At 41.5% G+C, this 57,671-nt stretch carries 52 protein-coding genes and 2 tRNA genes (2 of these 54 only partly in view); 20 read left to right on the forward strand and 34 right to left on the reverse strand.

Features of this window, described 5'->3' with window-relative positions:
* Together CDO33_RS10775 and CDO33_RS10780 are read left to right on the forward strand one after the other, a co-directional pair.
* Window positions 1–342, forward strand: partial view of a response regulator gene (locus CDO33_RS10775; protein WP_161496700.1) — the 3' end only. The gene continues 1,164 nt to the left of window position 1, outside the view; the window shows 342 of its 1,506 coding nt (coding positions 1,165–1,506); the start codon falls outside the window, past its left edge; it ends in the stop codon at window positions 340–342.
* A 43-nt stretch (window positions 343–385) separates the two neighbouring features.
* Window positions 386–2,203, forward strand: a complete 1,818-nt coding sequence (locus CDO33_RS10780; protein ID WP_103081573.1) for a cache domain-containing sensor histidine kinase — start codon at window positions 386–388, stop codon at window positions 2,201–2,203.
* Window positions 2,204–2,659: 456 nt separating this feature from the next.
* Here CDO33_RS10780 and CDO33_RS10785 read toward each other — a convergent pair whose 3' ends face one another.
* On the reverse strand, window positions 2,660–4,024 hold the full coding sequence (locus CDO33_RS10785) for a DDE-type integrase/transposase/recombinase (RefSeq protein ID WP_207655289.1): 1,365 nt from the start codon (window positions 4,022–4,024) through the stop codon (window positions 2,660–2,662).
* A 274-nt stretch (window positions 4,025–4,298) separates the two neighbouring features.
* Between CDO33_RS10785 and CDO33_RS10790 the strand changes: the two genes are divergently transcribed.
* On the forward strand, window positions 4,299–4,919 hold the full coding sequence (locus tag CDO33_RS10790) for a flavodoxin family protein (protein ID WP_103080013.1): 621 nt from the start codon (window positions 4,299–4,301) through the stop codon (window positions 4,917–4,919).
* A gap of 204 nt (window positions 4,920–5,123) precedes the next feature.
* Here CDO33_RS10790 and CDO33_RS10795 read toward each other — a convergent pair whose 3' ends face one another.
* Window positions 5,124–5,591, reverse strand: a complete 468-nt coding sequence (locus CDO33_RS10795; protein WP_422678791.1) for a cupin domain-containing protein — start codon at window positions 5,589–5,591, stop codon at window positions 5,124–5,126.
* A 441-nt stretch (window positions 5,592–6,032) separates the two neighbouring features.
* Here CDO33_RS10795 and CDO33_RS10800 point away from each other — a divergent pair, with 441 nt between their 5' ends.
* A complete protein-coding gene (locus tag CDO33_RS10800; protein ID WP_103080015.1) occupies window positions 6,033–7,676 on the forward strand; it encodes a transglutaminase domain-containing protein in 1,644 nt (547 codons plus the stop codon).
* 165 nt (window positions 7,677–7,841) lie between these two features.
* Here CDO33_RS10800 and CDO33_RS10805 read toward each other — a convergent pair whose 3' ends face one another.
* The 5 genes from CDO33_RS10805 to CDO33_RS10825 form a co-directional block, all read right to left on the reverse strand.
* Window positions 7,842–8,318: a pyridoxamine 5'-phosphate oxidase family protein gene (locus CDO33_RS10805; RefSeq protein ID WP_103080016.1), complete on the reverse strand. Its 477-nt coding sequence runs from the start codon at window positions 8,316–8,318 to the stop codon at window positions 7,842–7,844.
* Between the two features lie 57 nt (window positions 8,319–8,375).
* Window positions 8,376–9,395, reverse strand: a complete 1,020-nt coding sequence (locus CDO33_RS10810; protein WP_103080017.1) for a MerR family transcriptional regulator — start codon at window positions 9,393–9,395, stop codon at window positions 8,376–8,378.
* A 311-nt stretch (window positions 9,396–9,706) separates the two neighbouring features.
* The gene (locus CDO33_RS10815) at window positions 9,707–9,949 is read right to left on the reverse strand and encodes a helix-turn-helix domain-containing protein (protein WP_103080018.1); all 243 of its coding nucleotides are present in this window, start codon (window positions 9,947–9,949) and stop codon (window positions 9,707–9,709) included.
* An 11-nt stretch (window positions 9,950–9,960) separates the two neighbouring features.
* Window positions 9,961–10,563: a DUF2975 domain-containing protein gene (locus CDO33_RS10820; RefSeq protein ID WP_103080019.1), complete on the reverse strand. Its 603-nt coding sequence runs from the start codon at window positions 10,561–10,563 to the stop codon at window positions 9,961–9,963.
* Between the two features lie 347 nt (window positions 10,564–10,910).
* Window positions 10,911–11,174, reverse strand: a complete 264-nt coding sequence (locus CDO33_RS10825) for a PepSY domain-containing protein (RefSeq protein WP_242973825.1) — start codon at window positions 11,172–11,174, stop codon at window positions 10,911–10,913.
* Between the two features lie 335 nt (window positions 11,175–11,509).
* Here CDO33_RS10825 and CDO33_RS10830 point away from each other — a divergent pair, with 335 nt between their 5' ends.
* Entirely contained in the window at window positions 11,510–12,118 is a 609-nt protein-coding gene (locus tag CDO33_RS10830; protein WP_103080020.1) for a methyltransferase family protein, read from the forward strand.
* Between the two features lie 188 nt (window positions 12,119–12,306).
* On the opposite strand, the gene CDO33_RS10835 is transcribed toward CDO33_RS10830, so the two are convergent.
* Complete coding sequence (locus CDO33_RS10835) at window positions 12,307–12,732, reverse strand: hypothetical protein (protein WP_103080021.1); 426 nt, start codon at window positions 12,730–12,732, stop codon at window positions 12,307–12,309.
* 159 nt (window positions 12,733–12,891) lie between these two features.
* Here CDO33_RS10835 and CDO33_RS10840 point away from each other — a divergent pair, with 159 nt between their 5' ends.
* Complete coding sequence (locus CDO33_RS10840; protein ID WP_103080022.1) at window positions 12,892–15,222, forward strand: InlB B-repeat-containing protein; 2,331 nt, start codon at window positions 12,892–12,894, stop codon at window positions 15,220–15,222.
* Window positions 15,223–15,398: 176 nt separating this feature from the next.
* Here the strand turns inward: CDO33_RS10840 and CDO33_RS20845 are convergent, their stop codons facing one another.
* Window positions 15,399–15,545 (reverse strand): hypothetical protein, encoded by a 147-nt coding sequence (locus CDO33_RS20845; RefSeq protein WP_161496422.1) that lies wholly within the window; start codon window positions 15,543–15,545, stop codon window positions 15,399–15,401.
* A 219-nt stretch (window positions 15,546–15,764) separates the two neighbouring features.
* On the opposite strand from CDO33_RS20845, the gene CDO33_RS10845 reads away from it, so the two are divergent.
* Both CDO33_RS10845 and CDO33_RS10850 read left to right on the forward strand, forming a co-directional pair.
* Window positions 15,765–17,804 carry a thioredoxin domain-containing protein gene (locus CDO33_RS10845; protein WP_103080023.1) on the forward strand — a complete coding sequence of 680 codons (2,040 nt, stop codon included), beginning with the start codon at window positions 15,765–15,767 and terminating at the stop codon, window positions 17,802–17,804.
* 162 nt (window positions 17,805–17,966) lie between these two features.
* Window positions 17,967–18,578, forward strand: a complete 612-nt coding sequence (locus tag CDO33_RS10850) for a putative ABC transporter permease (RefSeq protein WP_161496423.1) — start codon at window positions 17,967–17,969, stop codon at window positions 18,576–18,578.
* 141 nt (window positions 18,579–18,719) lie between these two features.
* Here the strand turns inward: CDO33_RS10850 and CDO33_RS10855 are convergent, their stop codons facing one another.
* Window positions 18,720–19,628: an alpha/beta hydrolase gene (locus CDO33_RS10855; RefSeq protein ID WP_242973332.1), complete on the reverse strand. Its 909-nt coding sequence runs from the start codon at window positions 19,626–19,628 to the stop codon at window positions 18,720–18,722.
* A gap of 231 nt (window positions 19,629–19,859) precedes the next feature.
* Between CDO33_RS10855 and trxB the strand changes: the two genes are divergently transcribed.
* Complete coding sequence (trxB, locus tag CDO33_RS10860; protein ID WP_103080025.1) at window positions 19,860–20,777, forward strand: thioredoxin-disulfide reductase; 918 nt, start codon at window positions 19,860–19,862, stop codon at window positions 20,775–20,777.
* Between the two features lie 103 nt (window positions 20,778–20,880).
* A complete protein-coding gene (locus CDO33_RS10865) occupies window positions 20,881–21,390 on the forward strand; it encodes a restriction endonuclease (protein WP_242973823.1) in 510 nt (169 codons plus the stop codon).
* Between the two features lie 80 nt (window positions 21,391–21,470).
* Here CDO33_RS10865 and CDO33_RS10870 read toward each other — a convergent pair whose 3' ends face one another.
* The 4 genes from CDO33_RS10870 to CDO33_RS10885 all read right to left on the reverse strand — a co-directional run bounded on the left by CDO33_RS10870 (window position 21,471) and on the right by CDO33_RS10885 (window position 27,668).
* Entirely contained in the window at window positions 21,471–23,639 is a 2,169-nt protein-coding gene (locus CDO33_RS10870; protein ID WP_242973330.1) for an LTA synthase family protein, read from the reverse strand.
* Window positions 23,640–23,965: 326 nt separating this feature from the next.
* Window positions 23,966–25,249 carry a homoserine dehydrogenase gene (locus CDO33_RS10875; protein WP_103080026.1) on the reverse strand — a complete coding sequence of 428 codons (1,284 nt, stop codon included), beginning with the start codon at window positions 25,247–25,249 and terminating at the stop codon, window positions 23,966–23,968.
* A gap of 397 nt (window positions 25,250–25,646) precedes the next feature.
* Window positions 25,647–26,921: a glycoside hydrolase family 18 protein gene (locus tag CDO33_RS10880; protein ID WP_338053264.1), complete on the reverse strand. Its 1,275-nt coding sequence runs from the start codon at window positions 26,919–26,921 to the stop codon at window positions 25,647–25,649.
* Window positions 26,922–27,125: 204 nt separating this feature from the next.
* Window positions 27,126–27,668, reverse strand: a complete 543-nt coding sequence (locus CDO33_RS10885) for a QueT transporter family protein (protein ID WP_103080140.1) — start codon at window positions 27,666–27,668, stop codon at window positions 27,126–27,128.
* 824 nt (window positions 27,669–28,492) lie between these two features.
* Here CDO33_RS10885 and CDO33_RS10890 point away from each other — a divergent pair.
* On the forward strand, window positions 28,493–29,257 hold the full coding sequence (locus CDO33_RS10890; RefSeq protein WP_103080028.1) for a DeoR/GlpR family DNA-binding transcription regulator: 765 nt from the start codon (window positions 28,493–28,495) through the stop codon (window positions 29,255–29,257).
* 373 nt (window positions 29,258–29,630) lie between these two features.
* On the forward strand, window positions 29,631–30,902 hold the full coding sequence (locus CDO33_RS10895; protein ID WP_103080029.1) for an MFS transporter: 1,272 nt from the start codon (window positions 29,631–29,633) through the stop codon (window positions 30,900–30,902).
* A 212-nt stretch (window positions 30,903–31,114) separates the two neighbouring features.
* Here CDO33_RS10895 and CDO33_RS10900 read toward each other — a convergent pair whose 3' ends face one another.
* The 3 genes from CDO33_RS10900 to CDO33_RS10910 form a co-directional block, all read right to left on the reverse strand.
* Window positions 31,115–31,993 (reverse strand): sugar phosphate isomerase/epimerase family protein, encoded by an 879-nt coding sequence (locus CDO33_RS10900; RefSeq protein ID WP_103080030.1) that lies wholly within the window; start codon window positions 31,991–31,993, stop codon window positions 31,115–31,117.
* A gap of 91 nt (window positions 31,994–32,084) precedes the next feature.
* Window positions 32,085–33,149, reverse strand: a complete 1,065-nt coding sequence (locus CDO33_RS10905; RefSeq protein ID WP_202849467.1) for a Gfo/Idh/MocA family protein — start codon at window positions 33,147–33,149, stop codon at window positions 32,085–32,087.
* An 85-nt stretch (window positions 33,150–33,234) separates the two neighbouring features.
* Window positions 33,235–34,098 carry a sugar phosphate isomerase/epimerase family protein gene (locus CDO33_RS10910; protein ID WP_103080031.1) on the reverse strand — a complete coding sequence of 288 codons (864 nt, stop codon included), beginning with the start codon at window positions 34,096–34,098 and terminating at the stop codon, window positions 33,235–33,237.
* Between the two features lie 151 nt (window positions 34,099–34,249).
* Here CDO33_RS10910 and CDO33_RS10915 point away from each other — a divergent pair, with 151 nt between their 5' ends.
* The 3 genes from CDO33_RS10915 (at window position 34,250) to safA (ending at window position 36,916) form a co-directional block, all read left to right on the forward strand.
* Window positions 34,250–35,146 (forward strand): AraC family transcriptional regulator, encoded by an 897-nt coding sequence (locus CDO33_RS10915; protein WP_103080032.1) that lies wholly within the window; start codon window positions 34,250–34,252, stop codon window positions 35,144–35,146.
* 321 nt (window positions 35,147–35,467) lie between these two features.
* The gene (locus CDO33_RS10920; RefSeq protein ID WP_103080033.1) at window positions 35,468–36,226 is read left to right on the forward strand and encodes a sugar phosphate isomerase/epimerase family protein; all 759 of its coding nucleotides are present in this window, start codon (window positions 35,468–35,470) and stop codon (window positions 36,224–36,226) included.
* 108 nt (window positions 36,227–36,334) lie between these two features.
* Complete coding sequence (gene safA, locus CDO33_RS10925; RefSeq protein WP_422678792.1) at window positions 36,335–36,916, forward strand: SafA/ExsA family spore coat assembly protein; 582 nt, start codon at window positions 36,335–36,337, stop codon at window positions 36,914–36,916.
* Between the two features lie 100 nt (window positions 36,917–37,016).
* Here safA and CDO33_RS10930 read toward each other — a convergent pair whose 3' ends face one another.
* Window positions 37,017–38,648, reverse strand: a complete 1,632-nt coding sequence (locus CDO33_RS10930) for an S-layer homology domain-containing protein (RefSeq protein WP_161496424.1) — start codon at window positions 38,646–38,648, stop codon at window positions 37,017–37,019.
* A gap of 198 nt (window positions 38,649–38,846) precedes the next feature.
* Between CDO33_RS10930 and CDO33_RS10935 the strand changes: the two genes are divergently transcribed.
* Window positions 38,847–40,616 (forward strand): M3 family oligoendopeptidase, encoded by a 1,770-nt coding sequence (locus CDO33_RS10935; RefSeq protein WP_103080036.1) that lies wholly within the window; start codon window positions 38,847–38,849, stop codon window positions 40,614–40,616.
* A gap of 97 nt (window positions 40,617–40,713) precedes the next feature.
* On the opposite strand, the gene CDO33_RS10940 is transcribed toward CDO33_RS10935, so the two are convergent.
* Entirely contained in the window at window positions 40,714–41,130 is a 417-nt protein-coding gene (locus CDO33_RS10940) for a secondary thiamine-phosphate synthase enzyme YjbQ (RefSeq protein WP_103080037.1), read from the reverse strand.
* Between the two features lie 281 nt (window positions 41,131–41,411).
* On the opposite strand from CDO33_RS10940, the gene CDO33_RS10945 reads away from it, so the two are divergent.
* A complete protein-coding gene (locus CDO33_RS10945) occupies window positions 41,412–41,993 on the forward strand; it encodes a hypothetical protein (protein ID WP_103080038.1) in 582 nt (193 codons plus the stop codon).
* Window positions 41,994–42,057: 64 nt separating this feature from the next.
* On the opposite strand, the gene CDO33_RS10950 is transcribed toward CDO33_RS10945, so the two are convergent.
* The 7 genes from CDO33_RS10950 to CDO33_RS10980 form a co-directional block, all read right to left on the reverse strand.
* A tRNA-Asp gene (locus CDO33_RS10950) sits at window positions 42,058–42,134 on the reverse strand.
* An 88-nt stretch (window positions 42,135–42,222) separates the two neighbouring features.
* Window positions 42,223–42,298, reverse strand: a tRNA-Glu gene (locus CDO33_RS10955).
* A 160-nt stretch (window positions 42,299–42,458) separates the two neighbouring features.
* Complete coding sequence (locus tag CDO33_RS10960; protein ID WP_192874993.1) at window positions 42,459–42,731, reverse strand: hypothetical protein; 273 nt, start codon at window positions 42,729–42,731, stop codon at window positions 42,459–42,461.
* A 137-nt stretch (window positions 42,732–42,868) separates the two neighbouring features.
* Window positions 42,869–43,117: a hypothetical protein gene (locus tag CDO33_RS20590; RefSeq protein WP_103080039.1), complete on the reverse strand. Its 249-nt coding sequence runs from the start codon at window positions 43,115–43,117 to the stop codon at window positions 42,869–42,871.
* A 581-nt stretch (window positions 43,118–43,698) separates the two neighbouring features.
* The gene (locus CDO33_RS10970) at window positions 43,699–43,908 is read right to left on the reverse strand and encodes a DUF1858 domain-containing protein (RefSeq protein ID WP_103080040.1); all 210 of its coding nucleotides are present in this window, start codon (window positions 43,906–43,908) and stop codon (window positions 43,699–43,701) included.
* Window positions 43,909–44,078: 170 nt separating this feature from the next.
* A complete protein-coding gene (locus CDO33_RS10975; RefSeq protein ID WP_170045805.1) occupies window positions 44,079–44,627 on the reverse strand; it encodes a Fe-S-containing hydro-lyase in 549 nt (182 codons plus the stop codon).
* Between the two features lie 83 nt (window positions 44,628–44,710).
* Window positions 44,711–45,553: a fumarate hydratase gene (locus CDO33_RS10980; protein WP_103080041.1), complete on the reverse strand. Its 843-nt coding sequence runs from the start codon at window positions 45,551–45,553 to the stop codon at window positions 44,711–44,713.
* A 224-nt stretch (window positions 45,554–45,777) separates the two neighbouring features.
* On the opposite strand from CDO33_RS10980, the gene CDO33_RS10985 reads away from it, so the two are divergent.
* Both CDO33_RS10985 and CDO33_RS10990 read left to right on the forward strand, forming a co-directional pair.
* Window positions 45,778–46,170, forward strand: coding sequence for an adenine nucleotide alpha hydrolase family protein (locus CDO33_RS10985; RefSeq protein WP_103080042.1), 393 nt, complete (start codon window positions 45,778–45,780; stop codon window positions 46,168–46,170).
* Between the two features lie 191 nt (window positions 46,171–46,361).
* Window positions 46,362–46,637 (forward strand): HU family DNA-binding protein, encoded by a 276-nt coding sequence (locus CDO33_RS10990; protein WP_103080043.1) that lies wholly within the window; start codon window positions 46,362–46,364, stop codon window positions 46,635–46,637.
* Between the two features lie 192 nt (window positions 46,638–46,829).
* On the opposite strand, the gene spo0A is transcribed toward CDO33_RS10990, so the two are convergent.
* The 7 genes from spo0A to CDO33_RS11030 all read right to left on the reverse strand — a co-directional run bounded on the left by spo0A (window position 46,830) and on the right by CDO33_RS11030 (window position 55,080).
* On the reverse strand, window positions 46,830–47,636 hold the full coding sequence (gene spo0A, locus CDO33_RS10995; RefSeq protein WP_103080044.1) for a sporulation transcription factor Spo0A: 807 nt from the start codon (window positions 47,634–47,636) through the stop codon (window positions 46,830–46,832).
* A gap of 297 nt (window positions 47,637–47,933) precedes the next feature.
* Window positions 47,934–48,434, reverse strand: coding sequence for a shikimate kinase (locus tag CDO33_RS11000; protein ID WP_192874991.1), 501 nt, complete (start codon window positions 48,432–48,434; stop codon window positions 47,934–47,936).
* Between the two features lie 36 nt (window positions 48,435–48,470).
* Window positions 48,471–49,748, reverse strand: a complete 1,278-nt coding sequence (gene aroA / locus CDO33_RS11005) for a 3-phosphoshikimate 1-carboxyvinyltransferase (protein ID WP_103080045.1) — start codon at window positions 49,746–49,748, stop codon at window positions 48,471–48,473.
* A gap of 304 nt (window positions 49,749–50,052) precedes the next feature.
* Window positions 50,053–52,335 carry a CotH kinase family protein gene (locus CDO33_RS11010; RefSeq protein ID WP_202849468.1) on the reverse strand — a complete coding sequence of 761 codons (2,283 nt, stop codon included), beginning with the start codon at window positions 52,333–52,335 and terminating at the stop codon, window positions 50,053–50,055.
* 30 nt (window positions 52,336–52,365) lie between these two features.
* Window positions 52,366–53,037, reverse strand: a complete 672-nt coding sequence (locus tag CDO33_RS11020; RefSeq protein ID WP_103080046.1) for a DUF4956 domain-containing protein — start codon at window positions 53,035–53,037, stop codon at window positions 52,366–52,368.
* A 97-nt stretch (window positions 53,038–53,134) separates the two neighbouring features.
* Window positions 53,135–53,812, reverse strand: coding sequence for a polyphosphate polymerase domain-containing protein (locus CDO33_RS11025; protein WP_103080047.1), 678 nt, complete (start codon window positions 53,810–53,812; stop codon window positions 53,135–53,137).
* Between the two features lie 593 nt (window positions 53,813–54,405).
* A complete protein-coding gene (locus CDO33_RS11030; protein ID WP_103080048.1) occupies window positions 54,406–55,080 on the reverse strand; it encodes a response regulator transcription factor in 675 nt (224 codons plus the stop codon).
* 344 nt (window positions 55,081–55,424) lie between these two features.
* Here CDO33_RS11030 and CDO33_RS11035 point away from each other — a divergent pair, with 344 nt between their 5' ends.
* On the forward strand, window positions 55,425–56,915 hold the full coding sequence (locus CDO33_RS11035; RefSeq protein WP_133158672.1) for a HAMP domain-containing sensor histidine kinase: 1,491 nt from the start codon (window positions 55,425–55,427) through the stop codon (window positions 56,913–56,915).
* Window positions 56,916–56,980: 65 nt separating this feature from the next.
* Here CDO33_RS11035 and CDO33_RS11040 read toward each other — a convergent pair whose 3' ends face one another.
* Window positions 56,981–57,671, reverse strand: the 3' portion of a protein-coding gene (locus CDO33_RS11040; protein ID WP_103080050.1) for a THUMP domain-containing class I SAM-dependent RNA methyltransferase. 452 nt of this gene lie beyond the right edge of the window; only the last 691 of its 1,143 coding nucleotides appear in the window; its start codon lies beyond the right edge, outside the window; it ends in the stop codon at window positions 56,981–56,983.

Consider the following 57,671-nt stretch of genomic DNA (forward strand, 5'->3'; position numbering starts at 1 on the left):
GAGATCAACAATCTGGACAATAAAGGGCGCATTATTTTTGATGTGGAAAAATACATCATCCAAAACTATGACAAGAACCTTTCCATCAACCAGATAGCTGAGCACGTATATCTTACCCCGACATACCTTTGCCATCTGTATAAAAAAACTACCGGCAGGACATTGAACCAGTTTATTCTCGATGTGAAAATGAATAAATCAAAGCGCCTGCTTACGGATACAACATTAAAAATCAGTGAAATAGCTGAAAAAATGGGATATACCAACCAAAACTATTTTACCAGGACCTTTACCAAGTATTTTGGTCTAAACCCGACCACTTTCCGCAATAAGTTCTTGTGACATTCCAGGACTCTTCTGGAGCATTATTTTTGAGGTGAGATATATGATCAGAAATCTACTGGATTCCATTAAAATCATATATAAGAACAGCTCCTATCAAAGGAAGCTGGTAATATCTTTTTTTCTGTTGATTTTGCTCCCCCTTATAATACTGTCGGGATTTTCCTATTACCAAAATAAGAAGATGATAGAAACCCAGTCCATAACTCTGTCGGAGTTGTATCTCCGTCAGGTGGAAAGCTCCATCAATGCCCGGCTGAGCGAGCTTGCCAATACAGCAAAAGCTCTTTCCATGAATGCGGCCTTAACGGACATACTGAAAAAAGATCCCTCTCTAACACCTATAAATGAGCAGATTGAGGATTTGCGAAAACTTGATGTCACCGTTTCCAGCTACCTCTCCTCCCCCGCTGTTTATAACATCCGCCTTTATGTAGACAGCGGCTTCCTTTACAGCAACAGAAATGTGATAACATATAACTTGAACAGCATTGCAGATGCGGAATGGGCCAAAATTCTGAAGGATTTCTACTCAGTAGTGTATTTCACGGAACCTTATGAATTCAAATACATACTATATGATACAAGGCGGATTATATCAGCAGTGGTGCCGATTCGCAGCTCCAGCAATTTTGAGAAAATCATCGGAGTTGTATGTGTGGACATGCTGGAAGAGGATCTCATAAATATGATGATGGTTGCTGATTATACATCCAAAAGCGAAATTCTGATTACCAACAGGAATTATGATCCGTTGGTTGCATACACTACCATCGGCAAACCCCATCTGGAATCCGTGAAGGATATATTCCGGAATAATACCAGGATAAATGCCGTACCTGTGGTATCCGTTGTTGATAACAATGTTATAGGTATCACCCCTTTATGGAATACATGGAAGCTGGTTTCTATCGCTTCCATGGAAGATTTGCTGGCTGCCCAGTCCGATTTGCAGCTGCAATTTTTCTTATTAATAATTCTGACCACCCTATGTGTCTATTTCCTCGCCAATATATATGGTAGATACAATGCCAGACGGATCAACTCCCTGGCAAAGCAGATCCGGGTTGTGGAGAGTGGCAATTTCAATGTCACCTGCATTGTCGACAGCGCCGACGAAATCGGTGAGCTACAAACCAGTTTCAACTATATGGTGCGGAAAATCAATTCCTTAATGAAGGAGCAATACCTGCTGGGAAAAAACTTAAGCACCATGGAACTGAAAGTCCTGCAGGAGCAGATCAACCCCCACTTTTTATACAATACACTGGACCTCATTCTATGGACTGCAAAGCGCAATGATATGGAGCAGGTTTGCGATATCGTGATAAAGCTGTCCAAATTTTACAGGATAAGCCTCAACAATGGCAGTGACTATATAGATCTGATTAATGAAATTGAACATGTTCGTTTATATACTGAGCTTCAAAACCTCAGGTTTTCGAAGAAGATAAATCTGGTTACAGATATCGACACATCCTTGGAGAATTTCAAAATCATGAAGCTGCTGCTTCAACCCATAGTGGAAAACAGCATCATCCACGGAATTACCAATTCTGACGTGGAACAGGGTGAGATTCATATTTCTGCATCCTTTTGTGACAATATGGTCAGGATAACAGTTACCGATAATGGGATCGGCATGAGTCAAAATACCATTTCCCGCCTTATAACCTACGGCGAAATCCATACGGATAAAGAGTATAAGGGCGGTTACGGCCTCAAGAATGTCATAAACCGGCTGAAGCTCTACTACGACAACCAAGCCCAGATAACCTTTGAATCAGTCCCCGATCAAGGCACTAAAGTGAGCATCCTGATACCTTACGGGGGATATCGCGTAGGGAATGATCCCACATAGAGGACAATCCTTCTTTTATTGGGTTTAATTATTTAGAAGATAATTGCAAGGGAGCGTCCCTTCCTTTTTCTTTTCACTTTTTGTTGACTCGGGTTCATCCTCCAGTGGTATTATTAATATATTAATATAATCAATCGAAGGTAGTGTCAAAAGTTCTATGAAAGAATAAAATTTTGACGCCAGAAATGAGAGTATTTACCAAATATGCACATTGGAAACCAAATAAGCAACAAGAAAAACCATGGGAATATAATACCTGTGGATTTGATGGATAACCCGCCCGAGGCATGGATAACAAGTGGATAAAGCATTGGCAACGAAAAGCGTGTTGCCAACACTTTATCACACAAGTTACCCACACCCCTCAAATCAGCGGGTTACCCACAAACTCCACAGGTTCGGCGGCGACTGTTTTGCTATGCTATGCTACAAAAATAAGAGGATGAATTTCGTTCCTTAAGCAGATTGTTGGGCTTTGATGTATTCTTGGGACATTTTAATGAGTGTAACCCACCTGGCAGGCATATTAGGCCGGTCTTTGAGCTCTTCTAAGACCACCGGCACCCTGCCTTCCAGAGAGGAATGAGGCCTTAGGAAGTTGAAGTAGGCTACAAACAGTGTAAGGAAGGATACTGAACCTGCATAGTTGTTAAAACCGTTGGTGGGTCTGTAGTTTCCCTTGAAGGTGCGGTTTAACCTTTCGATGATCTGCTTTAAAGGCCTGTATTCTTCGGAGATAGGGTCGTCGTTGGTAAGACCGATTACCTGCTTTATGTCAAAGTGGATGCCGTACTGGGCGAAATAGTGTTGAGCAAGCATGTAAATAGGGTTCCCGTCAAAGATCAGGGTAAGATCCTCAGGAAGCTTATCGAACTTGGACAATGCTTCGTCAAGAGCATAAATTGCAGCTTTAACATCACGGTTGGCAGAGACGGGGTATGAGAGGATAATCTTCTTTACTGCGTCGAATATAAAGAATACGTAATGCCATTTGCCCAGAACCTTTATGTACGTCTCATCCCCGCAGATGGAATCTGAGAGATCATACTTGTAGTTGTCAATGAAGGGTTTAATGTTTGTGGCAACAGCATCGGCATAATTTGATACCGACTGATGAGAAACACTTACACCATGTACTTCACGCATAAGGGCAGCTGTCATCCGGGTAGAAAGGCCAAAATTGACATGGTATGTAAGTATCAGCCCCAGGACGTGAGGAGAGACATAAAGCCTTGATATATCTACACTCGGAGGCTGGGAAGGCTTTCTTACCAAAGGCTCAAAGTCAATATCAAACTCCCTGTAGATGTAATGGAGCTTGAAATCATGTGGAGAAGACTTGTAGCGCTGCTTGTCTTCCTCGGACATGGAATTGAGCCTGTCAAGGTAATAGGGGCACTTGGAGTTGGTGCACTTATGTACGTTGAAGTCCTTACGCTCTTTCTTAAGTTCCAGTGTCCTTCCACAGTGGGGGCAGAGGAAGATGAGATTTTTTAGGTAACGGTTTTTCTTGTTGAAAGTGCACTTGCAGACTTTGCATAAGTACTGGCCTTTACCACCGGTATTGTCGTAAAGGTATTCATGAGGAGCTCCACATCTTGGGCAGGCCATAGTATCAGGGACTGTAGAAGCTTTTCTCCTTGTAATAGGGGTTATAAGCTTACCGGTTTCCTTGAGATGATTTGAAATAAGCTGCTTATAATCAAGCTTCTCAAGTGTCTCAATAATCGGCATGGTATCCACCACAAGCTTGCGGTAAGGCTTCCTAACAGGCTCATCGTAGTACTTGCGGACGGATCCTTTACTAAAGAGTGCACACATGAGGTAAATGATAATTTTAGCTTGTATTTGAATGTATAGTAGTAAAACTGTTATAATGTTGTTCAAAGGTACTTAACTCCTTTCTTTGGGGGTTGTCCAGCAACAACATTATACCAAAAAAAGGGCAAGTACCTTTGCCTTTCTATACATTCTTAATTTCCAGTTAAATGAGGGTAAAACCCTTAATAATATAAAAGCAAGTAAAACCAAGGGTTAGAGGTCAAAAGCATATCAAAACTTTTGACACTACCCAATCGAAACAGGGGGAATCGGTATGAAGGTCATATTAGTCAACGGCAGTCCCCATGCGAAGGGCTGCACATTTACAGCTTTAACTGAGGTCGCTGAAACTTTGATGGAAAACGGCATTGAAACGGAGATCATGCAGCTTGGCACCCAGCCGATTTCAGGTTGCCTGGGCTGTGGCAGCTGCATAAAAACTGGCAAATGCTTTATAGATGACGTAGTTAATGTATTCTTAAGCAAAGCAGGCGAAGCAGATGGATTTGTTTTCGGATCTCCGGTTCACTACGCGGCAGCATCAGGTCATCTGACCTCATTTTTAGATCGGGTCTTTTTTGGTAAAAGCGCTCTGTTTGCGTACAAACCGGGTGCAGCAGTTGTCAGCTGCCGAAGGGGCGGCGCTTCTGCAGCCTTTGACCAGATCAACAAGTACTTCACAATAAACAACATGCCGGTCGTCTCATCCCAGTATTGGAATCAGGTGCATGGAAATACGCCGGAGGAAGTGAAGCAGGATTTGGAAGGAATGCAGACCATGCGCACCCTTGGAAGAAATATGGCATGGCTTCTTAAATGCATCGAAGCCGGCAAAAAATCAGGTATCCCTTTGCCTGAACGCGAACCTAAAATAAATACGAATTTTATCCGATGATCCGGGATGTTTTTGCTTTAACTAAAATTAAGATTAATTTCATTGAGCACTCTTACTACAAGTTGGAGCAAATAATTAAGTTAAAAACAGCTGTACATGATAAATAACATATCGTGTACAGCTGTTTTATATTGCCCAAAGCATGGTGACAGAATTTCTATTGCAGTATTGCAAGTGCCGGGAAAACGCTGTTTTTATTCTATTTCATCGCTTCTCAGCCGCATCTTTTTTGGTCTTATGAACTGTGCCAGCCGGATGCTGCGGCGGTGCATAGATTGAGTACAATTTAAGCGGTCTGTTGCCTGTATTTATCAAATTGTGCCACTTGCCGGCAGGTATGATGAACACATAACCTTCATACACTCTTCGTTGAAAGTCCAGCCTGTCTTTACTATCACCCATTCTAACAAGCCCTTGACCTTCTTCGATGCGTATGAACTGGTCGAGGTTGGGGTGGACTTCCAAACCTATGTCTTCACCGACATTGATGCTCATCAAAGTCAGCTGCAGATGTTTTCCTGTCCATAAAGCAGTGCGGAAATTGTTATTTTGCTTAGCTGCCTCTTCAATATCAATTACAAAAGGTTCCGGCCCATAATCCTTTAATGTTATTGGAGCATAAGTACCAGGCATAACATTATGTTGAGGATATTGATCAGGTAACTGATACATAAAACCTGGGTTATACATCAAGGCATTGGAAAAATACGGGCAATCATACATGCTATAAGAACTATACATATTGGGGTTATATGCCGGTGTGCTGGCGTAATATGGACATTGATACATTCCAGGGGCATTATTCATATCACTCACTCCTCTCATAGTTTTTTAGTATTATCCTATGCTTTGCATTAAAAGGATGTGATTTGATGCTCTGGTATCATTTCCATGAACAAAGATCCAGATCATGTGCTCCCTTTATGTGTTTTTGAGGTTTCCACAATTCGTGGGTTGCAATAATACTCCTTTTTCTTGCCAAATAGATAAGCTTAAAACCTATTGAAATGTAAGAATATAGAAGTATAAAATAAAGTTATGTTTTAACAACATGTATTTGTGATTGCTCGTATTAGGCAACAGAATATTCATAAAGGAAATGGAGGAACGTTCATGCATAAAAAAATACTGTGTGCGATATTGGCATTCTGCTTGTTTATATCTTCCCTACCCGTCATGACATCAGCTTCGGCAAATGCTGACAGGGACTTGCACTTGGTCACATCCTATTGTCCCGACAATTACCTGGATCTGAGAATCAAAGGCGAAAAACTCATCGTCACAGGTGTACTGTCAACAGGATTCGATTCCCCGTTCTGGGCAAAAATGGGAGTTAGTTCCAAAAATTCATTTTATACTGATGAAGCAGAGTATGTAAATATTACACCTGGTAAAACCTTTTCCACAGAAATCTCACTCAGTTCGGTCACAGAACCTGTAAGTTTTGTTGTTTATACAAACAGTGAAAGGTATGGTACATATTGGAGTTATATCTGGCACAGCATCTATATAGAACCGGATGGTGCCGGAGGATATAGGTTTCAGACCTCACCCGTTCTGGAAAACAATCTGGAGAAAGAGAGCTATTGGATCAACCCTGGCAGATACCTTGGCAGCAAGAGCAGCCAGAGCAACTCTGCCGACTATCTTACCGGCTATCTTAACAACAATCTCGATGAAGAGACATCCAAAAAGATCCAAGCCCTTTCGGATGAAATTGTCCAGGGTGCAAAAAGCGAGTATGAAAAAGTCTTTTTGCTCTATAAGTGGGTTGTAGAAAACATATATTACGATTATGACGCGTATTACGGGACTTCTTCCATAAACACTTCAGTTTCCAGCATACTGGATAATCGCCGTTCCGTATGCGAGGGGTATGCCAATATGCTGCAAGCTTTGATCCAAGCCCAGGGAATACCATGCATCAAGGTTAGCACTTATTCCTTAGGTATAAGCACGACCGGTAAATGGACCGACAGTTATATTGCCACCAACAGTTCAAATCATGCGCATAACGAGGCTTTTGTGGACGGCAGATGGATCGCTATGGATGCAACGTGGGATTCCAACAATAGGTATGAGAATGGCAAATATGAAAAAAGGGATGCAAATTGCTACCTCTATTTCGACATTACGCCGGAAGTCCTTGCCAGTGACCATAAGATTATTTCCCGCCCCAAAGCCTCCGAAGAAGATACTCCCAGCTCCTGGGCCCAGAAAGAAGTCTTTTCCGCTATCTGTGAAGGTTTGGTGCCTGCAGCGCTGCAGGGTAGCTATCGTGAAAGCATCACTCGAGAAGAGTTTTGCACTCTCATCATGAACATGCTTTGCAGAAAAAATGATATGAATCTGCATGAATATCTCAAATCGAAAAAAATCAAGCTGAATCCCAACACCTTTACTGATACCTCCAATGAATACATCCTGGCAGCTAATGCGCTTGGTATCGTAAGCGGCCGGGGGAACAAGCTGTTCGACCCGAGGGCGCATATCACAAGGCAAGAAGCTGCTGCCATGCTTGCCCGTGCAGCAAAGGCCGCAGGTATTATATCTCCCAATAGTGAGGCTGTTTTCTTTGTCGATAGTGATAAGTTTGGTTCATGGGCTGCAGATTCCATAGCATTCATCACTGCACTGTCCGGCAGCTCCGGCACTCGGGTTATGGGTGGAACAGGAAACAACAGATTTTCTCCTTTAGACACCTATACCCGGGAACAGTCCATTATGTCGGTCTTACGCCTGTATGAGTGCATGTGATCATGAGCAAAATATTTTACACTTAACAGTTTTGCCTTGGTAAATACCGGCTATCAAGGATATTGAATTACATGTAAGGGATATCACTTCTTGATAACAAAGAATAAGACTATCCAGTGGTAATTTTGCTGCCGGATAGTCTTATTCATATATGTACTGATTTATTTACTTTGCTGTTTTATTGATAAAATCAACTTCATACATCTGCTCACCGAATTTTCTTTCGTTGTCAATAATAGTGCCCTCTGTGAGGGTTATGCGCAGAACGATTGAGTCGGGGTTGTCTTCATCGCCCACTTCATCGAACCAGTCGAAGATTTTTTTAAATTTCGCTCTGATTTCCGCATTCTTCTCATCCTTGACCCAACCGAGATTCTCGGCCTTGCCGTGGAAAGCGAACCAATCCAGACCAGCGACAGCAACCTCGTTGTTTTTCTCAATTTGCAACATTTTATTCTTCTTTGCGTCCGTAGAAACATAAAATACGCCGTCTTCATAATAAGCACAAACCATACGGACAGCAGGACGTGGATTTCCTGCTGCGTTGGGTGTCAGTGATATTGTCGCAAGGGCAATAACTACTTCCTTATCATTTCCACAGCGTTCCTCCATAAGTTTCATCGCATTTTCAAACTTGCTCATTCTAGATCTCTCCTTTAAATATATTTAATTTATGATTTAATTAATTGTCCAATTTTGCTATTTTCCACTTTCCTTCTCCTTTATAGGGAATAGTAGATCCAACTGCAAATAACTCATTTCAGCATCATGCTTCAGGATAAAATTATAGAGATTCAGCGTTTCTTCCAAACCATAGCCATAACCTGTTTCGGCTGATTCCCACCGTGGAGATCCCCAGTCACTTTCATATTTATCACTCGCATCAACCCATTCTTTAAGCCGCCGCCAATCCTGGAAGTCCCACTCCCTCAAAACATGAGCGGCATATAATCCACCTTTGAACTCTCTTTTTACTAACGGTGCAGGTATCTCCATATTATCAGGAATAGACACCCATGCTTCATGTCCATGCACGTTTTCGCCATGTTCCGGTGAAACCACTGTGAAATTGTAGTCAAAACCTCGGGCGTCGGGCTTGATTTTTAGCAATCCGCTCTCTTTTATAAACTTGTTTAGCATGTCCGACGCCTTATCTACACTATCTTCTCCAAAAGCGAAAGCGGCAGCCATAGTCATTGGCGGCAAATACACAATCCGCACATCCCTGTCCTCCAGTTTCATCATTTCTTCATTAGCTTTGTTTAACTCTTCCATGGATAAATTACCCCTCGTTTCTTTGACTAGATTATCCGAAAAAGAAAGGGAGCTAATAACTGAAAATACAGCTTGGTCTCCGAGAAGCTTTAAATTCATGTCAGCTTTTTCATTGATCTCTTCTACAAAACGTGCCAATATGGATTTAATGGTAGCCAGCGTTGTAATTTCGCCATCTATTTCACTTATTTTTTGCCTGAAGATTTCCACTGTTTCTGCTGCATCGTAATTGCTAAGGATTCTTATGATTTGCTTCACGGGAACGCGCAGCTTGCGCAGGATTATGATTTGCTGCAGACGGTTTATAGCCTTTTCATCATAAACCCGGTAAGCATAATCTTCCATCCGCAGGCTTTGAATTAAACCAACTTGCTCATAATAGCGCAGCATTCTCGTGGAAACTCCGTAACTCCTTGATACCTGGCTGATTGACTGTAGTTCCATATCATTACCTCATTTCTTTCCCTTGTCTTTGATTATAAAGTACGACACGGTGTCAAAGTCAAAAGTTTTTTGCAAGTTTTTGAATTTTTTCTACCTAAAACAGATCATAGGATTTAATATGTTACTTTTTGCTCGATTGGAAGCATTTGAAAAATTATAACACAAACGTATTATGCAAACAATAAGCTGATGTACAGAGGTTATGAATGCTGCAAAAGCACTCCTACCTTCCCTGCCATCAGCTATTTCACCTGCCATTAGAGGCATGCAAATAACAACGATTGGGTAAAAAAATGACTGAGCAATTAAGCTCAGTCATTTTCCACATTTTCTTCCTCTTCCTCATCATTACCCTCTGCGTATTCCAAAATATCTCCAGGTTGACATTTTAATGCCTTGCATATTCTATTGAGAGTTGAAAACCTTATTGCTTTTACCTTTCCGGTTTTAAGATTAGACAGATTTACAATTGATATCCCAACCTTCTCTGACAAGTCATTAAGAGATATTTTCCTGTCTGCCATCATGCGATCCAGTCTCACGATTATTGCCATAAAACCATCCCCTATACTGTTTCATCGTACTCATGCTGGAGGTAGCTACCGTACTTAAATATACCACTAAGTATAATCATCAGAATTCCAGCAAATACTAGAATAAAGTTTCCGGTGTAATTTACACTTACATTTTGAATTTTTAATGTATCTACAATTGTCCTGGCAACAAAAAACTCAGCTGCAGGTATTATGAATGAACCAAAAATAAATACTACACCAATTATTGATATTCTCTTTGAATTTTCTTTTGCAAAAGGTTTATTCTCTTCTACAGATTTGAGGATGAGGACTAACTGCTTTAGCGCTGGAATTGTCAAAAAAGATATAACCGCTGCCATGATTGCTATTGAAGTATAAACATTTTTCAAACTCAACCCCATTAATGAAGCATCTTTAAGGTTATATTCAATCAAACCATCAACAGTAAAGCCAATATTTCCGATTTTTTCATCATTTAACACAAAATGTGAATCGGACATAAATGTGATAACCAAAGCAGTAATTAGTGACCCTATGGCCACAATAATCGCTGCCCAGTAAAATACATTCATAACAATCCTCAAACTATGGGAATACCTTTTGATTCTTAACATATCAGATTTGTAATTCATACAGATACCTCCTGAAATTTGGCTGCAAACATTTGATTTTCACTTTGATTATAATTAAATATTTTATCTATGTCAATAATTTTTTAATGATAATCGTTAAATTTTATTCGCATATCATTATATTATGACTTTTGAGTTGCTTAACTGATTAATGTGCAGAATACCCTATAAAAGTATGTGCAAATACTACCTGTAGAATTATGGAAAAATATTATTATCTCAAAGGAAGTATCTTATTGTGTATGCAATTTTATATTGAGCAGCACTTTATAAAGGTGAAATTAATAATAAAACAAGGCTTTCGCCCTGCTCTTGCAAAGGATAATTGATGAAATAACCATGAAGTTTCAGATCCAATCGTCATCAATTTCAATCTTTAGTATCTGACCGGTGACCGCATTAACATGAACTTCATATATACCTGATGGAGTACGTATGTCAATTTCATAAACCAATATACCATTTTCATAGTCCAATTCTACTTTTATCACTTGACCAGGAACTTGCTGCAAAGCAATTTGAATCGCTACCTCGCTGTTAATCCGGTAGCTCCTCCAATAAGCATCCCAAAGCCTGTAATACATATTATTGTTGTAGCCGCTGTTAAACATAAAATAAACCCCTCAAAAAATATTAATTCACATTATCATAATATTTATGAGCTTCTAATGTGTTACCTGGTATATGTCATCACCTATTATTTATAGGCTTTTTCTTCAAAAGAAAATGAGATTCTGCCTCCCCATATTTTTCAAAGCCAATCTGTATCCGTTTCATTTTTGATAATCTGTCTAATCTGTAGACCAACAAACATCTTTGTGGACATAGTATTTTGAAATTTGAGCTTAAATCTTTTTAGTAAAATTTTCTTGATTTTTTCTATAACATAGTGTATTATTAATATATGAATGATTGTTCATATGAACATATATAGGGAGGAATCAATATGCGTATAACTGATATTATTTCCTTAATATTACTAATTACTTTTGGAACCGGATATATCTTAAAGTTGGTACTATTAAAACAAAGGAATAAAATTAATGCTAATGTATTGGCAAAAGGGAGCAAAGATTTTTCAACTTATAGTGCGGAAATGTTTGTTAGGGTCTCAAGTTCATTGTGGTTACTGACTTGGATATCTGAAATATTTTTTCATATTCAAATATCCTCTCTTATTGGTTTCTTGTTCTTTAATGACTATACGACATTTATAGGCATTATAATAACAGCTTTAGGAGTAGGTACATTTATTTTAGCAACTATTTTTATGAAAAGCTCTTGGAGAGTAGGTATAGATAAAAATACAAAGACAACTCTTGTAACTGAGGGTATCTACAAATTTAGCAGAAACCCTGCTTTTGTAGGTTTCAATTTGATGTTTTTGGGTCTATTTGTTACTTATGCTAACATATTTACCTTAATTATTTTGGTCATTAATGCGATTGCCTTCCACTTATTAATTTTGCAAGAGGAAAAGCATCTGCTTGCTATGTTTGGTGATGATTATGAGAGGTATAAAAGAAAAGTTCCAAGGTACTTTTTAATATTTTAGAATTTGACTATATTTATCTTGTGAGGTTTAAGGGTATGGAAAGTTATGCTTGAAGCGTTTTATAATACTAAACTATAGCAAAAGAAAAAGACCCTGCTTTATATTAGCTACAAGGTCTCTCAATATTTCCATTATCACATAATATAATATTGATTACTCATCTGTGATACTCTGGTCAAATTCAGGCTTTACTTTTTGCTGGCTGCAAGCCTAATAAATCCAACATATTCACCTGCATCCTTTTTCAGAATAGCAGTATCCTGTGGCCAAGGATTTTTGCCAACCTTATCTTGTGCTTCCTTCCATTTAACATACATCATGCAGCCTTGCGGCATTGTGTCAGCAACCTTAATGTCAACCAAACCTGTTCTTTCCCACAGCTTTTTCCACCAGCCAACCGTATGCCAACTCCAGCAGTCCTGCCCCCAGAAGTCTTTTAAGTGCTCCGGAACACCATCTGCAAAGTCTTTCATAAGTCCGGGCAACACAACACCCAATATTCCACTTGGAGTTAAAAACTTCAGCAGATAATTCAGGTACAAATCATCTGTCCCAAAATAGATATAGGAGTCAACACATACAGTTGCGTCAAAGAAATCTTCAGCAAAGGGCAAATTCCTTGCATCGCCAAGTATGGGGTAGATTTTTTTATCAAGGCCTTGCTGTCTTATTCTGTTGTAAGAGAATAAAAATTAGCAGAAGTTTCTTGAAATATAAATCATTCTATTGTATCGTAAATATATCAACAAGCTGGCCTGGGAGGTAATAATTCAATGAAAAAACTATTATTATCAATTCTGTTTGTTTCTATGATTTTTGCTTTATTTGCACAAATACCTGCATATGCGCTCGATACAACAACATTCACAATTGAAAATAGAACTGGTTTTACCGTAAGATTGAAATCAAACTCTTTAGTTTTTACCTATGAAGTCCCAGATGAAATTGAATATGAGAGTGCCGTCATTAGTTTATATAATGGCCAAGCAGAAGTTTATTCAGCGGCTTATGATATCGATAAGATTAACGGAGCAAAAATCGACTTAACCGGCTTTGCAGATGGTTTGTACAGGATGGAGGTTATCTATTTTCCTGTAGGTACAGCAGAACTTATTGAGGCTATGATGATTTTTAAATCGGTAGAATCTTCCGTTATCCTGGAAAATGAGGAACTATATCAGATACGTTCGTATGAAAATGATGATGGCTTCGGATATAGTATGGAAAGGCTAAGAGCCTGGGCAAATGCCATAAGGTCAAATTTAAAAATTAAGGACTATGACGGAGACGGTAAACCGGACAAGTATAGCCCTTACCTTTTTTCTTCCTATGAAGAGGCTTATGAAGAAGCTTACCACACTGTTTTTTACATGCTTAACAGTGGCGAATCCCTATTAGACTATCTCAATGTTCCCGAATATATTAAAATTACCGGTGGAAAAGCAAGCTTTAATTTTAATGATGCATATTTCACCCACATGAAACGCTTAGAGAATTTAAGAACTGACGAATATGCACTTGATTGCTACAAGAACAAAGGGATACTTACTGACCTGAAATATGCTGATGTAGTTAAACAGGCTCAGATTATAACAGACGGAATATCCGACGATTATAAGAAAGCAAAAGCCATACAGCAGTGGGTTACCCGCAATGTTATATATGATTTTGGAGTTATGGTAGGAGCTACCTCTGTATATGTATCAGCTCCCGATGTATTAAAAAACAGAGTGGCTGCATGTGAAGGATTTGCCAACTTAACAGTGGCACTTTTGCAAGCTGTAGGTATCCCGGCTAAAAAGGTTACAGGTACTGGAAATGGAATACCCCACGCCTGGACCGAGGCTTTTGTTGATAACAGGTGGGTCTTCATTGATTCAACATGGGGTGATATGTATTTTGATATGCCACCAGCACTGTATTCAGCATCGCATCTTGCAGAGGGTGTTGATTATGAAATCGCTAAGGACAAAGAATTATGGGATGGCACATTATACTTTTTTGATATGAACATAGGTAAAGTTGTTAAAGAAGTAAAGAATTTCCCCTTGAACGGATTAGTAACATCAACCTATGGTTTCGATATTAATGATTTATATTTTGATCCTGCATGCACAAAGCCGTTCACTCTCGATACGCTCAAAGTCGATTCATTAAATCGTACCATATTTGTAAGTAGGCCAAAAGATTGTACAGTCGCCTATCATATCCAGCTGGATAACGAGTATAAGTCACTGGTACCCTATGTTATAGGTACAGAAGGCGATGATATAATCAGTTCTGTGACTGTACCTTACGGCTCCAAGATAACACCTCCCAAACCGCCTGTTAAGGACGGATACACTTTCATTGGCTGGTATGACAGCATTAATATTGAAGATGCAAAGCTATGGGATTTTGAAAAAGACATAGTGACTGAGGATATGATGTTTTTAGCGTGCTTTATTAAAGAATCCGCATCATACACTGTCAGTTTCAATTCCAATGGAGGCACGGCAGTAAAAAGCTCAAAGGTAAAAGCCGGCAAAACCATCACGAAACCAGCTGACCCTACGAAAAAGGGCTACAGGTTTATAGGTTGGTATAAAGATAGTAAATGCACTAAGCCTTGGAACTTTGCGACTGACATAGTAACTGCAGACACTACACTTCACGCCGGATGGATTGATGCTAATGCAATAGCTGCAATACCCACATCCTCCAGAATCTATGTAAATGGAAGACTGATGGAATTTGAAGCTTATACGATAAATGGCAACAACTACTTCAAGCTTCGTGATATAGCCAGAGCTGTCAGAGGCACGGACAAAAACTTTGAGGTAACATGGGATGGTGCTAAAAATGCCATCAACCTGATCTCTAATCATGACTATACTTCTGTTGGTGGCGAGTTGACCAAGGGCGATAAAAAAGCTAAGGCAGCGACCGTGTGTACTTCGACTATTTATAAGGATGGAGAAATAGTGAACTTATCAGCGTATACCATCAACGGCAACAACTACTTTAAACTGAGAGATATCGCCCAAGCCTTTAATATTGCTGTTTCTTGGGACGGCAAGACAAATTCCATAATTATAGATACATCCAAAGATTATGTACCGTAACATGCTGAAGTTCACAAACTTAATATATTAAAATATATTAAGTTTGTGAACTTCATTTAGCAAATTAAACCAATGGACACCATCCATTGTTGTTTCTTCATAAACTGATAAATCTAAGGTTTAAAATTTTTCAATTTGTTTTCTAATAATGCTTTCGTCTTTTATTGGAGCAGGTTTCATGAAATCACAAGAGTCTCCGCCCACTCTGCGATTTGTTTCCAATATGGGGCAATCATTATTTCTTTCCATGCATTTTGTGCTTTGCCCACATTATCGATATAATTCTGCATCATTTTGTAAGGGTATAAGAATTTCAATTCCATTTAAACTTCTCCTAATTTAGGTTTTTATTGTTCCTGATTTTATCATATTGTTTATTTCACGCTCAATAGAATGATTTATTACAGTCATTCTATACTCTTTTAAATTTGCATACAAAATTGCATAAGTTCAAATAATACTTAAGTGGTAAAAAACTAATAGTAAAGGACAATAAAGCTTGTTAGCATTCACTTTATAAATGAAAGGAAGGTGATGCCCACATGCCAGCTAATAAGCAAGCCAATAGACTGATCCATGAGAAGTCCCCTTATCTGTTGCAGCATGCCTACAACTCCGTGGATTGGTTTCCATGGAGCGATGAAGCTTTTGAAAAAGCGAAAGCAGAAGATAAACCCATCTTCCTTTCCATCGGCTACTCCACCTGCCATTGGTGCCATGTCATGGAGAGGGAATCCTTTGAAGATGACGAAGTGGCTGAAATTCTAAATAAGCATTTTGTGTCCATAAAGGTCGACCGGGAGGAACGCCCGGATATAGACAATATATATATGTCTGCCTGTCAGGCTCTTACCGGACACGGGGGCTGGCCACTGACCATTTTCATGACCCCGGAAAAAAAGCCCTTTTATGCCGGGACCTATTTCCCCAAAAATGACCGAATGGGCATGCCGGGGCTTATTTCCATCCTGAACAGGGTGGTAAAAGCATGGCAGAGGGATAGGGACACTCTTGTCGAGTCCAGCCATCAAATTACCGAAGCGCTCGGCCGGCAGGACGAATTCTCGGAAGATGAGTTGCCCGCCGATACAATACATGAAGCCTATTCCGATTTCAAGGAAGACTTTGATGCTGAATACGGAGGCTTCGGAAGAGCGCCTAAATTCCCTACTCCCCACAATCTTCTTTTCCTCCTTCGATACTGGCATGCGGAAAAAGTGGAAAATGCCCTGCACATGGTGGAAAAGACGCTGGATTCCATGTACAGGGGAGGTATTTACGACCATATAGGTTTTGGTTTCTGCCGGTATTCCACCGACCGTAAGTGGCTTGTGCCCCACTTTGAAAAAATGCTGTACGACAATGCACTGCTCGCAATGGCGTATCTGGAAGCTTACCATGCTACTGGAAAGGAACAGTATGGGAGCATTGCCCACCAAATTTTTGAATATGTGCTGAGGGATATGACCTCTCCCGAAGGTGGGTTCTATTCAGCGGAGGATGCCGATTCCGAAGGCGTGGAGGGGAAATTCTATGTATGGTCTGTGGAAGAAATAGAGCAGGTATTGGGAAAAAACGCCGGAGAAAAGTTTTGTCAATACTTCGATATCACTCCAAGAGGCAATTTTGAAGGAATGAACATATCCAACCTGATAAAAGGTGCTGTTCCCGAAAAGGACAAGGAATTAATGGAGCAATGCAGAAAAAAGCTCTTTGAACACAGGGAAAAAAGAGTCCGGCCTTTCCGGGATGACAAAATCCTCACCGGGTGGAACGGTTTGATGATAGCATCTCTGGCTGCAGGCGGCAGAATACTCAACGAAGAAAAATATACCAAGGCTGCCGAAAAAGCCGCCAATTTCATTTTCACCCGGTTAATAAGGGAGGACGGGCGCCTGATGGCCCGCTACAGAGAAGGACAAGCAGCCCTCCCGGCATATGTCGATGATTATGCTTTTATGGTGTGGGGACTTACTGAGCTGTATGAGACCACCTACAACCCCGAGTATCTGCAAAAAGCTATTAAGCTAAACAGCGACATGTTGGGTCTTTTCTGGGACGAGGAAAAGGGTGGCTTATTTTTATATGGCAGCGACAGCGAGCAGTTGATCCTGCGTCCCAAGGAGGTTTATGACGGAGCAGTGCCTTCAGGGAACTCGGTTGCCGCGCTGAATTTTTTGAAGCTTGCCCGGCTTACAGGACAACATGAACTGGAAGAAAAGGCTGCCCAAATGTTTAAACTATTCGGCAGCAGTGTAAAACGTGCTCCACGGGCTTACTCATTTTTTATGACTGCCTTCCTTTACTCCCAAGTTCATACAAAAGAGGTAGTCATAGTGGGCAGGTCTACGGAGAAAAATACGGAATCAATGATAAAAGCACTGAGAAACGAATATAGGCCCTTTACCCTTTCCCTGCTTTATACCGAAAAGGAACCTTATTTATCTGGCCTGGCTCCTTTTATTGCGGATTATAAAGCTCTGGAGGAAAAAACCACTGCCTATGTATGCAGGAATTTCACCTGCCATGCGCCCACCAGTGACGTGGAGCAATTAAAAAGGCTGCTGGACAGCCCTAATTAGCCCATGAATTACCTTTAATTTTTATGAGATTTGATAAATGAAGCTGAAGCAACCCTGATGATGGGTTCCGTTTCAGCTTTTTTCCTATATGCAGATTCCTATTTTTACCTTCCCCGGCATATGATTAATTATATAGCAATTCTTTATGGCGCGGGGGGACTTATGGAAAATTCCAATATTGTCAGCTGCAGATGGAAAAATATCATTATCTATTTTATCATATATTCCTTTGTAGGATGGTGCATGGAAACTGCCTATGCGTTTTTCTCCCAGGGGCGGTTCGTAAACCGTGGATTTTTGTATGGCCCCTTCTGCCCTGTTTACGGGTTTGGAGCACTTATACTGATTATTTTATTAAAGCCTGTAAAACACAATATTCTGCTGATGTTTACAGGCTCTGCAATACTGACATCGATACTGGAGTACATCACAGGATTCCTTTTGGAAACAGCTTTTGACAGAACCTGGTGGGATTACGGCAATGAACCTCTCAACCTTCATGGCAGGATATGCTTGAGGAACTCTCTGCTTTGGGGTATGTTCGCATTGCTGTTCATCTATGTGCTCCACCCTGCTATCAAACGAATTGTACGCCTTATTCCCAATAACATAAAAACTGTAACAGTATATCTGATTACCTTTTATATCATTTTCGACACATTCATGGTTACATACTCCCTGACAAGCTCAGGAGCCGATTCCAATCCCGTATACAGGATATTGGGCGGCATTTATTCCGGCCTCGACCATATAAAAGCTATGATCTTAAAGTGACGCTCTATATGATTTTCAGAAAACAAGTAAACTCTTTGTACGCTTTTTCTAATCTATTTAGTACCCTTTTTGCAATTTTTTCAGCAATACTTTCTTATATGAGATACTCATAAGAAGGTGAAGCAAGTTTGCCCTCTAATCTCAAGTGAGCAGCCCTATCTCCATTAAAAAATCTCCTACCAGCTTATCATATTCCTCCCGGTTATTCCAGTAAGATTCCACATGTTCCGAGTTAGGTGCAATATACAATTTTTTATACCCTTTTTTGCGGTTGTACATTTCAATGCTCATTTCCTTGGGTATATACATGTCATTCTCTCCATGGATGAAGAATACCGGACATGTACACTTCTCGATGTCCCTGACCGGCGAAATATCAGAGAACCTTGCACCTGTACGAAGTCTTGCAAAAAATACCGCCAGCTGTAAAACCGGAAATGCCGGAAAATGAAAATCATTTTTCATACGGATTTTAAACAATTTCAGAATGTCGGAATAAGGACAGTCGGCTATGCAGAAAGACAGCCTTGGATCTATGGCCGAATGCTGGAGGACCGTTGCCGCCCCCAGGGACTCTCCCATGGTGCCGATTTTGCAGTCCTCTCCCAACCTGTTGTATAGCCAATCCACGACGGTTTTTAGGTCATTCTTTTCATAAAAGCCGAATGTTGTATTTTTGCCTCCTGTCCTGCCGTGATACCTATGGTCGTAGATGAGCACATTAAAGCCTCTTTTCAGAAACATGCCTGCATACTTTACACAGCCATAAAGGGTCCATGTAATTCCATGGCATATGATTACGGCTTTTTTTGAATCCTTTACAGGAAAAAAGAGGCCGTAAATTTTATATCCGTAGGGAGATTCTATGTATACTTCTTCCTTTTCCAGGCTGGAAAACTCCTCTTCTTTAATCCTGCCGTTTTCCAATTCATAGCGGTAGGTTTCATCCGGTGAGTGTGTCTTTGGGTGAACCACCGCTCCTGACAGGTATAAGGATGTTACCAGCAGGATAACCAGCATGGACAGAAAAACTACGGAAATAATATACATACTCTATCACACCCCAAAAGAACCGGTTTAATCCTTCATAAACTGTTTTGATTTGAACTATGGAAGCTGCCTGTCTTGCGGCAGTACTTATATAATTTGCACTTTAGCTCTCTTTTATTATTAGCATATTATGCTATAATCCTATTTGACATGGGTATATAATATAATAGCATCAGGAGATTATAACTACATATCCGTTTATTTATCAATTGACAAGGAGAGGTGCTAAAAGTGCATGATGTGATAATAGTTGGAGGCGGTCCTGCAGGTTTTACCGCAGCATTGTATTCATCCAGAGGCATGCTGGATACCTTTCTGATTGAAAAGCTGGTTTCCGGCGGACAGATGGCAACGACATACATGATGGAAAATTATCCGGGTTTTGAAGAGCCCATCAGCGGTCCGGACTTGGCGCTGCGCATGGAAGGCCAGGCAAGGAAATTCGGTACAAAGGTGATAAATGACGATGTTGTGGAGTTGAAACTGGACGGCAAAATCAAGACAGTAAGGACGACAAAGCAGGTTTGTGAAAGCAAGGTCGTTATCCTGTGCATGGGCGCTTCCCCCAAAGAGCTGGGACTACCCAAAGAAAGGCAATTCAGAGGTGCCGGAGTATCCTTCTGTGCTACGTGCGACGGTGCCTTTTACAAAGGCAAGACTGTGGCAGTTATCGGTGGCGGTGATACAGCCGCTGAAGATGCTATTTTTCTTACCCGCTTCTGCGACAAGGTGTATATGATACACAGAAGGGATTCTCTGAGAGCTATAAAGCTTCTCCAGGAGGAAATAAAGAGCAATCCAAAAATTGAGATCATCTGGGACACTGTTGTGGAAGAAATTGTCGGCAACTTTGAAGTTGAAGGCATAAAGACAAGGAATCTCAAAACCAATGAAACAAAATTTATAAAGCTGGATGGTATTTTCGTGGCCATAGGCTCCAGCCCTAATACTGAGCTGGTAAGGGGAATGGTTGATCTGGATGAAAACGGTTATATCATAACTGATGAAAATATGGCGACCAATATCCCAGGAGTATTTGCAGCCGGCGACATACGCCATAAGACCCTGAGACAGGTTATTACAGCTGCGTCCGATGGAGCTATTGCCGCTTATATGGCTGAGAAATATATAAACGAAAACAAGTGGTAATTTTAAGCCCATCACCCGGATTACAAACATTGGACCCAATATTTACAAAACTATCCTTGCATTTATTCTCGTTCCGGTAGCAAAATATAGATGGGTGATGATAATGCTGTTTTTTTATATGTTTTCTTCTCTGCTATTGCTGATGATAGTTATGGTAGTAGAGATGGCCGCAGTCCTGATTTATAGCATATACTACAAAATTAAGATAAACAATCTCCTGGAAGCAGTAACTACAAGGGAAGATTTGCTGTTTATGCGGTTTAAGGACCTTCTGAACCTAACGGCTGAAATATTCAGGAGAAAAGGATACAAAGTCAGGATAACGGATAAATGCGGAGAAGAAGGAAATGGCCTCATATTGGACGACAAACAGTTTGTTGAAGTATGGAAGCATTCCCTGCATCATATGGTGGATGTGGAAACTGCAATGAAACTGGCCAAATGCATGCAGGTAAATTCAATTTACAGGGGTAAGCTGATAAGCCTCGGGGATTTTAAGCAAAACACCAGAACCTATTGTCATAAAAACGTAATAGAGTGCATCAATGGGGAGCAACTGGTGCAGATGTGCAAAGAAGTCCAAAGAAGAAATATAGCCTTTGAAGGAAACTAGCTGCCGGAGAAATGACAAAAATTCATCCCACCGGCAATGGCCCATGGCTAATCAGAAAGCTCAGTAGATACATCCGCCTTTTAGTTCCCCTTGGGAAGCACTCGGTCATAATAATCGGTATCAAGAATCTTTTCAGAATACAGGAATTTATCAGCCACAATACTGTTTATTAACTCTATATAGGCACTGTCGTTTCCGCTTCCATCGGTAAAAACAGCAGTATCGGTAATGGAGTTGTACATAGCCCTTTCGGTGATCCAGCTTCGGTTTGAAAAGATCACCAGAGGAGGAGCATCGCTCAATATATCGCTTCCCATCAGCAGCCGGGAATCGTATTCAAGACCAAACAGATTTGACAGCGTCGGAATAATATCAAGGCTTGAGCATGGTTTATCCACCACTACAGGGTCCATCCCCTTTTTCCAAAGAATAAAAGTGCTTTTATACAGTTCAAAATTGTTCTCAACCTTATGACCTGCCAATTCGTCAATACATTCTCTGGGCAATCCGTAGGGATAATGGTCTGCACTTATGGCGATAACGGTTTTGTCAGCAATACCTGCTTCTTCAAGCCTCTCAATGAGCGTCCTTACGGCAAACTCCAGCTCCAGGTTGCAGGCGATATATGCTTTTGATTCATCGGAATAAGGCAGGTGTTCAACATACTGCTTGTTTTTCATTGCAATGTTATTCCCATAAAAGTTATAATTCATATGTCCACTGATGGTCATATAATACGCATGAAAAGGCTGTAAACCTATAAACTCCCCTGTGGTTACCTCGATCATTTCCAGGTCGGATTCCGGCCAGGTTTCTTTTATGTTAAGCCCGTTGCCTACAGCCTTGAAATCATATCCCATATTCGGATGAGATATATGCCTTTTGTAATAAGTATAGGTATGATTATGGTAAGCCTTTGTTGTATAGCCCAGTTTTTTAAACTGGTTGCCCATGGTAAAAGGCATGTGGTTTTTTCCGGATTTGGCCATGCTCCATGTTCCTGTCTTGGGAATAAGCCCCGTGCACGCCACATATTCCCCATCCGTCGTGCTGACTCCCCAGACAGGGTTATAAAAATTATTGAACACAAAACCTCTTTTTGACATTTCATACAGGGTTGGGGTAAGCTCAGGGCTTAATGCATAGGGAGCAAAGGATTCGGCCGTTATCATTATAAGATTGTCGCCTTTGAACATGCCGGTATATTCATTCTTTTTCGTAGGCTGCAGGGTGGAAAAATACCTGTGCATATCAAGGATTGCAGGATTCTTTTCCCCTTCTGTCAACGCCTTGAAGTCAATGTCCATAATATTATATATGTCATAGGGACTGGTTTCAGCTTTTGGCATTCCTGTTTCGCTGCCGATGTCCATCCTATCGGATTTGCTGTTATCTTCTGAATTGCTTTCATTCATGCCGATGCCACCGGAAGAATCGCTTGAACCAACACTTTTCCCGTCTTTACCTTCCTCTTCGTTCCCTGCTCTATTATCCTGGATACGTCCTGTGTTTTGTCCATCCGGCCTTGAAAAAACTTCTGCAGCTTTATGATCACTACCAAAGCCGAAAATGAGACGCTGGATATCCAGCCTCATCGTCGTAAGAAGCCCCAGCCTGCTAACCGACAGTTCCGGTGAAAAGGTCTTGTAATACAAGGTATATTGGGACAGAGTATTTTTATTCGTCATATTTACACACGCAATGCTCACGGTAAAGCTGATCAGGCAAAAGACCAGGACTCCGGCAGCAGTCTCCGGTTTTACTCTGAAAAAAGAAAACCTTCTGTGGAATATGATAAAAAGCATCATTGGGACGAGCAGTAAAATTACCGCAGCTATATTCTTAAGTATTGCGGATATTACAATATCCTTTAAACGCAATGCATCCCCGGCACCGGTTATGGAATAAAGCGACAGGGGAGTTCTGAATATGCAAAAATATATAAGCTGCACACTGTAAACCAAAAACAGGAGCTTGATGAATATGAACGCCAGAATTTTATTTATCCTTTCCTTAAAAATACCACATGCCAGGAACAAAACAACGCCGCAGGAGAAAGAAAACAACACGGGAAAGATAAAATCGAGGCTCATATTCTTAAAAATCCATAACCTGTAAACAAGTTCATAATAATTAACAAGGCCTATAAAGAAAATCAAAAGCCGGTACTTGTTTAAAAAAGGCCCTATCCTATTCACCCTATCGTGAATCTGACGCTTAAGCATCTCGGACATCCGATAATTGAGCATCTTTTTTCTCCGAAAAGCATTATTTGTAGTTCTTTACAAAGTTGGTCGAAAATCACCAGATGAATATTATATTTAGCTGTAAGTCTGATTTGATGCTCTAAAATAGGGTAATTTCAACCAACAGTAGAAAGAACCTTATTTATATATATTAAATATAACACCTCATACTTGCTATTTTATCAGCATTAACCAAATTAGGGCAATATCTCTTCCCATAACTTTTAATCCATAATATTAAATTTATATAATCGATGTGCATGAGCTTTGAGTATAAATTCTCAGCAAAATATCTCAGACACCTGCATGTCAAAGGTTTTTTCTATTCCCTATCTCTCAACTCTTATTACATTTTCCACCTTGATTACTTCATCCAGGCGCCTTATATCTTCTATAGCCTTCCCCATGGACAGCTCTTTTGCCTTATGAGTAACAAAAATCAACGGCACTTCCCCCCTGTTGTGATCTTTTTGAATAACGGAAGCGATGCTTACATCATGTTTTCCGAATATTCCCGCGATTTTTGCCAGTACCCCCGGCTCATCCTTTACGGTAAGACGTATGAAAAATTCCGTTTCCCAGTCCTCGATCATTGTTATTTCCGGAGATATCCTATCCTCATTATAGAAGGTCGAATAGAGGTTCCTTCCTTTCTGCTGGCAAGCCGTAACAATGTCCGAAACAATGGCGCTTCCCGTCGGCAAATCCCCTGCTCCCCTTCCGTAAAGCATCAGGTTCCCTACCGCATCTCCTTTGACAAATATGGCATTATATGAGTTGCGTACAGAAGCCAGAGGATGGTCCATAGGAATGAAGGTTGGATGTACACGGGCTTCTATGCTTGTCCCTTGTTTTTTGGCGATAGCCAGCAGTTTGACTGCAAATCCCAGCTCCTTGCCATAATTGATGTCCTCAACCGTAATGCCGGAAATTCCTTCCCTGTATATGTTATCTATATGAATTCTTGCATGAAATCCTATCGATGCCAGAATGGACAGCTTGTACATGGCATCAAAGCCTTCCACGTCCGAGGTCGGGTCAGGCTCTGCATACCCACGCTGCTGAGCATCGGCCAGTATTTCTGCAAAATTCCTGCCTTCCTCCGACATTTTAGTTAGAATGTAGTTGGTGGTGCCATTAATGATGCCCATGATCTCGTACACATTGTTGGCTTGCAGGGATTCCCGCATGACTTTAATAACCGGTATGCCTCCGGCGACGCTGGCCTCATAGTAAAGCCCTACACCATACGCCCGGGCAGCCTTCTCCAGCTCAGGCCAGTGTTTTGCCAAAACTTCTTTGTTCGCAGTAACCACTGTTTTTCCGTTGGATAAGGCTTTCAATATGTATTCCCTTGCCGGTTCCGTCCCTCCCATGAACTCAGCTACAATCGATATCTCTGGATTTTTCACTATATCGTCCACATTGTCGGTCAATACGTTTTCATCAACTTCTATGCTCCTCTTCTTCCTTACATCTCTTACCAGTATCTTTTCTATCTTTATGTCCAATCCATCCCGGTGAGATATATCAGCACCATTTTCCTTCAAGATCTTATACACACCCGTACCTACGTTTCCAAAACCAAGAAGTCCGATTTTAACAGTCTCCACCGCTTGTTTTCCTCCTTTTTGCATATGTTCTTCAACATTAATGCTTTTGTAATTTCATATATAAACGCTTTAAACCATAGATTCAGCTTTGCAAAAACTCTTTGACCCGTCCGGTTGCCGCCATACCCTTTTTGCATATGAAATAGTACGCTTATTAAAATAGTCTGCCAATACCGGAAAAAGCATATTGTCCCTGCAGTTTAAATTTGCCTTCCTGTTTTACATAACCAGTTCTTCCTATGCTTTAGCAAACTGTCCGGTTCTTTAAATCCCTTATATAATCTTATATAATATTTTAAATATATGAGCGAAAAATACAAGGCTTAGGCAAAATTAAAAGGAACCTTTCTCCAATAAAGGCAGGTTCCTTTTATCCCCCTTTGGCTTATAACCATTTTTATACCAGCTTGCTGATTTCAAAGCTGTCCTCCAGCACATACCAGTTCTGGGGAAATTCCAGGGTAAGCTCCCAATAACTCACTCCCCGGAGCCCATATTCCTTAACTACATTATATTTTGCCTGCACACTCCGGGCATCCTCAAACCACACCTCATGGTTTGCTCCGTTTTCATCGGTATAGAAGAAGTAGGGAGATTGATATATATAGTTGTACCGGATTTCTGCCCCATACCGCGCTGCGCGTCTTACTGCCTCCTGGGGAGATATGATCTCTGCCCGGGTGACACCCTGTACATAGGGAAGCCTCCAGTCATACCCATATAAAGGCACTCCCATCATTATTTTATTCCGGGGTATGGCTGTCACCGCATAATCCAGCACTTTCCTCACCTCATTTATCGGAGCAACCGCCCAGGGGCGACCGCCTACCCATCCCCATTCATAGGTCATCAGAATGACAAAATCAACAATACTGCCATGGGCAGGATAATCATGAGCTTCATAAAGGGTTCCGGCCTGGCCGGCGCTTATCTTCGGGGCAAGAGCCGTAGAAACCTTGTAACCTTCCGGACGCAGCCTGTTTACCACACGCCGGAGGAATTGATTATATGCTTCCCGGTCATTGGGATACAGATATTCGAAATCTATGTTCAGACCTCCATATCCTTTCTGCCGCATTATGCTCATAATATTATCCAGCAGACGGTTCTGCACCTGTACGCTGCTCAGTACCGCATGAGCCAGTTCGGAATCAAATCCGTTTTCCCCGAAATTTGTTACTACCATCAGAGGCATTACCCGCTCTCTTCTGGCTGCTTCCAGCACTCCAGCGTCATCCAGCACGTTGAGGTCCCCATTGGGTCTTATGCTGTAACTAAAAGGCGACAAATAGGTAAGAAAATCTCCGGTATAGTTAACAACTTGCGCTCCGGATGCTCCCATCCTCGTTATATACCCATTAACCTCAGCCGACCTTCTGGGAATCCGCAGCACCTGGCCTACGTATATAAGCGCAGGATTTGTGATCTGATTCGCTTCCGCCAGGGATTGGAGAGAGACGCCGTAGCGTCTTGCTATAGTGTATAAGGACTCACCCCTTTGTACCACATGCGTACCGCTGGGGGTGGGAATAACCAACGCCTGGCCCACCACAAGCACATTTGGGTTTGAAAGCTGGTTTGCCTGAATTATCTGGTTGACGCTGACCCCATAATATCTGGAAATCTGCCAAAGGGTATCGCCTCTATTCACAACATGGATTTGCACCTGCATACCTCCAAAAATTACTTCATACATTAATTTATTAATTATGCTTCGAATATGTTCTTAATGATTCGTCGGGGTATGCAAATAGATGCAAGTTAATATTACAGCATAGGTAATATCATATTTGATTGAATCCCTTCGGAACTGCAATTCCTCACTTTAATTATCTGAACTCAAACCAAATTTAATAAAGTAAAGCAAAAATGTCTGTCATTTTGCAAATATAGCCTTTCTGGATTTCTCCAAAAGCAGAATCAAAGGATAACCCAGTCCATAGCATGCTACCAGCTCTCCAAAAGCTACCGTTGCCATGCTTATCAAAAGCGGTACCTGATACAGGTAAGTAAGTTCCATTCCGATAATGACACCATTTACTATTACCGGAGGCAGAGGCACCAGGTATTTTTTGGGCATCTTATAAGTCATAAATGCAGCAATCAGCGTCGCAGCGCTGCCAAAAATCATGTCTATCGGTCCCAATCCTCCATAAATATTGGCTATCAGGCAGCCTACAAACAACCCCGGAATAGCTGCCGGTGTGAACATCGGAAGTATTGTCAGAGCCTCTGATACTCTTATCTGTATCTGGCCGTTTTGCCCAAAACTGATAGGAGCAAATATGATGGTCAAAGCTGCATACATAGCAGCAATAACAGCTGCTTCAGTTATAAATCTTGTTTTTTTCAATCTAGCATTCCCCCATTTTTTAATTTTAGTTAGTCGATGACAAGTTCTAAGACATAAAAAATGCATCGACGGCATGTCCCATGTATACATGTATATATAAAGAGAAAATCACCGGTGAACTCCTCAAAGCTATGGAATGATCATCATATCACTTTATGCATGAACCAGGACTGCATCCATTTATTATTATGAGTTTTATACCCCAGGCATATTTATTCACCTGTTTCGTCCGCAAAACCATCCTGCCCAGAAGCATAAAAAAAAGGGCATACCCTGCCCACAGTACTATATTCGTACCTAAAAAGTCCGTAGTTTTGTTTATAGACAGGATGGTTTCGAACTGTCTTATTAAATTGAGTATAATTATAGCAGAAGCATATTAAATAAGCAAGCATTTATTCTTTTGGCAATTCATGCATCCGAGCGCTTTCCGTGGAATATGTAAAGGGCTGCATTAAAGTGCAGCCCTTGCATGAGGATTTGTGCTCTCGACTTCCATCTCAAGAAGTTTTCATAAGTTATTTTGCACATATTAAAGGAACTTTATGCATGATAAAAAATATGGAGTTGTGTCAGGATTTTGTTTATTTGGTTGAAGTTATTTGAGAAAGAATATATAATAAGGGTATGATTTTATCCATTGATGAGGATGACATTTAATTTTATATTAGCAAGTTGATTTCATCATCAGGTTAGTTGAAGGCTGTAAAAAGAGTATGAAAACGACCTTCAGCAGCAAAATATGAAGTATTATGGTGTTTATGCATATCTGAAGCAATAAGGAGAATGTGAAAGTTTATAATCCATGGACAACAAAGCACATAATTACATGAAGAATCGGTAGAGAAAAAGCAGCGCGCAAGAAAACAAGCAAAAAAGGAGTGAGCATATTGTTAGCAGAGGAAAGGTATGAAAAGATTCTGGAACTGTTGGAACAGGACCGCTCCGTAAAAGTATCCATGCTGACAAAGCTTTTTGGTGTATCCATTGAAACTATAAGAAGAGATCTCGAGCACCTTGAAAAGCAGGGACTTCTCGAAAGAGTTTACGGAGGTGCGGTATTATCAAAGATCAGCAGCAGGCAGCTTCCCTTCAAAGCCCGTGAAAAGGAGCATCTGGAAGAAAAGCAGGAGATTGCAAGGATTGCTTCCCGCTTTATTTCCGAAGGTCAGTCCATAGCTGTTGATGCCAGCACCACCGCCTTTGAAGTGGTAAAAGTCTTAAAAAGCAAATTTCAGAGGCTTACAGTGCTTACCAATTCGCTTCATGTTGCAAATGAATTGTCCAATATGGAAAAATACAATGTGATTTTAACCGGAGGTATTTTGGAAAGTGAGGAATTATCCCTTTCCGGTATGCTCACCGAATATGCTATCAGTCAATTCAATATTGATACTGCTTTTATAGGGGTCAGCGGAATTTCTCTTAAAGACGGCCTTACAGATTACAGGTTTGACCAGTTGCCCATACAGAAAAAAATGATTGAAGTCTCCCAGCAGTCTATTGTGCTTGCCCATAGCGATAAATTTGATTCTGCTTCCCTGATAAAAATCTGTGATTTGGATCAAATCAATATGATCATCACCGATTCAAAAATCAAGCCCAATGTATTGGAAAGGTATCAGAAGGCCGGTATAGATATTATTAACAAATAAATCTAATCTTATGTTTTTATAAAGTTCATACATAATACTTGAGTTATGCATGTGAGAATTTGTGTATATTGCTGAAATTATGAATTTATAGAACCTGAGCAGATTTTTAAAATAAATTACTAAAAAAATATTTATAAAACTAGAGCTTTAATAAAACCTAATTGCACAAAAAATAATAATTACTCCATATAAATACACATGAATGCTTTACTTTACACACAAAACATGATAGTATTTGTTGTGATGGATATAGTATTCTGAAGATTCCGTTGCAGCTTTGCTCTATATCTGTCTCTGTTATTTGTTTATAAGTATAAGATTTGCACCGGTCAAGGGTCGTGTACATTATTTAACATGGGGGCAAGCACGTTCTATGAAAGAAAAACTTCTAAAAAGCTGGCAGATGCGAATCTTTATCCTTTGCTGGATCGCATATGCCTTTGTTTATTTCGGGAGAGTAAACATATCTGTAGCCATACCCGAAATACAAAACGAATTCGGATGGGACAAGTGGCAAGTAGGGCTGATAGGAAGCCTTTTTTTCTGGATATATGGCATAGGGCAGTTGATAAACGGAAATATCGGTGACAGGATTTCCAGCCGCGTTCTGATTTTTGAGGGGCTTTTTGTAACTGCTCTTGCCAACCTCTTTTTTGGTCTTTCCGCAAGCTTTCCGGTGATGATAATACTATGGTCACTCAATGGATATTTTCAATCCACATTGTGGGGACCAATTACTAAAACCTTGTCTTTCTGGTTTTCTCATGAAAGCCGGGGCAAGGTGGCAATATGGATATCCACATCAATGGTCGGTGGATATTTGCTGGCCTGGGGCCTTTCCGGACAGATACTGGCTTTGTTTACCTGGCGTTGGGCATTTTGTATCCCGGGAGCCGCCATATTGGTATATTCTGCAATATGGTATCTTAAGATGAAGAACCACCCAATGGAGGTAGGTCTTGAATCTCCCAACAAATATGTGAATACCAAGCCGGACAGTGACACCTCCACCTATTCCGGGTTATCCTTCTTTCAGGTTTTTCTCAAAACCAAATTATGGTATGTGGTCATAGCATGTTTGACTCAGGGTATAATCAAAGACGGCATATCCCTATGGGGTCCTACGCTGCTGAAGGAAACTCACAACCTGGACATGGAATCCACCTCAGCCCTTATTGTTTTCATACCACTGATGAACTTTGCAGGCATCATGATGGCAGGATGGCTGAATAAAAGGCTGGGCAACAAGGAAAAACTGGCAACCGCCGTGCTCTTTGCCTCAGGAATGTTTTCCATCCTATTGCTGGTGTACTTGGGTAAATTAAGCCCGATTGCAGGCTTGATCTTTTTGGGGCTTTCATCAGCTGCCATGTATGGGGCAAACACCCTTTTACTGGGGGTCATACCCATGAATTTTGCCAAATATAACAAAGTGTCATCCATAGCCGGATTTCTGGATTTCTGTTCATATCTGGCAGCAGGGTGCACTGCATCCATCACGGGACTCATTGTTGATAAGCTTGGCTGGAATGGTGTTCTGTCCGTATGGATTGTCTCTTGTGTAATAGGCGTCGTATCCCTTATGTCCAGCTGGAAAAGCGAAGAAAAACCAGGCTCGCCGACGCAGTTGTCAGCTCTTAGTTGACAGAAAGCAGTATCCCCTTTTATATAAAAATGCCTTGAAAGCTTAATACACTGATCTTTCAAGGCATTTTTCATTATTGCTCCAGTTTAAAATTGATCTTGGCTAAAAATTGATCCTGTATAAATATTGATTCTTTTTAGGTTGCTTCAGCATTGACTTTTATCAATCAATAGCCAATGCATGCCGGCTGCCAGCAGCCAAATATCAAATCCTTATGCACCGATCTGTTCCAGATATCTTTTGAGATTCTTCAGACCGATAGCTATACCCTGCAGGGGATCTTCCATACCCTCAAATTCTATGGAAAGAACACCTTTATATCCGGCATTTTTCATTATCTTCAGGCATTGAAGGATAGGAACATCTCCATGTCCGATGATGGCACCGCGCAGGTAATTGCCTCCCCTGGACATGAACCAGCCATCCCCCGGGTTTGGCATCATGCCGGATTTGACATGGAAATCCTTAGCATGCACATGGAAAGCATATGGCATCATTCTTCCTACTGCTTTGGCAGGATCTTCGTCTGCACAGAGGAAATTGCCCATATCCACAAGAGCTCCAAAGTTAGGATGATTTACGCCGTTAATCAGTTTTTCCACTCTCTCGCTGTCCTGGCAGAAATAGCCATGATTTTCCACCATCGTTTTTATGCCAAGCTCCGCAGCAAATTCGGTAACAGCCCGGCATCCTTTTACAAGTATCGGCAAAACATCGTCAAACCCTCTCGCTCCCTTGTAAGAAGCCGGTACACCCCAGGTAGAGTCATGACGCATTCCCGGTGCGCCAAGAATGTGTGCCACTCGGACTTCTTCCTTAAGACGCTCTACTTCAGCCTGCCAGTCTCCGTTGGAGCCGTTGAGGAAATCAGCAGCGATGGTGTAGTTTCCCATCTCTATACCCACTCTCTCACACTCTTCCCTTACCTTCACGGCAAAGGACGATGGTGTTTCGCCCTCAGGCAGATTAAAGCCTGCAAATTCTATGACATCAAATCCCATTTCTTTTGCTTTTGCAATAACATCTATCTGCTTCATGATTCCGGCGTTTACCAACCTACTGAAGCTATATGAGCTAACACCTATTTTCATATATCACACCTGCCTTTATTCGTTTACTAGCTTTGTTATGCTTCCCGGCAAAACAGATTAATCACTGAAATCCATAACGGAAAACCATCTATCATGGTCTTATAACTACTTCCCTGCCGGTTCTTGATGATTCATATACAGCATCCAGTATCTTCATGAGCTCCAAACCATCTTCCGCAGGGCTTAAGCACTCTGTGCCATTGGCTACACAGTCCACAAAGTGGGCTATTTCATTCTTGAATATGGCGTTAAACCAATCGGTGTCCCTGGTAACTCTTGGAGTTATGTCAACAAGATAATCATCCATCTCTGAGTACAGCTCCAGATTCGGTTCCATCTTCGCACCGGCTTTTGTACCAAAAATTTCGATATTTCCGGTATCATCCTTTAAATTGAGGCTGAAACTGGTTTCCACCGAAAGAACAGCACCGTTATCAAATTTGATCATTGCCAGAGCCATGTCTTCTACATCGCTATAGTCGCTGTAATCGGAGGCTTTGTACCTTTCAAGGCCTTTGATATGGGCCCTGGGTCCAATATTGCTGTAGGTTGCTCCTGTTACCGATACTGCCTTAGGTTTGCCCATTAGGTACCGTACGAGGTCTATGACATGAACGCCAAGGTCTATGAGAGATCCGCCTCCGGATCGTTTAATATCGGAAAACCATCCGCCCGGATTTCCACATCTTCTGAGATAGGATGCTTTTGCGAAATATATATCTCCCATGCGTCCGTTGTCGATAAAGTCTTTAAATATTTTGGTATCGTTTCCGAACCTTCTTACAAATCCCACCATAAGCAATTTGCCGCTTTCCTTTGATGCCTGCAGCATTTCCTCAGCCTGCTGTGCATTCATTGCCATGGGCTTTTCGCACAACACATGCTTTCCGGCTTTGAGCGCAGCTATTGTGGCCGGCGCATGGGCATTATTCCATGTGCATACACTTACCGCATCCAGCTCCTCAAGCTTTAGCATTTCATTATAATCGGTAAATGTATGTTTAACTCCATATTTTTCAGCAAAAGCCTTTACTCTTTCCTCATTGAGGTCGCAGGCTGCATAAACTTCTACATTATCCAGGGCAGTATACCCCACCATATGGGCATGGCTAATATTCCCAGTACCTATAATGCCTATCTTTACTTTTTTTGACACGTAAATACCTCCCTTAGAATATCGTGGCAAACAGACGTAATTTTATTTCATCCCTTGCAGCTTATATTAGCACTTCTAATTCTTATCATATATTGGAAATTTTGCTTTTAAGAAAGTCAACTGCCAGCCTTATATCCTTTTCAGGGTTTTCTCCCACTTCCCTTTCTATTGTGAGGAAGCCTTCAAAGCCAACATCCTTCAAAGCTTTCAGATATTTATCAAAGTTCACGTTTCCTTCTCCCAGAGGAACCTCCTTGAAACATTCGGAAAGATTCAAGTCCTCGATTCCCCCTTCGGCAAAGTAGCCGTATACCTTCTCACCGCCAACGTATTTAAGCATTACCCCATCCTTTGCATGGGTATGAACAATGTATTTTCCGAGAGTGTGCACTGCTTCCACAGGGTCATCGCCTACCACCATTACAAGGTTTGCAGGGTCGAAGTTTACTCTTACGCCATTTGAATCCAGGCTGTCAAGAAAGCTCTTTAACGTGGTTGCCTTTTCCGGTCCGGTTTCTATTGCAAAATATGCACCAACCTCATCCCCATATCTTCCCAGCTCTTCACATGCCTCTTGCATTATTTTGCGTCTGGGATGGTCTACATCCTCCGGAATCACGCCTATATGAGTTGTAACCACACTGGTTTCCAGGTCTTTGGCCAAATCCATTATTCTCTTGGATTTCTCTATTTTCCACACATTATCTTCCTTTATCGCGAAACCATGGCCGCCAAGGTCACCGCACAGAGCTGATACCACCAGCCCGTTTGACTTGATTATATCCAGAATTTCCTTCCGGCGTGCAGCGGAAAGGTTTTCAGGCGCCATTTCCCCATTGGTGGCATAGATCTGTATTCCGGCAGCACCAACCTCCTTAGCCTTCTTAATGCCTTCTACCAGGCCAAGCCGAAAAGAGTCAACCATAACTCCTATTTTGAAACTACTCATGCAAACACCCCATTCATTTTTTACTACTATTTTGTCATTTACTTTAAAATCATAATAACTTATCATATATTATAAAGTGAGAAACTTATTAAATTCATTAACAAGGTTGCACAATATTAGCACAATATTGCTATGTTAAAGGTGATGGGGTATGGATCGAGATCAGTTGCTTTACGAGAGTTGGGAAATGCCCGACCGGTACTTCCCTGTAATATTGCATCACACGGTTATTGACAACAGGAAAGGATGCATAATATTTTCCAACCATTGGCACGAGAGAATAGAATTTCTGTACTTTGTAAAGGGAAAGGCTGTAATTCGCTGCAACTCAAAACCTATCCACGTAAAAGAAGGGGATTTTATCGTGGTCAACAGTAATGACCTCCACCAGGGTGAAAGCGCCAGCGACAATCTGGAGTATTATTGCATTATCGTGGACACTTCCCTTTTGCAAAGCCGCTCGACGGATGCCTGCGAAGTAAAGTACATAACTCCGATAAGCGAGAACAATATACTGTTCAAAAACAAAGTAAGCAATGATGACAATATTAAGAAGGCTGTCGGAAACATAATAACCGAATTTGAAAAGAAGGAAATCGGTTATGAAATGGCGATAAAGTCCTCCATATACAATCTGCTGGTCCTGCTCCTTAGAAATCACATCGAGCTCGTCCTGACGCCCAAGGAATATAACACCAGGGTAAAGAATCTTGATAGGTTTAATAAAATACTCCAGCACATAGAAACCCACTATGCAGAAGACTTGAATCTTGACAATCTATGCAGCATGGCCAACATGAGCCGTTATTATTTCTGCCGTTTGTTCAGGCAGGTTACAGGGAAAACCTTGAGCGATTATATCAACAGCGTCAGGATCAATAAAGCGGAAAGGCTTTTGAAAGATTCATCCCATAATATAACCGAAGTGGCTATGATGGTGGGATTTGACAACATCAACTATTTCAGCCGGTTATATAAAAAATATAAAAAAGTACCGCCTTCTTCCATACATAAAGCTGCTCAAAACCCGGAATCCAAGGAGAATTGAGACAATCAGCAAATGCCTTGGATTCTCCCCGCATGATTATGGATGCATTGTTTGTTATGCGTTTTGTTCCTTTCAGAGCAGCAAACAACTATACCAATCAGTCATGATTGGCATAAGGTTTCTAATCCCACTTTAGACAATATGCCATTTACCTTTTATCAGATACTTCTGAATTCAAACCGATTTAATATAGAATAATTAATTTATATATTACGACACAATATATCCTTTCCAGTTATGAACATATATGATATCATCTATATTGTACCGAAGGCAACTTTGGTATTAATATGTAATATTAACAGGTAAAGGGTGATGTTTATGGGTAAAATAGGTCTGCAGCTTTTTTCGATAAGGGAGCTTTTAAGCGATGATTTTGCCGGTACTCTCGAAAAGGTGGGTAAAATTGGCTATGAAGGGGTCGAATTTGCGGGTTATTACAACATACCTGCCAAAGAGATGAAAAAAATACTGGATGATACGAATCTCAAAGCGGCAGGAAGTCATGTAGGGATTGATGATCTTAAAAACAGCCTTGACAGGGTTATTGAGTATAACCTGGAGATCGGCAATAAGAACATTGTCTGCCCCTGGCTGCCCGTAGAGATGAGAGACAGCGCAGATGCCTACAAAAAAACAGCGGATTTGTTCAACAAAATCGGTGATAAATGCAAATCCAATGGGCTACAGTTTGGCTACCACAATCATGAATTTGAACTGGAGAAATTTGACGGCATCTATGGTCTGGATATATTAGTTTCCAACACCCAACCCGAACTGCTACATATGGAATTGGATACCTTTTTCTTTGATTATTGCGGATTAAAAGCAGTGGATTTCATTGAAAAGTATGGAGAAAGGTGCTCATTGCTGCATATTAAGGACATGAAGAGCAAGGAAGAAAAGGTAAGCACAATAGTGGGCAGCGGCACCATTGATTTCACCGAAGTGCTTTCCCTCGGCAGCAAGCTTAATACCTCATGGTATATAATCGAACAGGAGGAATTCGAAAAACCCCAGCTGCAAAGCATTGAGGAAAGCTTTAACAACCTGAAGAACATAATGGCCAAAATAAAATAAGTTACATTTCCGGCCAAATTTAACTGACATAAAAATCACCTCGGTATAGAAAATAATACTGGAGGTGATTTTTTGAGAAAAAAGATTGTTATATGCTTGCTATTTGCCATGTTGTTTGCCTTCCCCGTCTCAGCACAGACCGCCAAGACTCACACAGTCCAGCCCGGGGACACCATGTGGAAAATAGCTGTAAAATATCAGGTAGGTATCAGTGAGATAATAGCCAGCAATCCGCAAATAAAAAATCCGGCTCTTATATATCCGGGACAGAAGATAAACATCCCGAATATAGACAGCGTAAAAGCTCTTGAAAACGAAGTGATAAGGCTTGTTAATGCCGAAAGGTCCAAAAGAGGCCTGCAGACTCTCACAGCCAATTGGGAGCTTTCAAGAGTGGCGAGATATAAATCTCAGGACATGGCTAATAAGGGTTATTTTTCCCATACATCTCCAACTTATGGTTCACCCTTTGCTATGATGGAATCCTTCGGAATCAGGTACTCAGCAGCCGGTGAGAACATAGCCAAAGGTCAGAGAACTCCTCAGGAAGTAATGAACAGCTGGATGAATTCACCCGGCCACAGAAGCAACATTCTCAGCCCATCCTATACTCAGATAGGTGTCGGCGTGGCAAAAGATTCAGCCGGCAGATATTATTGGACACAGATGTTCATAAAACCCCTCCGTTAGATGCATTAAAGGGGCTGCCTCCCAGTGGGACATCCCCTTTAATATAAAGCTTTAGTATAGACTTCCTTTGAACAAATTGAATTTTCCAAAGATAATTTTACTAATCTGCATGTGTGAAGTAATTTTCCATCTTGACCATCAGCTGTGCCATCTGTTCACGGCTTATACCTTCCTTCGGATAAAATCCTCCGTCGGGATACCCGGTAAATATGCCCAGCTGAGACATTTTCATGATGGCATCATAGGACCAGGATGATTCGTCGCGGCTGACATCCCAGTATTTCCCCTGGGTGGTGGATGATTTCTTAGTATTACCGGTTTCCAGTATCCTTTCCAGCATAACCGCCATCTGCTCACGGCTTATAGGCGCTTCGGGCTGATAATATCCGTCTTCATTCCCTTTTATTATGCCATGCTCTTTCGCTATGATGATATCATTTTCCGCCCAGTGCCCTGCTGTATCGGGAAATCCGCTTTTATCACCTGTTCCCTCCAGTGCCAGCGCCCTCACGAGGATTGCGGCAGCTTCTGCTCTGGTAAGGTAGTTCTTGGGCTTAAATTGCGTGCTGGAAACACCTTTGAACCATCCCTTAAGGGTAGCTGTCAGGATCGCTTCCCGTGCCCAGCTATCCTGTGCGTCAGTGAAATACACGCCATTTAACCAGAGATTGTAGTATTTCCAAGTGTTTTCCGTCTCCTGGCCAAGGCTCCAGCTTCCGGTACCTTTTAGATTATATTTTTTCACCAAGGTCAGCTTGTACTTTATCGACTGCTCGTTCTCATACCAGAAGGTGTAAGTTCCCGGTTCCAGTTTCTTTCCGGATATATAGTAAGCTGGATCGGTAGGCTTTATTGTAATTACCGCCTTTGGTGACTGCTTGTTATAATCGTAGGTTACCCTGCCCCCATACATTTTAATCAGCGCTTCTACTTTGGAATTGCTTATGCCATAACCTCCGTAGCTTTTGCCACTGATCCAGTACCTGCCATAAAAAGCTATTCCCAATACAATTTTTTCTGACGGTACCCTTTTCAGCGCATACTTAATGGACGCTTCCACAAAATCGGCACTGGCTACAGGGCCTTCCTTGCCACTTTCATAGTGCTCATCATATGCCATCAGCATCAGATAATCACTATACTTAGCCAATCCGGCATAATCGTAGGATGCGTTCCATCCCTTGGTGGCATTAGATGGATTTACAGCTACTGCCACCGCAACTATTTTATCATCAGGCAGCTTTTCCCTGAGCAGCCTCACAAAATCGGTGTAGGCGTCCCTGTCATCCTCATTTAAGTTCTCCAAGTCAACATTTACTCCGTCCAGATTCAGCTGCTTCACCGCGTTGGCAAGCTGTGTGGCAAGCCGTTCCCTGTTGGCCAGGGCAATCCTTCCCAGTTCCCTGTCCCAATGATTGCTTATAAAAGGAACCACCTTTATTCCTTTTTTCTGAGCAGAGATTATGAAATCCGAACTCAGCTTGGTTGTCAATTTCAAAGACCCATCTTCATTTATTCCGAAGTAATCCGGAGCAATCTCGTTAAGAGAATTCGCAGCCTTTTCCATATAAGCGGAAAAAGCGATGGAGTTGCCGAAGTATGCATATGTCATGTTGAACTTTCTTTCCGACGCATATATATGTGAAGATATGCCGGTTGATATGACCACCAGACAAATCATCGTAAAAATTATAACCTTTATTAATATATTTTTGACCTCTTTTATTCTCATAGTGATTTTCCCCCTGTTTATAACATTACAGCATACAACAGTATTAATCAACAAGTAAATTATGTAAACTAAATCCTCAATATTTTGCACTGTGACAAAAAGGACATTTGACATGTCCGCACCGTAAAGGATAAAATTAACAGAAAGGCATGCAAAATAGTATCACAAAGCAATTTTTGAAAACAGGGAGGTAATCATATGGAACTAAGCTGGAGCCTTGATGAGCTGTATACGTCCTTTGACTCAGAAGCTTTTAAACAGGACATAAGCAAATGCACAAAATTTGCGCATGAAATAAAGCAATGGGTTATGGAAAACACCGCCGATAAGGAGAGGCCAAAATCCAAAATCGAAGAATTCATTGACAAAATGATCAATTTCTCTAGCATTATTTCGCGCTTAAGCGGTTATGCTTATCTGACCCAAAGCGTTGACGCAAAAAATAGGAAAGCGGACAAGATCATAGAAGAGCTTGAGAAAATCGCTAGTGAGTTGGCAGAGCCGGAAACAGTATTTCAAAAATGGATCAGTTCCCTGGAAAAACTGGAGGATATTATCGCTTCTTCAAAGCTGCTTTCGGAGCATAAATTCTATCTCATGGAAAAAGTTGAACAAAGCAAACATATGCTCAGTGACAAGGAAGAGGCCTTGATTGCAAAAATGGAAAGCACCGGTTCCAATGCATGGACAAGGCTGCAGAACTTACTCACCTCCACTTTGCTGGTGGATGTGGTTCTAGACGGTGAAAAGAAGCAAATTCCTCTTCAGGCAGCCAGAAATTTGGCTTACGATAAGGACGCCTCCGTCAGAAAAGCAGCCTATGAAGCAGAATTGAAGTCCTATGAAAAGATTAAGGACTCCTCAGCCGCTTGTCTCAATGGAATAAAAGGAGAGGTAATAACCCTGGCGGAAATGAGAGGATATGGATCGCCTCTGGAAAAGACACTCACTGACTCAAGAATGGATAAAGAAACCCTGGATGCCATGCTTACGGCTATAAAAGAGTTTCTTACCTGCTTCCATAGGTATTTCAGCAAAAAGGCCGAATTACTGGGACACAGCAATGGACTTCCTTTTTATGATCTTTTTGCCCCCATCGGAAAATGTGACATGGTATTTACTTATGATGAGGCAAAGGACTTTATAATAAGGAATTTCAAAACTTTCAGCAGCAAGCTTTCGGATTTTGCGGCCAATGCTTTTGAAAAAAGATGGATTGATGCAGAGCCCAAGGAGGGCAAACGGGGCGGAGCCTTCTGCTACAACCTGCATGTCATAAAAGAAAGCAGAATACTTACCAACTTTTCCGGCAGCTTTAGTGATGTCACCACCCTGGCCCACGAGCTCGGCCACGGCTATCATGGCCACTGCCTGAACCAGGAAAGCATCCTCAACTGCGGTTATCCCATGCCCCTGGCTGAAACGGCATCAAATTTCTGTGAAACCATAGTAAAAAATGCGGCATTGAACTCTGCTTCCAATGAAGAAGCCCTTGCCATCCTGGAAAACGATATATCCGACGCAGGCCAGGTGATAGTTGACATATACAGCAGATATCTTTTTGAAAGCGAAGTATTCGAAAGAAGAAAAACCGGCCCACTGTCATCGGATGAGCTGTGTGAAATCATGATTGATTCACAGAAAAAAGCTTATGGAAAAGGCCTTGATCACAACCAGCTTCACCCCTATATGTGGGTATGCAAACCTCATTACTACTACGCCAAACGCAATTTTTACAATTTCCCCTATGCCTTCGGTCTGTTGTTTGCCAAGGGGCTCTACGCCGAGTTTCTTAAAAGAGGTTCCGCTTTCGTAGAAGAATACGACAAGCTTCTTGCAGCAACCGGCAAAAACAACATTGCCGATGTGGCAGGCATGGTCGGAATAGATGTGCGTTCAACAGAGTACTGGAGGAGCTCCCTTAAGCTGATTGAGCAGGATATAGAAAAATTCCTTTCCCTGACATAACTTCAAGCTGAATGCCGGAGATGCTGCCTACCTAAAGGCAGTATCTCCGGCATGCTTTCATTCATTACTATTCTCTTATTATTTAATCTCCGGGTTTTCATTCCCCAATTATCTTTACCAGCACCCTTTTCCTGCGTTTCCCGTCAAACTCGCCATAAAATATCTGCTCCCAGGGTCCGAAGTCCAGCTTTCCGCCTGTAACCGCCACTACTACCTCCCTGCCCATTATAGTTCGTTTGATATGGGCATCGGCATTATCCTCAAAACCATTATGATAATACTGGTCATAAGGTTTTTCCGGAGCAATCTTCTCCAGGAACCTTTCAAAATCCTTATGAAGTCCGCTTTCATCATCGTTTATGAAGACGCTGGCGGTAATGTGCATGGCATTGCAGAGCAGCAAGCCTTCCTTTATTCCACTCTCTTTCAGGCATTGCTCTACCTGGGGAGTGATGTTTATAAATTCCCTCCTCTGCCGGGTTTCAAACCATAGTTCCTTCCTGTAGCTCTTCATATGTACCACCTTCCTTGTAAAAATATCATTATCTCCAATCAGCTAGTGCAACAAACTCTTTAATTAAAGCCGGTTTGAATTATGCCAAGCGCTGCGCAATTCTTTCCGGCCTTATAGCCCTTCTTTTCTCTATATTACCATCTTTTATTAATTTTAGGAATAGATATGGCTGGTAGTGAATGCATTGACCCATATTTATAACCGAAATTTCTGCCCCCGGCAAGGATATTTTGTAATAGAACCCTTTACCCCGTCATAAATAAGTAGGGGGGTGAAATTAGATGATAGTTGTCAGGATAAACAAATCAATATTTGATTATATTAAGCCTGTTAGAATCATAATTCTTATACTATCCCTTTCCCTTAACATATATAATTTTTACCATAATGCTGTTATTACCCGGAAGTACAGAGCTTTGCAATACCTCACAAGCCATTTCAGTGAATCCGCCCTGATGGCTTTCGTAGCTTCCTCCAATTCTTCTTATAGCACCACAAATATTGAAATTTTTGATATTTCAAAGGGTGAAGTGATAGTAGAGGTAAAGCCCAGACCTTCGGTCCGGGAAGAAGCCATAAAATACTTAAAAGGCATAAACGGCATATATACAAAAGTAAATGCTTTCCCGGATAAAGGCTATATTATAAGGATTCCCCTTTCTCCCCCGGTGGCAGTTCAAAACCAGTGGCTGAACAGCTTTAATATAAAATCCGTAGACGGATTGTTCGTATTATTCCCGGAAGATGAAAAGCCTTATATACTGGTTTTAGACGAAGCATCCAGACCCTTTTTTTATACCTTTGATATCCCCACGAATAAACTGTTGGAAGATCTGGACTTTCAGATAAAGACCATCAGTTAAAGCAAGGTGTATATGAAAAAACAGCTAATCTCTTCAGATTAGCTGTTTTTGTTCTTTTTCCAATTGGCGACCCGGAAGGGGCTCGAACCCTCGACCTCTAGCGTGACAGGCTAGCGTTCTAACCAACTGAACTACCGGGCCATATTCATAAGAGCTGCTCAACTCAACGCAAAATTTATTATAAGGGCATTTTGCCGGTTTGTCAACTCTTACTTTATACTTAAGATTTTGGTGACCCGTAGGGGATTCGAACCCCTGTTACCGCCGTGAAAGGGCGGTGTCTTAGGCCGCTTGACCAACGGGCCGTATGAAATCTTAAGTGGTTTTTTGCCGCCTTTTTTGCAGCGACTTTTATATTGTAACCGGGACAGAAAAAAAAGTCAAGCAAATTTTAAAAAAACTTTGAATTTTTTTAAAATTTGCTCAAAGCCGCATCTTTCCTATAGTTACAGCCTTCCAGACTGCTCATTGCTGCTTTTGGGAACCACTATCCTGCAAAAGTTGCCCCTGGGCAGCTGAGGTCAAGATTACCTGACCGATATTGACTATGAAATTGCCCAGTGCGTTCTGCTGATCCGGATTCAGATTATCTGTCAAAAGAATCCCTATCAGGGAAGATAGCAATGCAAACTGCTTTGGCGGCAATGAAAAAAACCACGACGACGAAGCATCGTCTGCACCCTTGCCTTTCAAAACACCAATGTTTGTCTCTCTATAGCTTCTGTCGCTGTAAGACATCTCTATTCTTGTCCTTTCTTTCGCTATCTATTTATGATTCTTGCATTCTGATTGCTCATATGCTGCTATTATCAATATATGTTTATTTTCAGCAAGAGTGAATGTACGTCAGTCTATGATATGATATAATGCTGCAATCAATGGCATTTGGCCTTAGTGCCTTTGTCATTCATTAAGGCAGCCTTGTTTCTGCAGTAGTCCGCTGCCAGAATACAATCCTTCCTGAAAATCCTCGGCTGATGCCTCAGATAACACATGGCCTTGATTTTGCTTTCATCCATATCAATGACCCTGATGTTCCGTTTTGTGATTTCTTTGCCGCTCTGATACATTATTGTTATAATCCTGTTCTGCTCCTGAGATGCTTTAAGTATGCTTTCCATCATAAAACCATCTCCCGTAAAATTGCTATCATCTAGATCTGGTTTTGAAATATCTGATTGAATAAATGATTGATGTAGTGCCTTTATAATGAGTGTGGTTTCATAGTCCGCGTTCCATAATGCATGCTTCGTGAGTTTCTTCGATGGCTGCTTTGATTCATTGCCTTTTATGCTTTTGAAAATAAACAGATATTTCAACTCATTAAATTGCTTAAGAATATTATAGCATAATGCCACAGAAAAATCAAACATATGTTCGAAATATTAGCGAAATGTTCCATTGAATTTTACTTTGCGCCTTATCAGCAGGCTAAGATAATGCACAATATTTTTCACACTATTGAGCAAAGACATTTCTAGTACGAAGGTAAAATGACCAGCATCCATCAACCCAGAAAGGATAATGCTTTACTCTTGAGAAAGTTATACATTTAAATGAAAAGCTTTCACGTTTGGTTGCTTCATTGACCACCAAAGCTTTACTAGCTGCTATTTTTACAAACAAAAATGAGGCAGTTAGCACCACCCCATTTTATTGCTTCAAGCTTTCGATACAAAACAGTTTAATTTATGTCAAAGATAAATTAAGCCTGCTTGCTCTCGAAATAATCATTCAACTGTTTCAGTACTTCATTTACATCCATACCATGAACAGCACATGCATCTTCTATGCTTTCGCCGGTCGAAGAAGGACATCCCAGACAATGCAGACCCATATTCAAAAATATAGGAGCAGTTCCCCTGTCCATTCTCAGAACATCAGCTATGATCATATCACCAGTTATCTTAGGCATTTCTTACCCTCCCCTTATTAAACTCAAAATATATTATACAATAATATTTAATAAAAATATACCCTTAAATTAACCTATCAAAACAGCCAATATAGAGCAAAAGCTCATGGCAGTAACTTCCTTGCGGCATAAATGCCTGTACAGGTGCTTTCTGACCCGATTTCCAAGCCTTAAGAATCGGCCATTTTCTTATTGATGTATTTTTGCCTTCCGCTTACATACAAATTTTCACCATAGGAATCGATTACAACAATGGCAGGAAAGTCCTTTACCTGAAGTTTTCGCAAAGCTTCTGTTCCCAGATCAGGAAAAGCTATTATCTCCTCGCTGATTATGGATCTGGCTATCAAGGCTCCGGCACCTCCCAAAGCTCCGAAATAGACCGCGCCATGCTTCACCATGGCCGATATCACTTCATCATTTCTCATTCCTTTTCCTACCATACCGCTTAAACCCAACTCAATAAGTTTAGGAGCATATGCATCCATACGGTAGCTCGTAGTAGGCCCGGCTGAACCTATAACCTCCCCGGGCTTTGCCGGACACGGCCCAACATAATATATTACCTGGTTTCGGATATCGAAAGGCAATGGCTTGCCGTCGCGCAAAAGCTCTATCATCCTTTTATGGGCAGCATCCCGGGCCGCATAAATCACGCCGTTTATTCTAACCTCGTCTCCGGCTTTTAATTTTCTCACCGTTTCCTTATCCAAAGGCATGTTTAACTCTATCAAAAATCTCACCGCCAAATATAATTTTCCATCAATTTTGATTTCGGAAAAGATTGTCAACCATCCGGCTCTTACAATTCCGCTTCCGCATGTCTTGTGGCATGACAGCTCATGTTTACCGCTACTGGCAGACCGGCTATATGGGTAGGGAAAACTTCCACATTCACCGCCAGGGCAGTCAGCCTTCCTCCCATGCCGGCCGGTCCGATACCAAGGTTATTAATGGTTTCCAGCAGCTCATTCTCGAGATCATGCACATAATCGATATTGCTTCTCCTGTCAATAGGTCTTAAAAGCGCCTTTTTGGCCAATAGCGCCGCCTTTTCCATGGTACCGCCAATTCCGACTCCTACAACCACAGGAGGGCATGGGTTAGGTCCGGCCTTATCCACTGTTTCCACCACAAAGCTCTTAACCCCTTCAATTCCGTCGGAGGGCTTCAACATCTTTATTGCGCTCATATTTTCACTTCCAAAGCCTTTCGGGGCCACTGTAATCTTCAACCTGTCCCCTTCAACTATACTGTAGTGTATGACAGCAGGCGTGTTGTCCCCGGTATTTACCCTGTGGATGGGATCTCTTACCACGGACTTTCTTAGATATCCTTCTTCATAGCCCCTTCTTACGCCTTCGTTAATTGCATCTTCCAGTAGCCCTCCAGTTATGTGAACTTCCTGGCCTATCTCAACAAATACCACAGCCATCCCCGTATCCTGGCATATCGCCATATTATTTTCCCGGGCAATACAGGCATTTTCAATCAATTGGCTTATCACGCTCCTGCCTATATCGGAATCCTCTTCCCTAAGCCCGCTTTCCATGGCATTCAGTATATCGCCGTTCAGATAGTAATTGGCATCAATGCACAATTTTTTCACCGTATCTATTATCAGCGCAGTATCAATATTTCTCATATCTTCCTCCCGACATAAAAGGAATGAGCAATTGGCAGTTGGAACTTCGCAGCCTTTGCCCGTCAATCCGTAATAGACTTTGTGATGTATTCTCCACCCAATAAAGAAATTCTAATACAGTAATTGTAAAAAAGCAAGTAAAGTATAAATATTAAAGATTTATTCACATTTGTCTGATATAATTAAGTTTAGGCTTATATATGGACTTGGAAAGGGGTTATGAGTTGAATACACCAAAAAAAATACTTGTTTGCGTTACTCAGCAGAAAACTTGTGAAAGGCTTATCAAAAAAGCAGCCAAGCTTAAAGACAGCCCGGAAGATGAGCTTTTTGTCATACATGTTGCGAAAAACGAATGGAATTTCCTTGATAATATAAAAGAAGGTGAAGCGCTGGAATATCTTTTTGATATATCAAAAACTGTTGGAGCAAATCTGACTGTGTTAAGGTCGGACAGCATCGTCAAGACGATCAGTGATTTTGTTCATGATAACAGGATTAATTATGTAATATTAGGAGAATCTCCCAACGACCATAAGGAGAATAAATTTGCAGAAGAACTGAAGTCACAGACAAAAAATGTAGAGATTATTGTCATACCTCAACAGGAATTTTGATGTTAATTATAAAAATTTGTAATTTTGTGTATTTTGAAGGAAAATTATACACCTTTTTGTAATAAATTTCAATATATATTTGTAACTACATTAAAATATAGTTCTTCCTGCCTAATTTGAAGCTAAAAGCTTGACTTGATGCGACTTTCATTATAAAATAATGTCGAATTCCAAATATAGGAGGTTAACTTATGAACAAGACTGATTTAGTTAATTCTATCGCAGCAAAATCCGGACTTAACAAGAAAAACAGCGAGGCTGCTCTCAATGCTTTCATCTCTTCTGTTGAAGAAGCTTTGGCAAAGGGAGATAAAGTAGTTCTCGTTGGTTTTGGTACTTTCGAGGTTAGAAAGAGAGCTGCAAGAAAAGGCAGAAATCCTCAGACCAAGAAGGAAATCACAATACCAGCATCAAACGCTCCAGTATTCAAAGCAGGAAAAGGCTTAAAAGATATAGTTAACAAATAAGTACCGCACTACAAACCAAAATGCGCCCCGCTTACAAACCAAAGGCGGCGCATTTTTTATGGCCATTTTTCAGTTTAAAAGACAGACTACGGTCTTTACCGAAGCCATTATGCAGTATGTAGATGCGGAATTTCCAACAGCTTAAGGATAGACTAAAGCCTTTGCCGAAGGCTCGGCCTAGGTGCGGCACTGTCACTCAATACCCAGGCTTAGCCTCGCTTTATCGGCTATAAGTGCAATAAACTCCGAATTGCTGGGTTTACTCCTGATTTTATTCGGGCAATATCCAAGAGTTGATTCTATGTGCTTAAGATCCCCTTTTTTCCATGCTCCGTCAATTGCATTTCTTATTGCGCGCTCCACCCGTTGAGGTGTGGAATTAAATTTTTTGGCAACGGACGGATACAATATCTTGGTCATAGAGTAAAGAATATTTGGGCTTTTAATCACCTGAATAACCGCTTCCCTTATGTACTGGTATCCTGTCACATGGGGAGGCACACCGACACTGCGTATAAGATTGGTAACCAACGTCTCCATGTCATGTTTAAAAGAATGGCTATCCTGGAAGGTTTTCTTTTTTAACTGCTGCTTTTCATGATTGAAAAGAGTATAGCATTTATACTTGTATATTTCTCGGATTCTGGACACCAGAACGTCCATATCAAAAGGCTTGACAATATAATATCCTGCTCCCAATGCCATCGCCTTTTGAATAAAAATATCCTGTCCCAGTGCAGTAAGAACAATAAAAGAAGGTTTGTTGCCGGATTTGACCGAAGACATTTTTTCCAGAACGCCAAGCCCATCAAGGTTGGGCATTATGATATCCAGTAATACAACATCGGGTTTCAAGGATTTTATCATGCTGATGGCTTGTAAACCGTCCCGGGCAATACCTGCAACATCCATATCACTAACACGGCTTATATATTCCTGAAGGAGATTGCCAAACTGCACATTATCGTCGGCAATCAATATGGAAATTTTCTCACTCATCCTCCAAATTCAACTCCTAAAGCAAATTGGGTAACGGACATGAAATATGTTCGTCAATATGAAAAGCTACTATTTCTACCGGCTTCATCTTATATTAAAGCAAAGACAATAACTCACCAACACAGCTCAACGTTCTAAAAGGCGAAAAAATTTTCCGCCTTCTTGTGCAAACAACCGGTATCTCCACCTATAAAAATCATATAACATATTTCAGTCTTATTATAAATTATAACAAATAAAGTAATTTTTTGTATACAGGTTTTATCGTAACCAGCAATTTGCTTATGATCCTAGAGTTTATTTTAAATTCAATTGCTTTATTATATCCTCAGCTATATCTTTGGCTTCCCTGACAGAGCAATCGATAGTTATATCCGCATATTTTTGGTACAAGGGTTTTCTCTCATTGTAAACATCCAAAAGGCTTTTGCCTTCTTCCCTGGCAAACCTCCTCCCGGGAGATAGCCTGCTTACTACCGTCTCGTAGCTGATATCGAGAAAAATGACTGTTCCCATCGCCTTGAGGTGGCTCATCGAAGCCTCTCCATATATAACGCTACCGCCGGTGGCAATCACGCTATTGGCTGCATCAAGGCTGTTTATAACCTCATCCTGTATGCTTAAAAACTTATCTAAACCATCAAAGTTTACAATATCCTTCAGGGGCTTCTTCGCCTTCTCCAGGATCAGCTGGTCCGTATCTATGAACCTCCTCCCCAGAGCCTTTGCGAGATAACTCCCTACTGTGCTTTTCCCTGAATTGGGCATGCCAATCAATATAATATTATTGATATTCACACTAAATCTCTCCCTGATAAATAAACTAGATCATATTTATGACTGTTCGACAAGCTCGGCATTTCCCCCGCAGGCTTTGACTAAATCTACGAATTCGGGAAATGTGACGCTTATGGATTCAGCTGTGTCTATTACCGTATCTCCGTCTATATTCAACCCCGCCACGGCAAGAGCCATCACAATGCGATGATCCCCATGCCCGTTCAAAGGACAGCCCTTTAACTTGCTCTGACGGATAATCAGTCCGTCGGGAAGCTCTTCCACATCAGCTCCAAGTTTGCTCAACTCTTCATACATTACGCGAATTCTGTCCGTCTCTTTCAACCTGGCTTGGGGTACATTGATAAGACGGGTTTCCCCTTCTGCAAAGCACCCGGCTACAGCCATCGCAGGAAGAGCGTCGGGTATTGAATTCATATCGATTTCCCTGCCTATGAGCTCACGTCCTGAAATAGTTATGTTTTTACCATCAATCCTCACTTCAGCCCCCATGCTTTTCAGGATGTCCAGCACCTGTCTGTCTCCCTGGGGGTCCGAAATATCCAGGTTCTCCAGTATAAATTCACCTCCGGAGATGGCTGCCAGCACCATAAAAAATGTGGCCGAAGAAAAGTCTCCCGGTATTACTTCCTTGAAAGGCTTATATTTTTGGCCTCCCGGTATGTAAAAGGTCTTGTATGAGCTGTTTTCATACCTGATATTCTGTTTATCCAGCCACCAAAGGGTGATATCCACATAAGGCACCTCATTTAATCGTATTATATCTATTTCAGTATCCTTCTCCAGAAGTGGTGTGCTTATAAGCAGCGCTGAAAGATACTGGGACGTGACCGAATCAAGGGGTGTCCGGCCTCCGGTCATCCTTCCCTTTACAACTAACGGTGCCCTGCCGTCCCCTCTTGTGGAAAAAGCCTGCGCACCAAGGTTATTAAGAGCTTCGAGAAGCGGTCCTATAGGCCTTCTACGTATCTGCTCATCCCCGGTGAAAACCGAATATCCGTCTCCCAAAGCCGAAGCCGCAGTGGCAAACCTCAAGGTTGTGCCGGAATTTCCCACATCTATAACATTATCCGGAACCTTCGGAATTCCGTTAAATCCGTCAACAATATACCGATCCTTTTCTATTTTCACGTCTGCTCCCATAGCCTTGCATGTTTTTACCGCCGATACGGCATCATCAGATATCAAAGGATTTATTATCTCAGACCTGCCCTCCGCCAAGCTTGCTATAAATAAAGCCCGGATGGTATGCGATTTAGACCCTGGGATTTTGACTCTCCCGCTGGTTTTGGACCTGCTGACCTTCAACAGCATTTTGTACATTCCTCCCTACCATGCTACAATTGAAACTAACATTTAAACTATATACTAATATACATAATAATATAAGTCAAATAATATCGCAGATGCTGCATGTATTTGTTTATTTTTATCTATACTGCTAAGCTTCCTGATTTCTTCTTCCTGCTTCTTTATCCTATCTCTTATATCAATAGTATACCATAACATGTAATGATTGCATAAAAAACCGGCAAGTACGGCTCAACATGCCTTACTTACCGATTATCCGACTCCTTAGGCTACAGCTGCGGGTAAACCCGTTGCCAGCTTTATATATTTAATAACTTCTCCTGTATTTTGATGCGAATACGATAGCCGTGATCAAAAGCGCAAACAATCCGCTAATCACAGCTATGCTGTTTTTGCCGTATTGCATGATATCTCCGGCCGCATTGCTCTGAATACCGCCTCCCCCATCGGGCGTCCATCCATTTCTAATACCGGGCATTCCCTGTCTGAACCGGCTGCCCATGTCCTGCAGGAATGCTATCTGTTCATCTGTCAGCCCCAGCTCCGTCAATTGGGCCTTTTGCTCTTCCGTCAGGTTTCCTCCATCCGCACTTCGTATGACCTCCATAGCTTTTTGCATTGTAGCCATATCAGGCATTACCGCGTTATCACCGAAAAAAAACGCCGGTGCTCCTTGTCCGTTTGCATTACCTGCCCGGTTTGGGCCTCCCACCATGCCACGGCCTCTGCCGCCCATTCCATTTCCTAAATCGCTTAAATTTAAACCATCAGCTGAAACAAGTGCGCTTGGATTTGCTCTTTGTCCTTCCGTTGTAGAGGGTATTGTTCCCTTGAGCTGACCCAGGATGCTTTCTGCCCGGAGCTCTCCCAATTTTGTCAAGGCCGGCAATGCCTTTTTATATTCCTCAAAGGTGCAAAAAGCTGTAGGGTTCTTTTCCACATAGCCTGCAATCAGATTGTCAAGCTGTTCTATCTTGTCCGCCCATTTCCCATCGCTGAAGTACCCGTTTACGATTTCATTCATATACTCATGATACCTGGCTTTGTACTCTTCATTTTCAAGAAGTTTAGCGAAAAGCGGCCTGTCTTCAAGGAATACACCGCTTACCGGCGTATCGATCGGAAAATTCACAACATCGGAAGCGCTGCCTGATTGGAATCCTCCAAAGGAAAAGTTGTAATCCCATGGCAAAATAGTAATTTTCCCATTCTTCTCATAGATGTAATAATTTTGAGCCATATTTGATGAATAACTGTCAAGATTTACCACCACAGTATGAGCTGCCATATAACGCAGAATTTTATCCACATCGAAATAGGTTTCCAATTCTGTTCCGGTGCTTAAATTTTTGAGCGCTTTGATGACCCTTTGATGGTCCGCTGAAGTTGTTTTCCCGATGGCATTATTAAAGATAGAGGAATAACTGCTCTCATTATCATCGGTGTATTTAAGGTCTCCTCCGGAGGAACCACGTCCACCCATTCCCCCTCGTCCAAATCTGCCAATATTGCCGTTTTGAGCTTCTGACCTCATATTTGGCATGCTTTGGTTGGGCATTGCTTGATTTCCCTGTGTGTTTGCATCGCCAGAATGCTGCTGATTTTGTCCCCATCTCCCGTTTCGGATTTGTATGTCCCTGCTGCCATTATCCTGTGGCAGCCTGACATCATTGCCTGACTGCTGCCCTGCATTATTATCCGGCGGTTGCACACCCCCATTAGCCGATGGCTGCATACCTCCATTACCCGACGGCTGCCCCATACCATTATTCGGTGGCATCATGCCTTCATTTTCTGTTGAATCTTTGTTTCCATCACCCGGTGCTTGCATTCCTCCGTCATCCGATGGCTGCATGCCTCCATTTATCGGTGGCTGCCCGGCGGCATTCCTTGGGGACGGCATACCATCAGGTATATTGGGCATTTGCCCATTGTTTGGCATCCGGTTGCCATCATTATTGCCCATCTCCATTGATTTAACATTGTACAGGTTTCCTGCCGCATCTCCGTATACTCTGCTTAAATAACTGTCATCATAGGCTTCTATGGCGAGGTATAAGCCCCATGGTTCGCCATTTACCGATATATTGGCAAAATCATAGAGAGGTGTATCCACTCCGATGTAATTGAAAATATCATAGGATAGATACTCTTTCATATAAGAATTGTCGCCCAGCATGTTGTTTACAACAAAGGTGTCAAGGCCAAAACAGGTCTGTCCTTTGATATATTCGTCAAATTTCAGTCGGAAGCTGAACCTGTCGGTGGTGCTGTCCCGTGCCACCTGAGTAAGACTTGAATTGCCCTTTGGCCGTATGCCGACATTCTGAAATTTCGTACCATTTATGACCACATCCACCATTATATATTCTTCCGCCATGGCATTTTCAAGCATGGACTCCCACTCGGACTGATCCACAATAATGTCTATATCGATGATGTCACCGCCGAACAGCTTGGTCTCATATAATTGTACCGTCCCACTGTTGACAGTTTCAGCGTTGGAAAGGTTTATCAGCAGCAGAGCTGCAATCAGTGCTATAATAACTGCAACGGCAGTAATCCAATTTATATATTTACTTTGTATCAAGAATTGCACCTCCCGCCGATTTTTTTTTGGTTATTGCATGTATTCGCCGTTATAGCTTACAAGCACGGCATTTTCCACACCAGCTACCGAAAGGAGTTCGTTGACAACACCTGCGGCCATGTCAGCAAGGCGGACTTCTACTGTCAACTCAATACCGTTCCTCGATACCGTTTTAGCTTTGACCATACTCTTTTTGGCCTTTGATTTTATAAGACTTATAGCTTCTGCCTCCGCTTTGTCGTTTTCGCAATTTACAACTATCAAATAAGGTGTATCCGTACTTTTTCTGTTTACAAACACGAGCAATATCAACCCAATGAAAACCGTACCGATGACCGCAAGAGGGATAAGTCCTGCACCGGTCACTATGCCGGCGGAAATTGCCCAAAACAAAAATGCGATGTCAAGAGGCTCTTTAATTGCTGTTCTGAAGCGGACGATGGACAATGCGCCCACCATGCCGAGGGACAAGATTATATTTGATGTAACTGCCAGAATGATGAGGGTGGTGATGAGGGTCATCGCCATGAGCGAAACACCAAAAGATGCTGAATACATAACCCCTGAAAAAGTCTTCTTGTAAACAAAAAATATATACAGCCCGATGCAAAAGGCGATCACCATGGCCATCGCCACGTCTAAAAATGAAAAAGATACCGCTTTTTCTAAAAAACTGCTTTTAAAAACATCATTGAATGTCATGTCCATTTCCTCCTGAACTCATATTTTTCATAAGCTGCTTCAAACCATAAAACTGATGATCTGAAAAATCTTGCTCTATAAAATTCTGATCTTTAAATCATAATGCTCTGCATACTGCATATTTTGAAAATGCGGTTGCCTGTCTGCTGTTTACTTGTATGGCATCTGCTATCACCCGGGGCAAAAAATCATCGTATTTAACTTCAAAGATAATGATTTTGGATACCTTGCGGCAAGGAAGCTGTGGATTCAAAAATTGTGCCACGTTGCTGCTGGTCAGTATGTCTTTGTCTATGGTAAGCCTCACATTTCCGGCAGGATACTCAAAGGCACATCGGGTATAATCCACAATGCTTTTAGGACGAAGCAGTTGTGTGTGCATTTTGACATAGAGCTCCAAAAACAGCGGATTACTGCTTTCTTTCAAAAACTTCAGGTTTCCGTTCAAAAGCATCTGACATTGCTCTTTTGAAATGACTGTGGATTGTTTCAGGCAAAGCCCGCTTCGTTTGCTCTTTTTTTCAAGCCTTATAAAGGAAGTATCGTCATTATAATAACGTATGCGGAATTTTTCCCTGTCCTGTACGCCATCAACCTTTTCCCGGAGGGCTTTGTCATACAGGTTGTCAAAGTATAAGCTCCGCACTTTGTAACTGCCGTCAGGCGATGCATTTTCATCATATTTTGTGAGATATTTGAGCCTTGAAACCAGTTCCAGATAGTCAAAATAGTTGATATAGTGCTTTATCTCATGGCGGAATTTCTGTTCTTTCAATTTCATCCCTCCTTCTACCATAACGTATAAAGCTCCAAGCTCAATAATTCCATGATATCAGCCTTGCGACCGATAAAAGCTTTTTATTCTTCACTGGTGTTTTTATGAAATTAATCATACTGTGGCTGTCTGATGTATATTTGTTGTTTATGTGATTATTTGGTGAACATTTCAGAAAAGCTAGTTTTGATTTGGTATTAAACAAATTTCAGTTAAATTTTACAAGTGTAAAATAGCATGCATGAAAATCGCATATCACCAGAAAATTCGTCTATTTATAAATGGGATATTTCTTATGGTCTTTAAGGCGGGTTTTAGATAGATTATTCTGTTTAAGATGGATTATTCTATACAGAAGGCTTTGCAGCTTCTAACCCTGCTACAAAGCCCTTATTATAAAATTATAAAAAATATTCTCTTTACACAGAAATGCCGGTTAAAGCCTATTCCATCAATATAGCAGCTGTCTTTAGCTTAGTTACTCATTAAATGCCTATTTTATCGTTATAACAGCCATATTCAGCTTAGCTGCTCATTAAATGTCTATTTCATCAATATAACAACCGTTTTTTAGCTTAGCTGCTCATATTCAGCTACCCTTCAAACCGGTAGCCAACGCCGCGCAGCGTTGTGATATGAGAGGCATAATTCCCAAGGGATTTTCTCAAAAGCTTTATATGCGTATCCAAAGTTCTGTCATCACCATAAAAATCGTATCCCCATACTTCCTTTATCAAGTTTTCCCGCGTAAGGGCTATGTTCTTGTTTTCAGCCATATATACCAGCAAATCGTATTCCTTGGGAGTCATGTCAACTTTTTTTCCGTCCACGAAAACGCTTCGTCCCAGAATATCGATTTCAAGTCCTCCAAACTTAAGGCGTTTGTTCTGGGTTGCCATCGTCCTGTTCTTATTGCGCTTCACAATGACATTGAGCCTTGCCATCAACTCTTTGGGAGAAAAGGGCTTGACCACATAGTCGTCTATACCCATTTCAAAGCCAAACAGCTTGTCATATTCCTCACTCCGGGCTGAAAGCATAAGTATGGGTATATCCTTTATTTTTTTAATCTCTTTGCAAGCTGAAAAACCATCCAATTTTGGCATCATCACATCCATCACGATTACGTCAAAATCCTGCTGCTTGCATAAAGCTACGGCTTCCATGCCGTCGACGGCCTCAACAACCTCGTTTCCCTCAAACTCTGCGTATTCTCTTATGACATCCCGTATATATTTTTCATCCTCGACGACAAGTATTTTGTACATGGCCTTCACCTTTCCATATGCTGCGGTATTTTATAGAATATGAACATCCAATATGTTCCATTGATAATTTCAACATGTCCAATTTTATATTTTACCATACTCAAAAAACATTTCAAAGAAATCAAAAACCGGCATGCGTAATTTGCAATAAGCCTATATAATGGTTATCATAATATATATCGTGGACAAATACTGTGCAAATATTAAAGAATGCAGCATGCCTCCTGGCCGTTTATGACCAAGGCAGCATAAATACGGTTTTATCACCGGAGGCGGTTATATCGGAACAATACCAAGGGACAAAGTTTATCAAAATTGCCTGCGATGGGTGGGGTGTTAATTTTATGAAGTTTAATTTCAGATCCTTAGGTTTCAAGCTTTGGATATACTATATTTTGTTTTCTGCCATAATATTGCTGTTATTGTGGCTTCTTCAGATTGTCTTCATGAACAGCTTTTACGAGAGGATGAAAACCGAAAATATTGAAAAAATAGCTGATACAATTAAGGATAGCTATAAGCAGGAAGATTTTAGATCCATCATCGACCGATATACTTTTAAAAACTCAATCCTCGTCTTTATAACAGACCTGCAGGGAAACATCATCTATGCTTCGGATGAACATGGCTCAGGCGGTCCCGGCAGTTGGGATTTTCCCAGCAACAGAGTGCCCCTTCCCTTGGAGAACGCAGCAAGGCCTCTTCCTAAGGATTACGGTATTTTTCTTCAAAAGCTGCTCCAAAGTGAAAATGGTAAAATTACCTATACTCTGTCAGGGGGCAGATACAGAGGCAAAATCCTCGTCTACGGCGCAAAGCTGCAGGATGCAGTCCTGTATATCAGCACTCCCCTTGAACCAATAAACTCAACCACCAATATTCTGAAAACACAGCTTTTGTATGTCACCGTCATTGCACTGCTTCTGGGCTTTGTTATCGCATTCTTCATAGCAAAAAAGCTGGCAAAACCTATTTCCAATATCACCAGCACTGCTGGACAGCTGGCTTTGGGCAATTACAACATACAATTTCAAAAAGGATATTGCACCGAGATAGACGAACTGGCTGCCACCCTTAACCATGCTGCCAAAGAGCTGTCAAAGGTGGAAAGCTTGAGGCGGGATCTTATTGCCAACATGTCCCACGACCTTCGCACTCCCCTTACTATGATAAAAGCTTATTCTGAAATGATCAGGGATATCTCCGGAGATAACCGGGAAAAGCGGGAAACTCACCTCAAAGTAATCATGGAGGAAGCCGACAGGCTCTCATCCCTCGTCAATGATATACTGGACCTGTCGGTAATGCAGTCCGGGAACGAATCCCCAAGGCTTGTCAACATCAATTTAAGCGATATCCTGAAAAGAGTTCTTTCGCGTTTTGAACCTTTATCTGAACGGGAAGGCTACACCATCAAAGCAAAGATTGAGCATGATCTTTATGTCCTTGCGGATGAGAAGCGGATGGAGCAAGTATTCTACAACTTGATAGGCAATGCGGTCAACTATATCGGAGAAGACAGGATGATCCTGGTCAACCTTATTGATTCAGGCGGACGGGTTCGCTTTGAGGTCAGGGACAATGGCTGTGGAATACCGGAGGAAGATCTTAAGTACATATGGGAAAGATACTACAAGTCAAAGAACCATAAGCGCTACGTTGTTGGCACCGGGCTTGGCCTGTCCATCGTGAAAAGCATACTGGACATGCACGGTGCAAGGTATGGTGTCCAAAGCAAGGTAGGACACGGCACCATGTTCTGGTTTGAGCTAAAAAGGAATATTATTAAAATAGCAAAAAACCCGGCCTGCTCAAAATCAAGCAAGCCTTTCTAAAGGCAATGCTTGATTTTTTTATCCGGAATATTTCAAAATGCAAGTTATCGGTTGATTCAACCTTCCTAAAGGACATTCTTTGGCGGTGGCGGTCCGAAATACTGATAGTAGTTGCACATAATTCGCCCGTTGTACAGCTTTCTCTTTTTATCCGCCTTGCGGCCAAAGAATTTTTCAAACTCGGGATGGGAAGTGATGATGTAATAAGACCATGTGTCAAAGGCACTGAACACAGTCCCCATCTGCCTGTAGAGCTTTTCAACTTCCCTCATCTCGCCCAATCTTTCGCCATAGGGCGGATTGCATATGATAAATCCATACTTGTACCTCGATCTTATATCAGCCACCGGCATCCTCTGAAGATGAATAGATGCCTCTACCCCAGCCTCTCTTGCATGGTACCTGGCCAGGCTCATTGCCTCTTCGCTTATATCCGAGCCATGAATTCGCAGATCCTTTCCGTACTCCGCAAGGTCATTGGCCTCTTCCCGGGCTTCCTTCCACAATCCTGAAGGTATGTTTGGCCATGATTCGGCTGCAAAGCTCCTTTTTATTCCCGGGGCGATATTGCATGCAATCATTGCGGCTTCTATAGGTATGGTGCCTGAACCGCAAAAAGGATCTATAAGTACACGATCCTTGTTCCACCGGCTTATCATTATCATCGCAGATGCCAGCGTTTCTTTCAAGGGAGCTCCGCCCACAAGCTTCCTATAGCCCCTCTTGTGCAAGCCGGCACCGCTGGTGTCGATAGTC

Origin of the sequence: Clostridium thermosuccinogenes (assembly GCF_002896855.1) — a bacterium.
GTDB lineage: Bacteria > Bacillota > Clostridia > Acetivibrionales > DSM-5807 > Pseudoclostridium > Pseudoclostridium thermosuccinogenes.

What these genes read in the sequence shown, in the direction of transcription:
- CDO33_RS20590 (WP_103080039.1), bottom strand. Translation starts at nt 43,117, where the DNA reads ATGATGGAAAGCATACTTAAAGCATCTCAGGAGCAGAACAGGATTATA.
- CDO33_RS10930 (WP_161496424.1), bottom strand. Translation starts at nt 38,648, where the DNA reads ATGAGAATAAAAGAGGTCAAAAATATATTAATAAAGGTTATAATTTTT.
- CDO33_RS10960 (WP_192874993.1), bottom strand. Translation starts at nt 42,731, where the DNA reads ATGTCTTACAGCGACAGAAGCTATAGAGAGACAAACATTGGTGTTTTG.
- CDO33_RS10795 (WP_422678791.1), bottom strand. Translation starts at nt 5,591, where the DNA reads ATGTATCAGTTACCTGATCAATATCCTCAACATAATGTTATGCCTGGT.
- CDO33_RS10885 (WP_103080140.1), bottom strand. Translation starts at nt 27,668, where the DNA reads ATGCATTTTTTATGTCTTAGAACTTGTCATCGACTAACTAAAATTAAA.
- spo0A (WP_103080044.1), bottom strand. Translation starts at nt 47,636, where the DNA reads ATGAGTGAGAAAATTTCCATATTGATTGCCGACGATAATGTGCAGTTT.
- CDO33_RS10940 (WP_103080037.1), bottom strand. Translation starts at nt 41,130, where the DNA reads ATGAAGAGCTACAGGAAGGAACTATGGTTTGAAACCCGGCAGAGGAGG.
- CDO33_RS10920 (WP_103080033.1), top strand. Translation starts at nt 35,468, where the DNA reads ATGGGTAAAATAGGTCTGCAGCTTTTTTCGATAAGGGAGCTTTTAAGC.
- CDO33_RS10780 (WP_103081573.1), top strand. Translation starts at nt 386, where the DNA reads ATGATCAGAAATCTACTGGATTCCATTAAAATCATATATAAGAACAGC.
- CDO33_RS10970 (WP_103080040.1), bottom strand. Translation starts at nt 43,908, where the DNA reads ATGCCTAAGATAACTGGTGATATGATCATAGCTGATGTTCTGAGAATG.
- CDO33_RS10820 (WP_103080019.1), bottom strand. Translation starts at nt 10,563, where the DNA reads ATGAATTACAAATCTGATATGTTAAGAATCAAAAGGTATTCCCATAGT.
- CDO33_RS10945 (WP_103080038.1), top strand. Translation starts at nt 41,412, where the DNA reads ATGATAGTTGTCAGGATAAACAAATCAATATTTGATTATATTAAGCCT.
- CDO33_RS10980 (WP_103080041.1), bottom strand. Translation starts at nt 45,553, where the DNA reads ATGAGAAATATTGATACTGCGCTGATAATAGATACGGTGAAAAAATTG.
- CDO33_RS11030 (WP_103080048.1), bottom strand. Translation starts at nt 55,080, where the DNA reads ATGTACAAAATACTTGTCGTCGAGGATGAAAAATATATACGGGATGTC.
- CDO33_RS10785 (WP_207655289.1), bottom strand. Translation starts at nt 4,024, where the DNA reads ATGTGTGCACTCTTTAGTAAAGGATCCGTCCGCAAGTACTACGATGAG.
- CDO33_RS10825 (WP_242973825.1), bottom strand. Translation starts at nt 11,174, where the DNA reads ATGTTTAACAGCGGCTACAACAATAATATGTATTACAGGCTTTGGGAT.
- safA (WP_422678792.1), top strand. Translation starts at nt 36,335, where the DNA reads ATGTTGTTTGCCTTCCCCGTCTCAGCACAGACCGCCAAGACTCACACA.
- CDO33_RS10855 (WP_242973332.1), bottom strand. Translation starts at nt 19,628, where the DNA reads ATGTATATTATTTCCGTAGTTTTTCTGTCCATGCTGGTTATCCTGCTG.
- CDO33_RS10975 (WP_170045805.1), bottom strand. Translation starts at nt 44,627, where the DNA reads ATGCCTTTGGATAAGGAAACGGTGAGAAAATTAAAAGCCGGAGACGAG.
- CDO33_RS10865 (WP_242973823.1), top strand. Translation starts at nt 20,881, where the DNA reads ATGCTGTTTTTTTATATGTTTTCTTCTCTGCTATTGCTGATGATAGTT.
- CDO33_RS10810 (WP_103080017.1), bottom strand. Translation starts at nt 9,395, where the DNA reads ATGGAACTACAGTCAATCAGCCAGGTATCAAGGAGTTACGGAGTTTCC.
- CDO33_RS10790 (WP_103080013.1), top strand. Translation starts at nt 4,299, where the DNA reads ATGAAGGTCATATTAGTCAACGGCAGTCCCCATGCGAAGGGCTGCACA.
- CDO33_RS10880 (WP_338053264.1), bottom strand. Translation starts at nt 26,921, where the DNA reads ATGCAGGTGCAAATCCATGTTGTGAATAGAGGCGATACCCTTTGGCAG.
- CDO33_RS10805 (WP_103080016.1), bottom strand. Translation starts at nt 8,318, where the DNA reads ATGAGCAAGTTTGAAAATGCGATGAAACTTATGGAGGAACGCTGTGGA.
- CDO33_RS10895 (WP_103080029.1), top strand. Translation starts at nt 29,631, where the DNA reads ATGAAAGAAAAACTTCTAAAAAGCTGGCAGATGCGAATCTTTATCCTT.
- CDO33_RS10870 (WP_242973330.1), bottom strand. Translation starts at nt 23,639, where the DNA reads ATGCTCAATTATCGGATGTCCGAGATGCTTAAGCGTCAGATTCACGAT.
- CDO33_RS11020 (WP_103080046.1), bottom strand. Translation starts at nt 53,037, where the DNA reads ATGACATTCAATGATGTTTTTAAAAGCAGTTTTTTAGAAAAAGCGGTA.
- CDO33_RS10815 (WP_103080018.1), bottom strand. Translation starts at nt 9,949, where the DNA reads ATGGCAATAATCGTGAGACTGGATCGCATGATGGCAGACAGGAAAATA.
- CDO33_RS10850 (WP_161496423.1), top strand. Translation starts at nt 17,967, where the DNA reads ATGGAAAATTCCAATATTGTCAGCTGCAGATGGAAAAATATCATTATC.
- CDO33_RS10935 (WP_103080036.1), top strand. Translation starts at nt 38,847, where the DNA reads ATGGAACTAAGCTGGAGCCTTGATGAGCTGTATACGTCCTTTGACTCA.
- CDO33_RS10990 (WP_103080043.1), top strand. Translation starts at nt 46,362, where the DNA reads ATGAACAAGACTGATTTAGTTAATTCTATCGCAGCAAAATCCGGACTT.
- CDO33_RS20845 (WP_161496422.1), bottom strand. Translation starts at nt 15,545, where the DNA reads ATGGAATTGAAATTCTTATACCCTTACAAAATGATGCAGAATTATATC.
- CDO33_RS10840 (WP_103080022.1), top strand. Translation starts at nt 12,892, where the DNA reads ATGAAAAAACTATTATTATCAATTCTGTTTGTTTCTATGATTTTTGCT.
- CDO33_RS10915 (WP_103080032.1), top strand. Translation starts at nt 34,250, where the DNA reads ATGGATCGAGATCAGTTGCTTTACGAGAGTTGGGAAATGCCCGACCGG.
- CDO33_RS10900 (WP_103080030.1), bottom strand. Translation starts at nt 31,993, where the DNA reads ATGAAAATAGGTGTTAGCTCATATAGCTTCAGTAGGTTGGTAAACGCC.
- CDO33_RS10830 (WP_103080020.1), top strand. Translation starts at nt 11,510, where the DNA reads ATGCGTATAACTGATATTATTTCCTTAATATTACTAATTACTTTTGGA.
- CDO33_RS11035 (WP_133158672.1), top strand. Translation starts at nt 55,425, where the DNA reads ATGAAGTTTAATTTCAGATCCTTAGGTTTCAAGCTTTGGATATACTAT.
- CDO33_RS10800 (WP_103080015.1), top strand. Translation starts at nt 6,033, where the DNA reads ATGCATAAAAAAATACTGTGTGCGATATTGGCATTCTGCTTGTTTATA.
- aroA (WP_103080045.1), bottom strand. Translation starts at nt 49,748, where the DNA reads ATGCTGTTGAAGGTCAGCAGGTCCAAAACCAGCGGGAGAGTCAAAATC.
- CDO33_RS10910 (WP_103080031.1), bottom strand. Translation starts at nt 34,098, where the DNA reads ATGAGTAGTTTCAAAATAGGAGTTATGGTTGACTCTTTTCGGCTTGGC.
- CDO33_RS10845 (WP_103080023.1), top strand. Translation starts at nt 15,765, where the DNA reads ATGCCAGCTAATAAGCAAGCCAATAGACTGATCCATGAGAAGTCCCCT.